The following is a 48,367-nucleotide window of genomic DNA, read 5'->3' as shown; positions in this document are numbered from 1 at the left end:
AGATCCGCCGCCGCTTCTACAAGAAAGGCACCGACTTCGCCGAAGTCACCCCCGAGCACGTCGCCTGGGTGCAAGACGAACTCAACGACACACCCCGACAAGTCCTCGGCGGAGCAACCCCACGTGAAATACTCCAGCAAATATTCAAACGTGGCGCATTAACCGCTTGATCCCGCCCGCCAAATCGGCGCGGATTCACCATCTGGTCTTCACCATCTAGCCGGCGGGCCGGGCGAAACCCCCGGAGCCGGGTCAATCATTGGCCTTACGCTGCGGAGTGCTGTTTGAGAATCTGCCCGACTCGGCCGTAGCTGATGCCCAGAAGGTAGGCGATGTCACGGTAGTTGTAACCGCGTTCAGAGAGGTCTTTCGCGTGCTGGGCGATTTTCCCCAGTTGATCGTGTTCTTGCCGACGCAGCTCTGCGAGCTCGTCTCGTGCTGAAAGCGCCGCCTTTTCCGCTTCGCCACCGATGGCGAGTTCGATCTGGGCGGACTCTGCATCGTGGGTCAGCTCGGGAAAGAGTCCAAGGGCATCTTTGAATTCGTCTTCAATCTGATCAAGGCGACGCGCTTGGACAATGACACCAGGGTCTTGATCGAGTTGGCCTACCCACCAGCCGGAGTCACGTTGGACAGTCGCGGTAAAACAGTTCATCGTTACTTCAGTCCAATCTGCTTGTAAATCTTTTGGGCGGCGAGATCGGGAATTTCTCGATGCCTGGGAACAGTCGTGTAGCGGTCACCGACCCATATGCGTGTGTGGTTACCGCCTTCTTTGATAGTGAGTTCCTGCTCGGTTGTCTTTGCGTAGTGGGATATCGCTTTGAGGATGTCCTTGCGTTTTGTCACGATGCTAGTTTAGGGCGATTGACTTAATCAAGTGTAGTGGGCTAAACGAAAGGGGTTCGTGATGTACTGCCTGCCACTGACCACCTAAAAAACCGGCGAGTTCAGGTTTTCCCTGAGCTCGCCGGATCGCACACATTCCCCCTACTCGGAGCGGCGGGCGAACTCGCGCAGCGCCCACTCCACGGCGTCCAGAGGCAGCTCGGCGTCGTACGCATCCCGCGCCGCCGCCAACGCCTCCAGGTACTCGCCGTACTCGTCGGCGGTCCAGTCGGCGTCCTTGGCCAGCCCGGCCACACGCGCACGGTTGGAGCAGATGATCACCGGCTTCAGCTCGGCGCCGGAGCCGCCCTCCTGCTCGCCGGCCAGGAAGTACGCGATGGCGGAGGCGAACTTCGGGGGCAGGCCGGTTGCCGTCAAAGAACCGTAGGCGTCGATAGGCGAGGCGCCCTCGAGCCGCCGCACAGCCCCCAGCAGCTGAGACGCCTTGCCCTTGTTGCGCAAAAACGCCTGCAGCTGCATCACCTGGTTGGATTGGCCGGCCATGTAGGCGAAGCAGGCGCCCAGAAAGTCGATGATTTGGTCGCGCGCGTAGCCGGATTCGGCAACGTCTGCGGCGAACGCGAAGACTTCGGAGCGGGTGATGGAGGCGGTGGCGTCGTCGCGGAACGGCGGCACGCGGCGCAGGTGGTGTGGCCATCCCGTTTTCCAGCGGATGGGGGAGAAGGTCACGGAGTCGCCCAGCACGTCCTGCGCGGTGGGCTTGACGGTCTCGAGGGCTTGAGCAATCTGAGTCATGCGCCCCATAGTACGGCCCCTACACTTGCCCTCCATGACCGCAACCGTCCTGCTCCTCGACCCCCGCTGGCCCTCGCTGATCCCCCTCCACCTTGCGGGCCGGATCGCTGGCGACGTCACCTTCACCCCCGACGTCCCCGCAGGTATCCGCAGCGCGCTCGCCGCCCAAAAGGGCCCCGACAGGTGGCTCATCTCCACCGACGAGGACGCACCCGAAGTCGCCCGTTGGCTTGTCGACGGCGCTTCGCTCGAACGCGCCACCAGCCTCGACGACCCCGTCTACCAGGCCACCCGCACCATGCACGCCGCCCGCGCCCGCGGCGAGTGGGAGCAGGCCATGACACACGAAAGCCTCCTGCCGTTTTTACGGGAGGAGGCTGAAGAGGTCGCCCAAGCGATCGAGGACGATTTGCCTATGGACGCCCTCCGGTCCGAACTCGCCGACCTCCTCCTCCAAATCCTGTTCCACGCCGAGTTGGCGTCGGAACGCGGCGCCTTCGACTTCTCGGACGTGGCCGACGCGTTTGTGCAGAAGATGCGCAGGCGGGCGCCCTATCTTTTCGACGGCTCCACCGGCCCCGTGGACAAGGCCACCCAGGACCGGCTGTGGGAGGAGGGGAAGGCCCGGGAGAAGACCTAGCGGGAGTTAGCGCAGCGCGCCGATGTAGGTGCGGATGTCCGGCAGGTTGGCCTGGGAGGACATCTGGGAGCTCATCTCGAAGAACTTGTCCAGCGGGGTGGCCGGGTCCGGTTTGACGATGCCGCACTCCAGCGCACGGTCGCCGAGCGTGGCCACGGTGGACGCGGAGGCCAGCCGCAGGGTGGCGTCCTGGCCCACCACGGCATTGACGTTGCCGATGAGCTGGGAGCGGGTGGTGTCCGGGCCGACCATGCGGGTGGCGGTCAGACTCGCGCGCAGCACGTCGCAGTTCGCGGTGGCGACGTTGCCGTTGAGGAGTTTGATCAGCTCGAAGTTCTGGGCCTGGGCCGGGGCTGCGGTTCCGGCGAAAGCGGCAGCGGCCACGAGGCCAGCGGCGGCGAGGGAAGCGAGACGGCGCATTGGGGGAGTCCTTTCGGGGAAGAAACTGGTTCGCGAAGGATCATACATGTGAAAGAAGTGACAGGCGTGACAGAAGGGATTTAGGCGGCTGGGCCCCGTTCGGTCGGGCGCATATATGCGAACTGGCTCGCGTCGGTAAAAACCTGAAAACGCCCGCGCGAAACCCCAGCCCGGCGGCATCCGCGCCGTCCAATAGCCCCCCAAACTGCCGCCGAGTTCAGGTTTTCCGGCGAAACCTGAACTCAGCGCGTGCCCCACCGGAAGTATGTGCATCAACGTAGACATAAGCCCGGCGGCAATTCAGCTCTTGTGCTACGCGACCGAACGCGGGTATGTATCACCGGCGCGTTAGCCGATAGGAGGCACCCGCCCGGTACACTTTCCGCCCATGACTGCAGCCAGGCGAGTAGCGCGCGGGTGCGGCTGCGCGGGGCTCATCGGCGCGGCCGCGGCCGTCGTCTTGGCCGTCGCGCTCGTCGCCTGGCTCATCGCGGCCTTTTCCACCACCGACCAGCACGAGCCGCTCCAGCCGGTGCCCGTCACCATGCCGCCGCCGGCCGCGCAGGCACCCCCGGCGATCAACGTTCACGGGCCGGGGCGCACCTCCGACCAGCTCTTTGACTGGTCCCAGGACATCGGCAACGCCACCCACGTCTCCGGCCAGGCCATCCGGGCCTACGCCAACGCCGCCCTTATCGCCGCCGAGGCCTGGCCCGCCTGCCACCTGCAGTGGAACACCCTCGCCGGCATCGGCTGGGTGGAAACGCGCCACGGCACGTACACGGGGCGCTTTGACAACTCCCAGCTCAACCAGGACGGCTACCCGGAGCCCCGCATTATCGGCCCGCGACTGGACGGCGGCGGCTTTGCCAAAGTCGAGGACACCGACGGCGGCGCGTACGACAACGACACGGAGTTCGACCGCGCCGTAGGGCCCATGCAGTTCATCCCGGAATCCTGGGCCCGCTACGGCCGCGACGCCAACGGCGACGGCGTGGCAGACCCGCAGCAGATCGACGACGCCGCGCTTGGCGCCGCCAACCTACTGTGCAACTCCGGCGGCACCACGCGCGACCTTGCCACGGAGGAGGGCTGGAAGGAGGCCATCTTCGCCTATAACCACTCCAACGACTACGTCGCCCGCGTGCGCGACGCCGCGGCGAACTACGCCGTGAACCAACCGGCGCATCGCTGAAACCGCCGCCGCGCCCAGCTAGACTGGTTGGCGGAACTACGCACTCGACCCATGCAAGGAGTCACCATGGCCGACATCATGCACATCTTCGCCCGCGAGATCCTGGATTCCCGCGGCAACCCCACCGTTGAGGTTGAGGCGTTGCTCGCGGACGGCTCCCATGGCCGCGCGGGCGTGCCGTCCGGCGCGTCCACCGGCGAGCACGAGGCGCACGAGCTTCGCGACGGCGACGAGCGTTACTCCGGCAAGGGTGTGCTGAAGGCCGTGAACAACGTCAACGAGACCATCGCGGATGAGCTCGCGGGCTTGGAGGCGGATGACCAGAGGATCGTCGATACGCTCATGCTCGAGCTCGACGGCACCGACAACAAGAAGAACCTCGGCGCGAACGCGATTTTGGGTGTGTCCATGGCTGTGGCGAAGGCTGCGGCTGACTCGGCGGCGCTGCCGCTGTACCGCTACATCGGCGGCCCGAACGCGCACGTGCTGCCGGTGCCGATGATGAACATCCTCAACGGCGGCGCGCACGCGGACTCCGGCGTGGACGTGCAGGAGTTCATGATCGCCCCGGTCGGTGCAGAGACGTTCACCGAGGCGCTGCGCATGGGCACCGAGGTGTACCACGCGCTGAAGAGCGTGCTGAAGTCCAAGAACCTCTCCACCGGGTTGGGCGACGAGGGCGGGTTTGCCCCGTCCGTCGGCTCCACCAAGGAGGCCCTGGACCTTATTGTGGAGGCCATTGAGAAGGCCGGCTACACCGTGGGCGAGGACGTCGCCCTCGCACTAGACGTCGCCTCCTCCGAGTTCTTCGAGGATGGTGCCTACAACTTCGAAGGCGGCCGCCACAGCGCCGAGGAGATGATCAAGGTCTACGCGGACCTGGTGGAGCATTACCCGATCGTCTCTATCGAGGATCCGCTGGATGAGAACGACTGGGACGGCTACACCACGCTGACCGAGCAGCTGGGCGACAAGGTGCAGATCGTGGGCGACGACTTCTTCGTCACCAACCCGAAGCGCCTTGCCGAGGGCATTGAGAAGAAGGCCGCGAACGCGCTGCTGGTGAAGGTCAACCAGATCGGCACCCTCACCGAGACCTTCGACGCCGTGGAGCTGGCCCACCGCAACGGTTACCGCACGATGATGTCGCACCGCTCCGGCGAGACGGAGGACACCACCATCGCGGACCTGGCCGTGGCGCTGTCGTGCGGCCAGATCAAGACTGGTGCGCCGGCTCGCTCCGAGCGCGTGGCCAAGTACAACCGCCTCCTGCGCATTGAGGAGGAGCTCGGCCCGGCCGCCGAGTACGCGGGCCGTTCCGCGTTCCCGCGCTTCAAGTAAGCGTCTGCTTATAGACGAACCTCCGGTCCCCCGCGTAGCATGTCCGGAGTGACTTCAAGTACCCGAATCCGCATGCCCGGTGTGGGGCGCACCCGCAAGGTAGGTGCCATGTTTGAGGATCTCACTGTGGACTACCTCGCGGAGCGCACCGACCACGCGAGCTTTGACCGTGGGCAGAAGATCGACTCGAACCGTGTGGAGATCACGGAGAAGACCGACAACGTCGTACGTTCTACCGTGACTGCACCGCACGAGTACCACGTGGTGCTACGGCTGGAAGGCGCGGATTTGCAGGCGCAGTGTGATTGCGCCATCGAGCACGAGTGGTGCCGCCACGCGGTGGCGACTGCGCTCAAGCTCATTGCGGAGCGTGGCGAGGTATTTACCCCTAATGTCCAGGCGGCCGCCGCCGCGGAGGCGGTCTTCGACGACGAGATTGACACGTACGTGGACAGTCTGCGCCACGACCAGCTAGTGCAGTTGGTGCGCAACCTGCGCGTGGCGCAGCCGAATGTGGACCTCGCGCTTGAGGTGGGGGCGGCGGAGCACCGTGGGGGACCGGAGGCCGTCGGTAAGCGGTTGACGCAGCGCGTCGAGCGGTTGCGCCGCAAGAACCCCGGCTGGTCCGCGCGGCTGACCGCGGAGGTGGCGCAGGAATGGTTCGCGCTGCTGGACATCTGCTCTGCGTGCATCGACCGCGGCTGGGGTGCCGAAATGGTGCGCCCGCTGGAGTGCGCCACCGAGGGCATCGGACAGATGCTGCTGCGCACTGACGACGCCTACGGTTCCCTCGCCGACGCGTACCGCACCGCCACCATTCTCCACCTGGCCGCGTACCGCCAGGCAGCGCCGACACCGGGTGAGGTGGTGGAGTGGATCTCAAACCTCGTCTTCGACGAATCCGGCTTCGGCGAGCCGAACCTGGAGGATTACGCCGACTGGCTGGACATCCAGGCTATCGACGAGCTGGAGCGCCGCCTGGACAAGCAGGACTCCTACGGCCGCTTCGACGACGCCCTCGAGCACCTGCGCGAAGGCATCGCCCGCCTGCGCGGCGACGACCTCGCCCTCGAGCAGATGCTCACTGGCGACGAGCTGCTGGACTTCTTCGAGGAACGCGCCCGCGACGACGACGCACGCGACCTGCTCGAGGAGGCCGCCAAGGAGCGCGTGAGCAAGAAGCGCCTGGGCCTGGGCGGCACCGGAATTTCCATGGAGGCGCTGACCAGCCGCCTGGACCGCTATTTCGGCCCGGGCAGCCTGCTGAAGTTCCGCACCGCCTACGCCAAGTCCCACCCGGGCCGCGGCTTCCGCGAGCTGCTCGCCGAGGACGGCGCAACCCCCGACATGGCGCGGGAGGTCATCGACGCCGCCCCGAGCTGGGTTCGCGGCAACCTGCAGCTGCTCTACGCCGAGCACTTCGACGACTTCGACTTGGGCTACAAGGTGGCCACCGAGCACCCGCGCCCGGAGGAGCTGGACCCGGAGCTCATCTTCGACATGGGCACCGCCATCGGCGTCAACGTGGACCGCGCCCGCGGCACCGAGCTGATGTTCCGCCTGCCGGAGCACTTCGCCGCCGCCGGCGACCTGCCCTCCTACAAGCGCATGGAGGCGGAGCTGCGGGACATCCGCAAGTTCGTCGCCGACGACCAGGCCGCCCTCGAGCGCTTCGAGGAGCTCGTAGCCGACCTGTGCGAGCGTTATGCCGGCCGCGCCGCGATCCGCGAGATCCTTGAGCGGATCTAGCCTCTACACTGTCTGGACTATGACGAAGCGCTCGATCCGCACCCGCCGCCCCAGCACGGTCCCCGTTGCTAGCCGCGACCGGGAGAGGGCCGAGCGCGCCGCCCAGCGCCGGCAGCGCGGGCGAGCCATCGCCTTTCCCAAGCAGGACATGGCCAGCGTGGTGATCCTCATCGCCGTGCTCATCCTCGTGCTGCTGGCCATCGCGGCGCCGCTGCGCAACTTCTACGAGGGCCGCGCCGAGATCGCCCGCGCCAACGAGTCCATCGCTCGCCTGGAGGCGCAGAAGCTGGCGCTGGAGAGCGACATCGCCATGTACGACGACGAGGCCTTTCTCAAGCAAGAGGCCCGCCGCCGCCTGGGCGTGATGGAGGAGGGCGAAACCGCCTGGCGGATCATCGACCCCCGCATGACCGCCTCCGAGGCCATCACCACCGGCAAGGACGACATCCCCGACACCCGCACCTGGCCGGTAGTGATGTGGGACTCCCTGCGCGAGGTCCCGGGGGCGGAGCTTCCGCCTATCGACGACGCTCCGCCCGCCCCCGCTCCGGAGGGGCCTGCATCTCACCCTGACGCGCCCGAAGCGCCGGCGGTACCGGAGGCCCCGGCACCGGAAGCTCCCGCGCCAGCGCAGTAAGCAGCGTGTGGGACAATGGCCCGCATGCACACTCCTCCCACTGACGAACAACTCGCCATCGTTGCCGAGCAGCTCGGCCGCACTCCACGCGGCGTGCTCGCGATCGCGTACACCACCCCGGACAACCAGCCGGCGGTGGTGAAGACCGCGCCCAAGCTTGACGACGGCACCCCGTTTCCCACCCTCTACTACCTCACCGACCCCCGCCTCACCGCCGAGGCGTCCCGCCTCGAGGTTGCGCAGGTAATGAAGTGGATGGAAAACCGCCTTAACGCGGACAGTAACGAGGGCGACGACCTTCGCGCCGATTACCTCGCTGCCCACGAGCACTTCCTCGCCGAGCGCAATGCCATCGAGGACCTGGGCACCGACTTCTCCGGTGGCGGAATGCCGGAGCGCGTGAAGTGCCTCCACGTTCTCATCGCCTACGCGCTCGCCGAAGGCCCGGAGCGCGTCCGCTTCGGCACCGAGGCAGTCGCTCTCGCCGCCGAGCACGGTGACCTCCGTGGCACCGCCATTCCCGCCGACTGGCCCACGCTCGAAGATCTCGGCATCACGCTCGCGGAAGCAGGGGAGGGGCTGGCATGACGCGCGTCGCGGCCGTGGACTGCGGCACCAACTCCATCCGCCTTCTCGTCTCCGAGCGGAGCTCCGAGGGGATGCCCGCCGAGCTGACGCGGCAGAACACGATCATCAGGCTCGGGCAGGGCGTGGACGAGACGGGGCGGCTCAACCCCGAGGCGATCGAGCGCACCCGCAAGGCACTCGCGGGATACGTCGAGACGATGCAGCGCCTCGGCGTGGAGAAGGTGCGCATGGTGGCCACCTCCGCCACGCGCGACGCGGCGAACAGGGAGGACTTCTTCTCCATGACGGCCGAACTGCTGGGGCGCGTCCAGCCCGGGGCGCGCGCCGAGGTGATCAGCGGCGAGGAGGAGGCGGCGCTGTCGTTCGCGGGGGCGACGGCGGACATCGATCCCGACCGCGGGCCGTTCTGCGTGGTGGACTTGGGGGGAGGGTCGACGGAGTTTGTCGTCGGTAAGCAGGCTGTTTCCACGCAGATGGGCTGCGTACGCCTGACCGAGCGTTTCATGCGCTCGGACCCGCCGACGGCCGCAGAGACCCACGCCGCGCGCGCCTACGTGCGCGACACGCTGCGCGAGGTTGCCCCACTGGTCGCGTCGGCGCGCACGCTCGTCGGCTGCGCCGGCACCTTCACCACCCTCTCCGCGCTCACGCAGGGGCTGGATAGCTACGACCCCGCGAGGATCCACATGTCGGAGCTGCTTTTCGACGAGCTCACAGCCACCACCTCAGCCCTGCGCGCCCAAACCGCGGAGCAGCGCCGCGCGAACCCCGTCGTCCACCCGGGCCGCGCCGACGTGATCGCGGCCGGCTCTGTGATCGTGGAGGAGATCGTGGACCTCGCCCGCGAGAGCGCCGGGCTGGGCAGCGTGGTGATCAGCGAGAAGGACATTCTCGACGGGATCGTCGCCGGCCTGGCCTAGTCCTCGTCGGGCTCGAGAATCTGGTCCTGGCCCTTGCCGCGCTTTAGGTTCCTGACCTCGCGCATGCGCGGCTCCGGGTCGAGCTTGTTCGCAATCGCCTTGCGCCCCGAACGCACCACCTGCTGGGTGATGGGGGAGTTGGCCACGGCCCGGGTGGCATCGACAATCTGGTGGTAGCGCTTCCTGCCTGCCTTCGTGCCGAACACGTACCCGGCGGCGGCGCCGACAACGAACTGAATCATGCGCACCATCGTACCTAACGCGCGCTTATCCACGTCCCTCTGGCGGGGTTCATTGTGGGGCCAGCGGGGCTCGAACCCGCGACCAGCGGATTATGAGTCCGCGGCTCTAACCGACTGAGCTATAGCCCCTTAGTTGCAGCATTCGCATCATATCGTCCCTGCATTGGTTCGAAGAAATTGTTGCGGAATGTTGTGTGGTGGATAAGATGCGGATTTTGTTTGCGCAGGTAAGAGGGCGATTTGGTGATGGCGTGAGATGGTCGCTATAGTAAAGCACCGTTGCAAGGGATTGCGACAAAACATTCCTCCATAGCTCAGTTGGCAGAGCATTCGACTGTTAATCGAAGGGTCACTGGTTCGAGCCCAGTTGGAGGAGCAGCAAAAGCCCGGGAAGAAATTCCCGGGCTTTGGTTCGTTCTACGGTGGTCATCTGTATAGGGACGTAACCATTAGAAAGTCTTGATCCTCGCTTCCTGCATTCAGTAAAGCCCCCGCCTAGGGGTATATGCAGTGGCCCACGGAGATGCTTTTCGGCCTGTCGTAACCCGTGACGGTCGTTTTAAGGTCCAAATCGCAGCGCACACTGCGTTCTAGTAGCGAGTCCGTCGAGAGCCGGAAACGAGATTTCGCGAGGACCTACAATGAGCCGTGGCATAGTTCGCTGCCCCGAATGTCTTCGACGGTTCCGGGGCCCGCATTTACATGACGCCGCTTGAGGCGGCGAGTGCGAAATCGGTAATGGCCCTGTGTACCACCTCAGTTCCCCGCGCTTATAGTTTGGTTGCTGTAGACATATGTTCCGTAGCCGTACCCTGCAGCATCCCCCTGGGTCATCCGGGTTACAACAATTCCTCGAACGTTAACCCCCGCCTGGTCTAGAGCAGAAATGGCGCCCGTCAGCTCGGATTTTTTCGTCATACCTGCGGCCACCACCATTAGAGCACCTTCCGTATGGTGCCCGATCACTGCAGCGTCGGTGACGGCAAGTATGGGAGGAGCATCAAAGATGACGTAGTCGAAAGTTTCCCTCAAAGTGGAGACTAGTCTTTTCATTTCATTCGAGCCGAGGAGCTCGCTCGGGTTCGGTGGAATCTTTCCTGCTGATAGAAAGTAAAGCGTAGAACGCCCCCATCTCTCTAGAACGTCTTCGAGGTCCGCCCGTCCGACCAGAAGGTCGGAGAGGCCGGAGCTGCTTTCAACCCCGAGATACTCGTGCACCTTTGGGAGCCTCAAATCGGCTTCGATTAAAACGACACGGGCACCAGCTTCCGCCAGGGACAACGCCATGTTCACCGAAGTAACGGATTTTCCCTCTCCTGGGTTTGCAGAACTAACTACGTAACACCCTGTCTCGTTATCCGTGTTTAAGAATCGTAGATTAGTTCGCAGGGCGCGGAACGACTCCGCTCGCGGGCTTGCTGGGTTAGCGTGTACGGTTAGTGGGTTTTCTTCCACCGTGGGATCATCTAAGATGCCCCCCAGCAGTGGCACCACCGTGGATTCCTGAACATCGGCGAGTGATCGAATTCGACCATCGAACGTAAATCGGAGTAAAGCAAGGCCAATACCGCTTAGTAAACCGATAACCAATCCGCTGAGGATGTCTAGTACGGGCTTGGGGTTTTCAGGTGTTGAGGGCGCAGAAGCTACGTCAGTTGTCGTCAAATGCACTAGTCGCTGGCCGTTCGGGCCCTTGCTCTCGAGCTTTTCAGAGACTAGGCCTTTGAGAATGTCTGCCACGGAGTTCGCGATTTCCGCCGCGCGAGCTGGATCGGTGTCTTCGACAGAAAGATCGATCGAAGAACTTCCTTGAGGACAATAGACGTGCAATCGCTCCGCTAGTTCTGCTGAATCGACATCGAGATCCAACTGGTCGACCACCGGATCCAGAACGATTCCAGTGGAAACCATCTCCACGTAGCTATTGGCGATTTGGGAGGAATACGTTGCTCCCTGGGCCAGTTCGTTAGTGCTTGCGCCTCCAGAAGACGCAGTGACGTAAAGTTGAGTCTTCGCTACGTACGTGGCGGGGGTGAAAAAAGCCAATCCGGCTGCTGAAAGCCCTCCTAATAGGGTTAATGTCAAAATCAGCGTCAGGTTAATCGTGGCAATCCTTGACACCCGTCGAAAATGCATATTTATCTATCCCGTTACTGGATCTGAGCGGGCTGGCGGGCCTCGCTAGCATGCGCTGGAAATGCTGGAAATTACTACAACGTCAGTTTACGTCCGCTTGTCTGATCATCTGGTTTTGTGGTCTGTGCTTCAGAGAGATAGTCGGCGGGGACGTGTTCTTGGTTGTAGATTTCGAAGTTTCCTGGCCACCTCGCCAGGTCTCGCCTGGGTTCGCACAGCAAATCCCGATTATCAGAAGGATTGCCAAAGGCTTGAAGTTGTAAAATCCCGAGAAAAACATGCCTGCTGTTAGATAAGTGGCGATGAGATAGCACCATGAGGTTCCCCACGTAAACCAGATAAACCTCACGAAGACTACAGCCACAGCGAGCGCAACTATAAGGCCTGAGCATACAAGGGTTTCTAGAAAAAAATTATGAGGGGGCATTGTGGGGTAATTCGCGTAGCCTCGTCCGAACAGGAAATAGCGAGGGTACTGGGTCCAAAGTTCGTAGCCAGCTGTATACGTTTCAAAACGCCCGTTTGCAGACCAAAGGCTTGCCGATTTGAAGCGCGAGGAATCCGTGACCTTATTGAAAAGCCAAATAACGAAAGCAGATGCTGGAATCAAGAGCAAAACATTGCCGACGCGGTTCACCCCGCGGGGCGGGAACAGCAAGATAATGGCAAGTCCGATGGCACCTGCTACAAAGCCGGTACGTGAGGAGTTGATTACGATAGAAATTCCGCTGAGTACAGGTAGGGTTACCGCCGCAAGTTTTCTTCCCGTACGCCACAGAACCGGTCCCAGGGGTAGGCCGATCGAAAGCAGCGCTGAGAGTGCGCTGTACGCCGGAATCAAGAGGTCGTAGGAAACTCGATTTTGGAAGAAAGCAATGTGGCCGAGCGACAGCCCGAACCGGGTTGCCAGAAGCCATTGAACGACTACAGCCGTTCCCGATGCCGCAATGGCGCCAGCGACGGCGAAGAGCAGGTGGTCCTGCTCGCCTCGCGTCACCAGCGACTCACGGTGTTTCCGCGCGATCAAGGCGACGCTAGGCGGAAGAATGAGGAGAGCAATTTGCGTGGAATAGTAAACTTCGCGAACGCCACCATTGCTTTGGAGTGTCGTCACGACTGTGCCCAGAACAAATACAACCAAAAGGTAAAGATCAAGAGCTCCGAAATCGAACCTGCGACGGGCTAGCTGAACCGCTACCACTACAAGAAAAAGCGAAGTCCACGAACCCATAACTGGAAGGCCAGGAAGTACAGGAGCCATAAAGAGCGGCATGCTTATCGCCAGCAGTTTCAAATTCCGGTAAAGGGGGGAACCATCAGCACGGAGATGGATCATGGCTGTAATGGCACAGAAAACGCTGAAGCCAGCGTAGGGGTTAAAGAGGTAGGCTATCGTCGCGGTCAACGCGTAGAAAAATGCTGACATAGTTACTACCTTTCCCTCTGCCCGTCGAGACTCGGTCGCACGGGGCTCGTTCGGGCAGTCAGTGTAATCCTACAGTGTGACGGGATCCCCTCCGGTCATAATCTGACAATGGAGTAAGTTTCGTCGCCCACTGCGAAGTGTGGCCACCAAACTGCGGTTTTCGAGGTACAGGCGGTCGGCTGCTTGGAAAGTCGGGGGCTAGGGAGTGGTGCAACGGGCACCCCGTCCGGCCTGAAAAATCAGTATACTTCGGTATACAGGTTACAGATTTCCTTTTCCAAGTTGGTTCCGGTTCAGCACTGTCGGTGAACTTTGTTGAGTTGATCTCGTGCTGGATCTGTATCTCATCACTAGGTGGGCGCGATGGACCTAGAAGCATCCGAGCCCGGCCATAGTGTGGGTTGCCCCGTCGAAGCAGGTGTCGTGCCTTTGAACCGGCGTAGATTCAAACGAATCTAATTGGCCGGTAACTCACCGACCTCACTGAACGGCAGTTCTTCTTCGTGACCGGGGAAGCGCCGCATGAGACCTCGGCAGATCGCCGGGAATTGGCGAAATGGGCACTTTTAATTCCACCTTGGAGCCCTTAAACCGAGCGTATGAGTTCCGTGGGAGCTGTTGAAAGAACCTGTCGAGACCTTCTCGGCCCAAATGAGACGTAGACTACCCGAATTTTGGTGCGCAAACAGGGCCGAACTAATGGCACAATACACCGATGGATATCCTGAGTCAGTTGACTTCGGTCGGTGACGGTGCGGCGGAAGGGTCGCCTATCTGTGCCTAAGCTGGGCAACTGTAGCTAGTGAAATTGAGAGGGTGCTCCATGGGGCTTAGAGAATATTTGGAAGTGCTTGCGAAACGGTGGCCTATCATCGTGATTGCTGCGGTCTTGGGATGTGGCGCGGGTTTCGGTGCGTCTATGGCGACTACGCCCCTCTACCAGTCCAAGACGCAGCTCTATGTTTCGGTGCGCAGTGCGCAGGGGACGACGGGTGAGTTGGCGCAGGGAGCTACTTACTCGCGCCAAATAGTTAACAGCTACGTGGATGTGGTGCCTACGGGTATCGTTCTGCAACCGGTAATCGATTCACTCGGGTTGGATGACTCTGTCCAAAGCCTCTCAAGTAAGCTCACCGTCTCGTCACCGAGCGAAACAGCTTTGATCGACATTGTGGCTCGCGACAGCTCACCAGAAGATGCCGCCCGTATCGCGGAAGCGGTAGGCGAGTCCTTCAAACGGGTTGTGCAGGAAGAACTCGAACCAAATGCCGTCGATGGACAAAGCCGGGTGAATCTCACCACCACCCAGGCTGCAAAGATCCCTTCGGCGCCTTTTAAGCCAAACACCGTAGAAAACACCCTCGTCGGGCTGCTCTTGGGCCTTGTCCTCGGTGTCGGTGCGATTGCTCTACGCGAGTCTCTAGATACCAGAATCCGCACCGTCCAGGAGGCGGAAGATGTGACGGGACTCCCCATAATGGGCGGCATCATCGATGACCCTAACGCAAACAAAAATCCGTTGACGATGCAAACGAAACCGCGCAGCCCTCGGGCAGAGTCGTACAGGTCTCTGAGGACGAATCTGCAGTTTCTAGACTTCGACGGGAGCACTTCGACCTTCGTCGTTACCTCTGCTAACCCAGCCGAAGGAAAGTCCACCACCTCGCTCAATTTGGCCCTCGCGATAGCGGAGACGGGATCTAAAGTTGCGCTTATCGAGGGGGATCTTCGCTTGCCAACGCTGCACAAGCACCTCAATGTCGAAGGCGGCGCGGGTCTGACAGATTATCTGGTGGGACGGGCCGATCTAGAGGATGTGCTCGAGCAGTGGGGAAGAACCAACATGTTCTTCCTGCCAGCAGGCCGCATTCCCCCGAACCCGAGTGAGCTCTTGGGATCGGTTCAAATGCGCGAGCTCCTGGGAACCCTCCGCCAGGAGTTCGATACGATCATCATCGACGCGCCGCCAATTCTCTCGGTCACGGATGCAGCGGTAGTCGGCCGCGGTGAGGCCCACCATCTACTCGTTATAGCGGCAGGATCTACCAGGAAACCGGAGGCGACGGCCGCGATTGATGCGCTGACACAGGCCAAGGCGCGGATAGCGGGCCTTGTCGTCACGATGCTTCCCCAGAAGGCGTTGAGCCGGTACGGTTACGGAAACTACGGGCCCACCACTTCGAAGGACGACAGCGAATGACGAAGCAATTCAAGATCTTGACGGTATGCACCGGGAATGTCTGTCGTTCTCCTCAAGCTGAAATCCTGCTAAAGGATGCTCTCCCCGCTGAAGAAATCTATGTCGCCTCAGCCGGCACCCAGGCCCTGGTGGGATCCCACATGCCAGCGATGGCGCAAGAAGCCATAGGAAAGGCCAATTCGGATCAGCACGTGGGCCGGCAGCTTACCCCAGAAATGATCGAAAGATCAGATCTCATTCTGGGTATGGCAAGAGAACACCGCAGGGCTGTTGTTGAGCTTTGCCCTAGGGCCAGAAAACGGACTTTCACTCTGCGGGAGCTCGCCATGCTGGTTGAAGTAACTCCCGACCGATACGTCGCTGAGGCCCTTAACGCCTCTCCAGATGCCCGAGAGAAGATGATTTCTGCTATCGAAGCGGTGAGGTTGAGTAAGAATTTACTGACGACATCATTGGCTGACGAAGATCTGGACATCATCGACCCATACGGAGCCACCCGTGACGTTTACAACACGTCATACCACCAGGTGGCAAAGGCGACGGCGGCCGTCGCCTCCTTATTACAGCGCGCTGCTGAGTAGAGCATCAGTCCTAGGGGAGAAACAGGTTGGCCTGTTTCTCCCCTAGGACTGTCGAGCTTGAGGTCGGTTGAACGTATGGGGCAAAAGCTGGACATTTGCTGTTAGTCGCTCGCATAATTCATGTATGGGGTATAGTTTTTTCGTTATTAGATGATTTCTAGCGAAGGTGTCATGGTCGCGTATGCGAAACGAATGGATTGGGAAAACGCCGCTATTGCTCCGGAGTCCGTACCTCGGGTTCGGGAAACGACTAGTAGATATCGGTGTTTCCGTACTTGTTCTACTCGTCACGGCACCTTTGCTGCTAATCATTGCGCTCGCTATCAAACTGGATTCACCCGGTCCGGTCCTGTTTCGCCAGAATCGAACAGGTAAAGACGGAGAAACGTTCAAAATCTGCAAATTTCGCAGCATGGGGCGTAACAACAACGTTTACGATGTGTCTACTGCGGATCAGGTGACCCGCGTTGGCGCCTGGCTGCGGCGTACTTCTCTCGATGAGTTGCCCCAGCTTCTCAACGTGCTTCGGGGGGACATGTCACTTATCGGCCCTAGGCCCTGGATACCCGACTATCACGCCGTAATGAACTCAAATCAGCGACGTCGCTTCGATGTCCGCCCGGGAATAACCGGTCTTGCTCAGGCGCAGGGTCGAAACGCAATTTCGATTTTTCAAAAGATCGAGTGGGATTTGCGCTACGTGGAGTCGGTTTCTTTGAGAACCGACTTAAACATCATCGTGAGGACGCTCCGAATGATCGGGGACGATTCCATCCTTGACATTGGGAAAGAGGGGATTAACGCCGAAATCCACCAGCTATCGAAGCAGAACGGCATTGGAAGTGTGCCCTCGTTTGACGATGACTTGGGCGCAGCAAACGATGTGGGGGCAGTGTAGATGAAAGTAGTAATCGCGGTGACAACCGACCACGCCGTGCAATACCATGCGGATCTCGCGAGGTACATGTCTGATAATGGCTGGGACGTAACCTTCATTTCCAGCGGTGGAGATTCTCTTGATTCCCTCGGTGAGGACGTTGCGGTGGAACACATCCCTATGGAACGCAATCCATCGCCGTTAAAGGACCTCGGGAGCTTGTTCAAGTGGATACGCGTTCTCTACAGAATCAGGCCGGATATCGTCATATCAGGTACGCCCAAGGCCGGCCTGTTGGGTATGATGTCATCGCGTCTTCTTCGTGTACCGAACCGGATCTATTGGCTGCACGGCCTGCGCCTAGAAACCGCCTCAGGAAAAATGCGCACGCTGCTTGAATTGATCGAGCGATTCGTGATCGCGTCTGCAACGACGACAGTTGCGGTGAGCCCCTCTCTCCGAAACTTAGTACTTTCGATGGGCTTGGCAAAAGAATCGGACATATCCGTTATCGGAAGTGGCAGTACGCAGGGAGTGGACACGCTGCGCTTTGCTCCCACCAACGATGACGCGGAACGAGCCGCTGAAAAAGCACGGTGGGGATTGGATCCCAACCTGTTGACCATCGGTTTCGTCGGGCGGTTGACCAAGGATAAGGGAATAGAGGAGCTGTGTGAAGCCAGCGTTTCGCTACTCGAAAAAGCTAGCAACTTCCAAGTGTTCCTCGTGGGGCCGCTGGAAGACGCAGCCGGTGAACGCGTTATCGCCGAGATGGAGGCTCGCGGTGTCCCGTTCGTCGCGCCAGGAAAGATTGACGATACCTCGGCGGCGTTCAAGGCGATGGACATCTTTTGCTTGCCTTCTTATCGTGAAGGGCTACCGAACGTGGTTCTCGAGGCATTTGCTTCTGGACTTCCCGTTGTTGCTACTTCGGTGACTGGGAATACCGATCTCATTGATCCGGGGGAGAATGGTCTGCTCGTGGAGGCGAGAGATTCAGAAGCGCTGCGAGGAGCGCTTGACGCGGTCATACGCGATCCGAATCTGAGGACGGAGCTTGGGTCTCGAGCGCTTGTGACCGCTCGCTCCGAATTTGATGTCCAACACGTCATTTCCGAGCAATTGCGATTCCTTAAAGCCGTCAGTAGCCGAGCAAATGAGTCGACGCACTGAGGCAAATAAGCATGGACACGTAACTCAAGTTCGCATCACCTGCCGGTAGCTTCTGAGGGCATAATCGTGGGTGATGTCTCCCTGTTTCGCGCAGGGCTTCGGGCGTGACCATCGGCTTGTATACCGCTGCAAAGAACGGAAGGTCTGTTACGTGAAAATTGTGCATATAATTAACTCATTGGAGACGGGGGGAGCCGAAACACTCGTCGCTAATTTGGCGCTCGCTGCTAAGGAGGCGGGAGACGAATGCGAGATTGTGACGCTGCGCTCTGCAGGCGGAGTTCCTTTGAGGCGCGCCGAGAAACACGGCCTGAAAGTTACAGCAATTGCGTCTTCACTATGGGATCCGCGGATCCCGGTTCGCCTGCGGTCAATGACGCGAGATGCAGACGTGGTGCATGTGCATCTTTTTCCCGCGCTTTACTGGGCGACCGCGATCGCCAAACCTCTTCTGTTCACCGAGCACAGCACCTCGAATCGACGTATGGAAAACCCAGCATTCAGAGTTGCTGAGAGGTTCGTCTATGCTCGCTACAACGGTTTTTTCGCCATTAGCGATGGCGTGGCGGCTTCACTTTCTCGCTACCTTGAATTCCTAGGCTTGTGCAAACCTGTTGTGACCGCCCCGAATGGGATCAGCTCGGATTTCCTCACCGAAAATGGAGCGCGTGCTGCGGGGCAACGTCGTATTGCGTTCGTGGGATCGTTGAAAGAAGTGAAGCGTGTTGATCTGGCGATTCGTGCAGTTGCTCGTTTGAAAGACGCGAGACTGCAGATCGCTGGCGACGGGCCCCTTGCAGCCTCCCTCGTAGAGCTATCGCACGATCTGGGCGTCGCGTCGAGAGTTGAATTCCTAGGGGAGGTAGATGACGTTAAGTCTGTACTTCTACAGAATGATGTGCTGTTGTCGACCTCTGAGTTCGAAGGATTCAGTCTGGTTGCAGCTGAGGCACAGGCGACGGGTGTGCCCGTGGTCGGGCCGGACGTCGCCGGGTTTAACGAGGTGGTTTTGGATGGCGAAACGGGCGTCCTGTTCTCGGACCGCACCCCGGAGGGCATAGCGAGAGCGGTGAACGAGGTACTAACGCTTGAGGCCTACCCGAGATTCTCGGCCAATGCCGTAGCCCACGCTCGAAAATTCTCTATTGAGAACTCGTACCTCATTCAACGGAAACAATACTTGGCCCTGGTTCACGAATCGAAAAAAGCGTAAAGACCACTCGTGCTCTGTCGCCATTCCGACGTTTTGCGTATGGAGTGAGCGCAAGGCACTTCCGGGCTTTGGTTAGATCCCGCCCGGGCTACGTCTAAGGGAAGATCGCAGCGTCATCAAAAAGCGTGGCAGCAGCGGATGGACAAAGCTTGCCGCGGCGAGCAACCGATACTCGTAGCGAGAATCGGGATCTTTCACTACCACCTTTCGCGTGCGCTCGATATTGCTAATCAGTTTCCCGGTTAGGCTCGACCCACGTTTATGGTTCTTCATGAAGTCTGTCTCTAACGTTGCGAACATGGATTCGGCGAAAATGCGGTTGTCGAGTGCGTTCCTCAGCTCTGGAAGCTCTGATTTCTGCTCTTCCAGGTAGCACAAGAGCTTAACGTGGCTCTCAGCACTGGCGTTTCTGATCGAGCTGCTGGCATGGAGCCGGTATGCGTACAGTCGCGAGGCTTCGCTGACAATACCTTCGGCCCTTTTCACAGATTCCAAGTTCTGTATTAAATCTTCACCGATAACCACGTCACCTCGGAAATCGGATTCGGAAATAAGCACTCTTGGATAGAGTTTCGCGACGACTCCGTTGACCGATTTTTGGTACAGCAGGCTCGAAAGGGCGCTTAACCGATCTTGACGTGAATTGGGGCCGGATGAGACGCTGAAGGCAGGTCGTTCCCCATCTTGGTAGGGGCATATCTCAGAGCTAACAATGTGCCCCGGTGGACAATCATTTGAGGCTGCAAGCAACGTCTCCAAGAACTCGGGGTGAATGATGTCATCAGCGTCAATAAAGCAAACATATCGCCTAGTCGCAGCGCGGGCACCTGTAGCACGTGCGCCAGCGGCACCGCTATTCGGTTGATCTACGACTTTAAAGCGCGAGTCGTTTGCGGCGGTTTCCTTACAGATCTCCAAGCTTGAGTCGGTAGAGCCATCGTTTACAAGTAGGCATTCGAAGTCGTTCAGCGTTTGTCGTTGGATGTTACTGAGACATTCACCCAAAAATTTGGCTGCGTTGTAAACAGGTATCACGATCGATATCATTGCTCACCTCTGAAGATGTGAAAATCTGGCTGAAGCGGTGTTGCGGCGGCTTCAGGGCTAGTCGTGCAATAACCTACCGTCGCTCGAGGACTGCGTCGAGCGCGAGAAAGTGCTCCTCGGCGCGGTTCCGCAGCGATGCTATTTCCGAACTAGTTAATCGAGCTTGGTGGTCTTCCGTCAGCACACCTAGCCCACATTCCTGTAACGGAGTGACCGGGCACTCGATTCCGGCCATTCTTAAAGCTCGGGGAGTCTTCGAGCTGTAGGAAAGGGGGAGGACGGCTGCACCACTAAGCAGACCGAGAATGTTGGCGTGGAAGCGAGAGCCAATCACCAAATCAGCGGCACCGATAGTCCGGAGCGCCTCTGCAATGTCCCCGTCGTAGCAATAAACGGACAATTGGTCACAGGGAACGAGACCACTCGCGTCTAGAAGATGTTCGATACCCGTCTCATCGCCCTCTTTGGAACAGAAGGACATCAGGGTAACGTTGCGGTTCTCCGCCAGGAGCTGTTTGACCATTTCTGACAGCCCCTGGAAGTACGAATTACCAATTTCCTCTCCGAATCTGTATCCATCGACTACCGAAATGAGGGCAGAACCTTCGATGCGATCAGTCTGGAATTCGTCCATCTCGAGAGCGAATACGAGATCGGGGAGAAGACGGACGTTCGGGGCCCTGTCGAAGAATTCCAACGTTGCTTCGTCGCGGACGGTCACGTCGACGCAGCTACGTGCGATCTCTCGGATCGCAGATTTGAAAGCTTCCGGCCCCTCGTCGGTGATATTGCACCCGAGCACGTATACGGGCCGGTTTAGTCCTAGGTAAAAGTCTCTCTCTCGCTCCCAAAAATCCAAATTATTTTGGTACATAAAAATTGAACCGCCGGCGACGGCAAAGATGTCCTGCTGGCGGATAGTTTTGGCCCGGAAGTGATCTTTCCAGCGGGGAAGCAATCTATTGAGGATCTTAAATAGGAGCTCGCCGACTGCGGACCTCGATGGAATCACGTTTGGTACCCCGGAGAACGAGCTTTTGTGAGTCAAGCGCGAGACATGAAAGGTGTTGGTGTACCGCTGACTAAGGATGAAGGCGAAGAGGTCATCACCGAGGTTGGTGGCAGGGTAGGTCTGCAAATTCACTTCGACCTGTCTCATAAAAGAACCTTTCGGAGGCGATGAGCAGCACCTCTGCTACTGGTGCTTTTGGGCAGCGTGAGAGTCCCACTTATGACAAGCATTCAAGCCGAACGCCCAAAGAAGAATATCACTCGTAGCCAGCGTGAAATAGAGGACTCCAACAGCGTGGAGAAAAGGCAGATCGAAGGCAGCGATAACCGCAATAGAGAGCGCGATCAAGATAATTCTAATCACGGTGAGCATGAACAAGACTCGGGCGTAGGCCAATGACCTGAATATTCCTTTGATAGGCGTGATAGCCAATCTTGTTCCAGCGGCAAACGCTATCAACTGCAAAATCGGGATTGCGGCGTTCCAATCTGAACCCAGAATATAGGGCAGTAGTGGCGGCGCTAGAAACCAAATTGAGACGCTGAATAGGGCCCCGAGGGCCCAGTAGGCCTTTGAGTGCCTGAGATAGGTGCGTTTTAGGGTGCGAGCGTCGGATCTGAGCTTCTGTGAAACCTCGCCGTCAAAAGTGGAGGCACCTGCAAACGCTATCAATGCTATCGGGCCGGCGACTAAGCGCTCGGCCATCCCCAACTGTCCAGTTTCGGAAAGTGAAAAGAACAAACCCGAGACATACAGCGGTGCTTGAAGCGCCAACTGGTCGAAAACATTGGCTGGGGCGAAGATTACTGGGTACCGCCAGTGAGTCTTGATTGTCGTTAATGGCGCAGCACTCCGGAACAAAGGCACAAACGGGAGTAGGTAGCGAATGAGCACCAAGACACCGATTAGCGATCCGAGAAGTGAGCCAATTATCAGTCCATTGGCCCAGGTAAACCAGTTCAACGCGCCGATTGTGATCTGGGAGAGCGCGATAGTTGAGGACTGAACGCTGTTTCGAACACCCAGGCTGGAGTAGTGCCGATTACGAACTGCAATTTGGTTTAAAAGTCGGGTGCAGCAGTTTAGAAAAAGTTGGGATGACAAGGCAGCTGCGAGGAACGCAGGCGACGAATCGGAATCGCGGAAAATTCCGGGATTCATCCAAAGCACCCAGAAAGCAAGGAAGGAAAGAATTGCGCTTGCTAAGAACCCGGTAAGTATCAGGGAAGCTAGGTCTGCTCTAGAACCTGGCCTGATGATGGCTTGGTCGAGCCCGAGGGTCGAAACCGGCGCGAGCATGCCCGCGATAGCGAGGACCAAGGCAAATGTGCCGAATTCGGTAGGAGAATAAAATCTCGCGATGATCGGCACAGCTAGGATCGAGACGACTTGGCCCATCCCGCTGCCGAGAAAAATTCCGAGGAACCCTTTGCGTCCGCCTGAAGGGTTTCGTGGCATCACATATCTCCCGGCTGTCTTTGTGGGGCTACCGCTGGCACAAGCGGTGCGCCAGCTTCGTAGAAGTATATCCCGCAGCAAATGTCCTCTTTCGACTACGGCATATAGTCCGAGGAAGAAACACTCGGTAGGGGTAATCCGCAAGTGGACGCTAGCCCCTACGCCTCCGCCGGCTACGATCGTTTCTCTGCTAGAGATGAATGTGATCCGTTAATGGACACCAACTAAAGGTACGATTACCACCGTCTATTTTCTTCGAGTTGCGAGGTTTTAAATGAGAACTGTTGTTACTGGCGGTGCCGGTTTTATTGGCTCGCACCTTGTCGACCTCCTGGTGGGGGACGGGCACCAGGTCACGGTCATCGACAACCTAAGTTCAGGGCGCACTGAGAACATTGCCAGCCACCTTGAATCTGGTGCAGTCGAACTTCTCGAGCAAGACATTCGTGACGCAGATTTCGAAGCGATCTTCCGTCGCGTCGAACCTGAGGTGGTTTTCCATCTGGCAGCGCAGATTGATGTGCGACGCTCCGTTGAGGACCCGCTTCTTGATGCCGAGATGAACGTCACCGCGACTATCCGTCTTGCGGAGGCTGCTCGGCGTACGGGGGTGCGTCGAGTGGTGCACACGTCTTCCGGTGGTTCGATTTACGGTGAGCCTGAGCAGCTGCCGGCTACGGAGCAGTTGCACGTTGACCCGAAGTCGCCGTATGCGGCGTCGAAGGTCGCTGGTGAGCTGTACTTGAACGTGTACCGCCAGCTCTACGGTTTGGAAACGAGCTTCATTGCGCCCGCGAATGTTTACGGTCCCCGGCAGAACCCATTCGGAGAGGCCGGAGTGGTCGCGATCTTCTCGCGGAACTTGCTCGACGGCAATCCTACCTGTGTGTTTGGTGGGGGCACGAACACGCGTGACTACGTTTACGTGGGGGATGTGGCTCGTGCTTTTTACCTTGCCTCTGCGGAGGCCGGTGATGGTGAACGCTTCAACATCGGTGCTGGCGTGGAGACGACTGACCGGGCACTCCACACTGCGGTGGCGAAAGCTGTCGGCGCGCCGGATGAACCAAACGATGAGCCCGCTCGTCTGGGCGATGTCGCTCGCTCTTCGCTGAGCTACGAGAAGGCAGAGCGAGTGCTTGGGTGGACGCCGCTGGTGCCCTTGGATGAGGGCGTGGCGCGCACGGTGGAGTACTTCCGTAACGAACCGGGCCGCGAATAGCTCCGCTGGCGCCATGCGTGACCAATTTATGGTTAAGTCCGCGTAGGTGGTGTATGAGTTCCTCCGAATCGTCAGTGATCTGTTAGCAGGGATCGGGTCCGGCACGGACCTGGGTGTGGTTGGTCATTACGTTGCAATCTCCTTGCCTGCCGGGGTGGTGGTGTCGGCGTCGATGAGTTTGGCTGTGATCAACGCCTTGGTTTGCTCTCGGCTCGAAAACCAAGCCCCCGCACACAAACAATCGGGCACTCTCTCAGTATGGGGTGCCGGAATGTCTATGGTTTTCGGACACCAAAAGGCCGAACTAACGGCCCTAGAAAACGTCAGCCTGTCGGTTCTGCAGGGGAGTGGACGACGGTGATGAGGGCGTCGGGAAGCGGGAAATCTACGCTGCTCCACGTTCTTGCTGGGCTTAAGGTGCCCACCTCGGGGGTCTGGCTGGGGACAGGGAGATCGCGTGGCTCAGCGAATCCGCCCGGGCGTAGCTGCGCCGCACCGAGATCGGCGTGGTGTTCCAGGAGTTCAACCTGGTGCCCGTGCTGAACGTGCGGGATAACCTGCTGCTTCCGCTGCGCCTGGCGCACAGGAAGGTAGACCGCGGGCACTTCGATGAGGTAGTGGAGACCCTGGGCCTCGGCGGGAGGCTGCGCCGCCTGCTGCACGAGCTGTCGGGCGGGCAGCGCCAGCGCGTCGCCATCGGGCGGGCGGTGCTCGCCAGGCCGGCGGTGATGTTCGCGGACGAGCCGACCGGCAGCCTCGACACCGAGACCGGCACGGAGGTGCTTCGCTTGTTCCGGCGGCTTGTGGACGAGATGGGACAGACCCTCATGCTTACCACCCACGACGAGCGGGCGGCGTCCTTTGGCGACAAACTCATCCGGATGAAAGACGGGCGGATCGTTTCGTGATACGCCTAGCCCTCGCGCAACTTCGGCGTCGGCCAGCCCGCTACATCGGGCTCCTGCTGGCCGTGGTGGCGGCGGTGGCCCTGACCATCGCGGCCGCGGCGATCGGGCTGACCATCAGACAGACCGTCGACCGCACCTTCGCCGCCCCCTACGCCTCCGCCGGCTACGTGCAGACGGTCGAGGGTTTCGTTCCCGAGGGGCCGCCGGGCGCTGTCTTTGACAGGAGGACGTCGGCGCCGATGAGCGTGGAGGGAAACCTGTACCAGTCCATACCTATCACTGGGGTTTCCGAGGGGCCGCTGCAGTGGCGCGGCGTACTCGAGGGACGCCTGCCGCACGGCCCGGGGGAGATCGCGGCCACCGGGGAGGAGCCGCCGGTGGGGTCGATACAGACGCTGCTCTTCGGCGCGCAGCAGGTGGAGGTGACGGTCGTCGGGCGCGTCACGCCGAGCGCCGCGGAGCTGCTCGTCGGGGGCGCCGGGCTCGTCGCGGACAACGTGGCAATCGCCCAGTGGCAGCCCACCGACACGCCCTCAGGGGAGGTGCGCTCGACCGGACGTTCCTCGACAGCGTCAGCGCCGCCGCGCATGTGCAGACGCTTAGCGACGACTACTTCGCGTCCCGCGACAAGTACTTCCTCCTGATCACGGCATTTACCCTGGTTGGTGGCGATCGTGGCCGCGCTGACGATCTACTCGGCGATGTCCGTGATCACGAGGTCGCGGGAGACGAAGCTGGTGAGGGCGATCGGTGGGTCGTCGATAGGCATTCTGGCGGCGGCGGTTGTCGAGGCCACCGTGCTCGGCCTCCTCGGCGCCGCCCTCGGCCTGCCCCTCGGGGTCGCGCTGGCCGGCGCCGCGCCCGCGGTGACTGAGGAGATGGGGATCCTCGTCCCCCTCGACAACGTCGGGCTGCCCGCCACGTGGCTTGCCGCCATCGGGGCCGGCGCGCTTGCGGTCACGGTGCTGTCGGCGCTGCCCGCGGCGGTGTTGTCGGTGCGCCGCAGTGCCGTCGAGAGCGCCGAGGCTTCGGGAAGCCGCGCGCTGCAGGCGGGGTACGTGGTGGTGGCGATCGTGTTCGCCGGCGCCGCGTTCGCGTTGCGCGGCGGGGGAGTGATCCGGGCGGTCGCCTCGGCGGGCCTGGCGACGCTCTCCGCCGCCGCCGCGCTCTCCGTCATCATCCCGCTGCTGCTCCGGGTGCGCGTGACCCTGCCACCGCTGGGCCTGGCGCTGGGTTACACGTCGCGGCAGTGGAACAGGTCGGCGTCGGTGATCGGGATTGTGACGGTCGCCGTCGCGCTCGTCGCCGCGGTGCTGACGGGTTCTGAGCAGCCGCGCTCCCACTTCGTCGACGCAGCCAGCAAGCAGGGGCTTGTCGACGCCACCGTGACCTCCCTCCCCGGCGACATCGCCCCCACCCTCGCCGACGCCCAGGCCGCGACCCCGGGCGTGGCGGCGAGCCTGGTGCCCCCGCGCGTTCCGGAGGGCTTCGCCGTCGATCCCGGCTCGCCGGTGCTGCGGCGGGGCGTTCAGTCGGGCGTCGTCAGCCTAGCGAAGGGCTCCACGGTGGACACGGAGCTGCCCACGGTGAAAACCTCGAACCTGTTCACGGTTGTAGACCCCGCCCTCGTCGCCGACACCGTCGACGCGGCGCCGCGCCCCACCGTCATGCTGCGGATGGAGGGCGCGCTGGTGCAGGACCCGGCCATGCTCGACGGAGTGCGCGCCGCGGCCGCCGGCGCCGACGCGCCGGTGACGATGACCGAGTCCTTCAGCCGCCGCGCCGACACCGTCGCAATGGTGGAGCGCCTGCTTTCGATCACCTGGATGATGAGCCTCATCGCCCTCGTCATCGCGCTGGTGGGCATTGCTAACACCGTATTCCTCTCCTGGCGGGAGCGCCGCCGGGACCGCGCGCTGCTGATCACGCTCGGGCAAACACCCTTGGGGAGCGTGGGCGTGATGGCGGTTGAGCTGCTGTTTCTCGTACTGCCGGCGGCGGGTGCCGGGTGGCTTGTGGGGGAGTGGGCCGGCGAGTTTATTGCCGCAATTGCGGTGGGGTGAGGGGCAGTATAGGAGATGACTTCGTATTGCTGCGAAGTGCTCGTCGATTTTTCGCTGATGGTCAGGCAGTCTGGAAAGGGGGGGGGGAGAACTGGCCTAGTATCCTCCCCCCCAAATAGCATTAGGTTTCCACCGGAAGACCGTTTTGCGTTCAAAGTGCCGGCGCTGCCAAGTAGATCGTGAACAAGGTGGAAACATCTGGGTTGATTCTTGGAGCGGTGCAACGAATTAATAGCAACAAGTTGCCCCTGTGCTCGAGCTCTTAGCCGATGCTTCGCCTGGTCCCCAACCGGCGTGCTATCTCTAGCCCATCGACGGTATGTACTCCTCGTCGATAGGCTGCCACGGGAGCGCTTCAAAAGATCCTTCCCAGATCGCTTCACTTTCATCTTGATGGAGCTCGCACCACCTAGCGAGGAACGCATGCGTTACTAGCTCCTCATCCAAGAATCCGAGAACTTCTCCCAATCTGCTGTAAAGGAGGTGTGGTTCACTGTTAGTGCGCCAAATTTCATCGACCTTTTCCCGGACAAACTTTTGCCCGTCGCTGTTACCTAGGAGGGCCACAGTTAGCAAGCTCACCGAAGTGTTTGCGGTAGAAAACGAGTCCAGAACCGCTTTGTAGATTTCCTCTTCCGGCCCGTGTTGCCCGGGCCCGTAACGGAGAGCGCGGAATGTCTGGTCGCGGAACTTCAACGACGGGTTTTCCCGCTTGTATTGCTTTTGGTCACCATCAAGGAGGCCGAGGACAGGATACTTACGATCCGGACGGGAATTTGAGGTTTCGGTGAATTTTATTACGTTGCCCTCGCCTCCGACTCCGTGTATTTCGACTTGATTCATATCCACCTTGTATGACTTTCCGTCAGCATCCTGCATCCGCAGACGGCGGAGTGTTTCTTTCGCTAATGCTTTCGAGAATTCATCCTCGGTGAATACTACACAGGAAGTAACATCCTCTCCCGTGAGTGCTCGCAAAGATGCGACATCCAAGCTCCCCTGGCTTAGTTTGCCGTTCGCTACAGACCACACAGCATCGTAGGGAAGCGGCGCCAGGGCATCATTAGAGTGCGTGGTGAACAGGATTTGTGCAGACTTGCGTCGCGCGACATCAATTAGGTACTCGACCAGCCTCTTTGTGGCGACGGGGTGTAGCCCATTTTCGATTTCTTCGATTAAGATGAGCGCTCCGTCTCCGGCCGTTTCGATCTCCTCGACAATTGAGATGATTGATGCTTCGCCGGCTCCAAAGTGAAACTGTGAATATCCGATTTTGGAGTCCTTGCTAAGGGTGCGAGCGAAAATAGCTTTGTCTGTACCGATCAGCGGCTGTGAGCTGTTCGGGTCATTCGAGACTTTGATGTAGTCTGTCGCGTCCTTTCCCAGAATGCGTTCGACTGCCTGCCGCGTCTCGGCGGTCAGCGGATTCTCGTATTTGGCTTTGAATGCCTTGCGCTGGAAGCTGCTGAGGTTCTTCTTTTCCGCAGCAGGGATAGTACGGCTGATCCCGATCAGTTTGGCTGGCCGGTTAATTGCGTTTCGATTCCATTTAGACTGCCTGTAGCTGGCGGTCATCGAGGAAGTTTTTCCTCGGGGGTGGGTTTTGCTGCGGGTGTCCGCAGGCTTTATTAATTCGTATTCGACGCTCCAATTTCGCATGGTCTCGTCGTACTTGCCAGCTTTGGCGAAAAATTGACTGGGTTTGAAAGCAGTGGAGGTTAGCGCAGCTGCGCCAAGCACGGTGGATTTTCCCGAGCCATTAGGGCCTACGATAGCCGTCACCGGGAAGTCGAATTGAATCGATGTGTCTTCCAACCCTCTCAGGCGGTTGAGGTCCATACGCTTCAAGTAATGTTCATACTTATTTTTGCTGACGCGATCGGTAAGCTCCCTAACCTGACTGTCGCGCACCTGTGAACGATAGTTCACGGTTACCTCCGTAGGTGTGTTGAACGAAAAGATGTGTAAGTATTTCGTATCACAATTAAGGTAACTGGGCTGGCAATCTGAGTAAGTTTTATTTATAAATAAATGGACAGTTTGCCGTCTATCGGTAAATCGGTAAGGGCGCATGCCGATTTTCTTGCCGACGTACCCTCAGCCCCATGCGCATCTTCACCCACGACGAAGTCCTCGCCCGCCTGAGCCCCGCCAATGCCGTCGACGCCCTCCGTCAGGCGCTGCGGGACGGCTTCGACCCGGCCACTGACCTTCCCCGCACGAAGGCGCCGCTGCACCGTGGGGAGATGCACATCCTGCCGGCGTCGCTGTCGCGCGTCAGCGGCGTGAAAATCTTGGCGATCCAGCCGGAGGACCACAACCCCACCCTCCCGCTAATCCAGGGCCAGTACCTGCTCATCGACAGCACTACGCTCACGCCCTTTTCGCTTCTCGACGGCACCGCCCTGACCACCCTGCGCACCCCCGCCGTCTCCATCGCCGGGGTGCGGGACTTCCTCACGGGTACCGCCGGGCCGCTGAAGGTGGTCATCTTCGGCACCGGGGCGCAGGGGCGCGGGCACGCCGCGACGGTGGAATCCGTGGTGGGGGCGGGGGAGGCGTCGATAAGCTTTGTCGGCCGCAGCGAGCCGCGGGACCTGGGGTATCCTTGGCTCGCGGCGGGGTCGACCGAGGCTCGTGAGGCGGTGGCGGCCGCGGATCTCGTCGTCTGCGCCACGACCGCGCGCGGGCCGATTCTTTCGCTAGCCGACGTCCGCCCCGACGCCCTCATCATCGCCGTTGGCTCTCACACCACCGACGCCCGCGAGCTCGGCTCCGACCTGATGGGCGCGTCGCACGTCATGGTCGAGGACGTGGACGCGGCGCTGCGCGAGGCCGGCGACGTCACCCTGGCCATTGCCGAAGGCGCGCTGGCGCGCTAGGACCTGATCCCCATGAAAGACGTGGTGACTGGGTCCGTCGAGCTCGAGCGAGACCGGCCGATCGTGTTCAAGACCGTCGGCATGCCGTGGGAGGACCTTGTGGTGGCCGACGCGGTGGATTGCGCCTGACGGGGGCTACGTACCCACTTGTCGCGCCCCGGAAGTTGCGATGATTTTCAGGGGTTACTCCCAGCCTGCCCGAGATGAGGATCGATGACCAGTCAGCCGTTCCCGACTGCTCCCCAGAACCCCAATGCGCCCAGCCCCTTCCAGCGGTCGAGTCCGGTTGCGCGTGTCGAGTGAACCGTTGGAGGGCGTCATCGTCGGCGCGGGTGTGCAGGGGCGGGCGCATGGGCGCACGGTTATGGATGTGTTGGAGGGGGTGCGGGAGGTGTCGGTGACGTTTATCTCGCGGAGCGTGCAGGCGGATTTGCCGCATCCGTGGGCCCCGGGCGGGGAGTGCTGCGGCCGATGAGGTGTTGGGGCGTGCCGGGTTGGTTGTGGTGGCGACGAGTGCGGGGGAACCTGTGGTCGTCGATAGGCAATTGCGTCCTGATGCGACTGTGCTTGCGGTGGGGGCGCACACGGTAGACACGCGAGAGTTGCATGAGGATGTGCTGCGCGGTGCACAGGTGATTGTGGAGGATGTGGGGCTGCGCGGCGGGCGGCCGGTGATGTGGCGATTTCGGTGGAGAAGGGGGCGTTTGCGTGCGATGACGTGGTGACGATGGCGGAGGTTATGCGCAGGGAGGTGGCGCTGGATCCGGCGCGGCGGGTGGGCAGCTACTGCTGAAGGGCAATCTGTCGCAACGCCAGCTTTACCCGCTTTGCGAAGTTGGGGCACCCTGCGCGGTGCAATGCGACATGGAGCGGGTCTTTTACGACGCCCGGCTGCGAGTAATACTCAAATTGGCCCGCGACCGCGTCGATGAATCCTGGTTGGTTGGAATCGGCGACGAGATTGAAGAAATCGTCGCTTTTGATGATTTCGTATTGTTCCTCGTCGGGGCGCGAGGTGAAATGGACAGGCCGGTTATCGGTGAGGATGTAGTGCACGTTCCCCGCCACTGCAGCCGCATGAACGTGGAAATCCCCCGAATCAGTTCCGCTGAAGTCGTAGTCGCCATCTGGTGCGACAACCGTGTCGTCGATAAGAGCTTCTATCATTTGGAATCGACGCTCGATCGCGGACCCCGACCACTCGGGATGTTTCTTACGCATGGTGCGTGTCGTCTCAGATTGGATGTCGCGGCTCTATAGGATCGAAAACATGCCACGGGTGCAGTTGCGCAAATGAAAGAGCCAGTCTGTCAGAATCCGACTGGCCAAGACATTGGCATCGATGAGCACCCGTTGTGTCACGACTACGACCTTAGGTAGTGAACGGCACCAGCGAGGCTAATCGGCTAGTGGGCCGAACGATTCAAGTTCAAATGACCGAAGTCTTTCGAGCGCCTCATCCTGCTCCTTTGCTAATTGGCTCTTGAGGGAAAGCACGTCGTTTCGGTGAAAACGGGTATGTGTTCCGACCTTGAAGCTTTCGATCTTGCCGGCCCTTGCCCACTTCATCAAGGTCGGTCGCGAGATTCCCAGCACGTCCGCAGCAGAAGTGCTTGTCAGCTGTTCCGGCATTCGGGTGATCGCGACATCGCCAGACTCCGTGAGAGCTTTGATCGCTGCAAGTACGGTTGTCTGCACACGCTTGGGGAGGTCAACTTGGTTGCCATTCTTGTCGAGAACTGCGATGTCAGCGTCCTCGGGCATCCGCAGGGCTTCGAAGGCAGCCGTGTCTTCAGCGCTCAGAACAATGGTGCTTGAGGAAGGTAGCGTGGCAGTCATTTGAGCCTCCATTTACCGTGGAGATTGAAGCGTATTGGGTTTCACTTGTAAGTGTAATGGGGCTGAATCGGGTTTGCCTCTATTCGGGGAGTGGAAACGAGGGGGTGGAAATGCGAAAAAAGCCCTTTCGGGCTTCTCCGTTTTGCTCCTCCAACTGGGCTCGAACCAGTGACCCTTCGATTAACAGTCGAATGCTCTGCCAACTGAGCTATGGAGGAATATCGTTGCGTTGCTGTTCGCTGTGCAACGAGATGTAAATATGGCGTGGGTTGTTCGCAATGCACAAATCGCCAGGTTAGACCTGGTTTTCGGCGGTGGTTTTGTGGCCGAGTTGTGAGGTAGGATTTCGGGCATGTTAATTCCGATTGGTGGTGTTCGTCCGCACGCGCTCGCAGCGGGGCTGATCGGGTTCGGTGTGGTGTGCATGATTACGGCGAACCGGCTGGCGGATTGGCGGGCGTTGACGTTTTTGGGTCTGGCGCTGGTGCTGCCGTCTGTGGTCTGGCTGGTTGCGGACAAGTGGTTCTCGCGGCCGGGTGGGGTGCTGTGGCGGGTTTTGATTGCCGCTGCTGTCGCGCTCGGGGTGTGGGGAATTGCGTTATTCCCCTCGAAGTGACGGGGATGACGCGATAAAAGCGGCGGGCATGAAGAAACCGATGCTTGCACTCGGCGTCGCCGCCGCCGTCACCACCACCTACGCCGTCATTGCGCCTGCCACGGTTAAGTCCGCGTAAGTGGTGTATGAGTTCTTTCGAATCGTCAGTGATCTGTTAGCAGGGATCGGGTCCGGCACGGGCCTGGGTGTGGTTGGTCATTACGTTGCAATCTCCTTGCCTGCCGGGGTGGTGGTGTCGGCGTCGATGAGTTTGGCTGTGATCAACGCCTTGGTTTGCTCTAGGCGTGTCAACGACATGTAGCGTTTCTGCTGAATCCACTTATCATGCTGCTCAGCAAGGACGGCCCCGACTGAGCGAATCACAGGATCGCGGTGAGGGAAGATGCCGACAACATTAGTGCGCCGGCGGATCCCACTGGTCCCGACAAGGCCAGCTGCCCGGCCCTACCGGCTAGTCCGAATCCAGCCCTACCACCGTTCCGCAACACCCCTACCAATAAGCCGCTCTCGGCAGCGGGGTACTCCACCGGATCAAAGCGCCATATTTCAGCTCCCGAGCCAGAATAAGCTTAGGCTAAATAGCAGCCGCCGGAAGTGCCTTCTGTTGCAATAAACCCCAGCGGAATAGGATCCGAAGAAGACTCACAAGCCCCTGATGCATCCCCGAAGTACTCTCCCAATGCCCGCGACACCGAAAAATTGATTCAAAAACCTAATTAGAGAACCCGATGAAACAATCAGAAACGAACCAACTCGGCGCAACTGGCCAATCCTTAACACAATACAAGTTTGAGCGGCTGGGGTGGGGCCCGGTGCCAGTTGCTCAACACGATGTGGGAACCGATTTCTTCGTTCAAGTCAGAGATCCGGACAGAAACGAAACCGGCGCCCTTTTGGGCGTTCAAACAAAGACTGGGCCCCATGCATTCAAGCGTCGCGCGATTCTCGAAGGCCAACAAGGCTGGTACTACTCGATAGATGCCACTCATAGAGATTACTGGGTTGAACACGATTGCCCCCATATTTTGCTGCTGATCGATCACGAGAAAGAAGAGGGATACTGGCAATCGATCTCCCCTGAAACTACGATTTCAGCGGGCAAAAATTGGAGGATTTTCGTTCCAGAAGAGAACCTTCTGGGGGAAGAGTCGAGGGATCGCCTATTCAAATACGCTCTCTCCGGGAATCGGAAAGGAAGTTGGGAAGGCACAGTGTGGGGAGGCCGCGAGCGACTCTCTTCAGAAAACCAGTTGCGCGCCGCATTTCTCACCCCTCGGCTTATAGCACCACACCCCAACGAAGGTCGCGGCCCGAAAGATTATTTGGAAGCCATTGCATGCGTTCTCTCAGGAAGAACCAGTCTCATCGCGCGATACGGCCACAAGGGACAGGGCTGGCTCTTCCCTGATAAGCACGAACCAGACTCCGCTTTATCCGAGATTTATGCCCTCTTATTGAGTTGGTTTAGCGGAGGCAAGTTCGGTAGCGGAAGAGCTCAACGTGACTTTCTCTACTCGAACCATGAATATGTAGCGTGGGTTGTATGCAATGCCTCATACTATTTGGAATTAGGAAAAGCCGAAGATGCCAGAAAAGTCCTAAGCAACGCGATCCATTCTCCTCGTAAGTTTTCTGACGGAGATTTCGCTTGGCTCAGCGTTTGTTTGTCCTGGGCACTGCGTGACGTTGGCAAGGTAGAGGAGGCTGAAATAACATTAGAACACGCCCTCTCATTGTCTGCGTTGCTTCGAAATGATCCGACGGGCGGATCTCTTCGATCAAGCACGATCAGCAGCCTTCTTGCAATTCGTTTCGCGAGGCAAACTGGCGACTCACTGCAAGCCTCTCTCAATGGTTTAGACAATCAGTCGAACCTATGGATGGATCAGCTCGAAAATAAAGGCTTATCGGCGAGCCTTACCAATTCCGCTCGCGAGCTCCTCCAAGACAGATCTATAAGATTGGGAAAAAATGATGCAGGCTACGTCAGTCTTCGAGCGGCAAGTTTGGTATCAGTACTCTCGGGGAATGCCTCGAGATGGCGGCACACGACTCAGATGCTGACCTTCCACCTGTTGTGCAGCTATCAGGATGGGATTCTAGACCCGTCGACTACATCGAGGGCGCTTCAATGTCTTCCTAGTCAGGAATTGAAGCTCTTTGTCAAACACTCGATTCGTAAAGGGGCGATTGATCCAGTTCTTGACTACGTGAAGCAGATCGGGCCCGACGCCGCCACCTTTTCAAACATTCGGACTGACCTTGAGGTAGTGAAGCTAACTGCGGATTATCTATCTACCGAAGAGGCTTCTCGACTTGCCTCCTGGCTGTTACAAGAAATCCGAGAGGAATATCCGACGGTCCGACGGCTCCATACCTACGCAGGATCGCACTTACCTTTTATTGATACCTTGGCCGATCTCTACCCAGTTGCAGATCGCGAAGTGCAAAGCGCAATCCGCGAGCATCTCATCAAGGTGCTGCCCCTCGGTGACGAAAGTTTGTCATCCCACTACTCCTCTTGGTTTCTAATGATCAATCCATCCCATTGGAAAACCGGCCAAATTGAGCAGATCGTGGACTCACGGAAAAACTGCGGTGACACCCTTAGGAGCGTCATCGACCAAGTTTTCCCAAGGCACAACACCGAACTCTTCGCTGAGCTAACGGGGCAAATTGAGGCAGGAAGTATTAGAGCCTATCTCAACTTTGGCCTGGATCGCGCTCTTCCTAGAACTCATTTTGCTTCCGTCATCGAGGAGTTAAGAAAAGTCGTTGAGGACGACATCAAAAGCAGCGAGAGGGGTGCCTCGTTCGGACGAAGTTATTCCCCAATTGTGGAACTCGCCCGCCTTTCACTGATTTTTCCTGAAGCATCATGTTGGGGCGAAATTATATCTTTTCTCAGACCACATTTCGTGCGAGCAGAAGAAACAAGACGAGCGTTAAGGTTTTTAGCACAGCACGCAGGTGAGATTCCTCGCAATCTGGTCGACCCGCTGAGCGCTGTTGCTTTATCGTGGTCGCATAAAGCTCTCGACTCCTTCTTCGTACAGGGGCAAATCCAGGAGGAGATTCGTGCCAATGCGCTTGAGCTGTTTTTCAAACTCAATGCGAACGAATTTTCATCACTAGAACAATTAAAGCTGTTGACTGGCAATCGCTTCGAGATTGTCGCTGGACTACGTGTCGCAGATTTTCACCAAACGATTGACAATTGGTCATTAGCGTTATTCACGGAGCATGAAATTTCAGAAATAAGTGCTCTCGCTCTTTCGCTGGTAGCCCAACGCTGGATAGGGTCTTCAACTGGGGAGACAGATGACCTGTGGGAAATTATCAACGAGTCACTAGACTCCCATTCTGTAGATTGCCAGGTGGTTCTTTTAAACACCGCACTTGCATCCCCCTCAGAGGGACCTAGACGCACTGCGCTGCTCAAGCGACTCGCTGAATCGCGGTTTATTCGCATCGCAGAGCATGCGCACTCTGGACTCCAATAGGTGCGACCGGTAGTTATATTTCCCTGTGACGTTGTGAACGCGTTGTGCGGAGGTGAGGGCGTTGATGAGGGTGAGTGTTCGCTGATAGTTGTACCCATGAAGGAAATGAGCAAACGTCTCCTGCAGGGCGAGCTTGCTGGCATATGGGGGTAGGTATGTCTACTCCTGTATGGGCGTGCTGTTGGACCGCTCGACCGCGCTGTCGGTGTGCGGCCGCTTGCCCCGGGAGGGAAAGAACTCGCAGGCGTGCTTCATAAACCGAGCCGCGGTGTTTTACTTCTCGTCGGGCATAATCTCCGAGTGCACCATCTTGGAGTAGCCATCGACGGTGTAGCGCGGGTCGCAATACTCACGCCCGGCAGTTACGCCAGCCCGGGTGGCGCGATTACGGGCACGCCCGGCACCACCGTCCTGTTCAGAGCTACGCCCGTGCACACGCCATTCGCCGTCGTCGGGGATACGGCCGGGTTTTTGTTGTAGAGATGAATCAACTCCCCCGGTACGCTGTGCTCGCGCGCCGGGGGTTCTTTGGGTCCGTCAGTCCGATTGGATGGTCTATACAAGACAGTTTCGGCATGCTGTAGCGGGCGAGTGCCCGGCCGCTCCTAGAGTGGGGCAACGCCGAGGGGGTAGTCGATGCGGTGCGGGTCCTAGTGGCGGGTGAAGCGCAGCCTGATGATGCGGCGCTGCATGTGCACGGGCAGCTAGAGTGGGTGAAGGTCAAGTCCGGTGGTGTGGGGAATTGCGTTGTTCCCCTCGAAGTGACGGGTATAACGCGATAAAGTAGCGGGCATGAAGAAACCGATGCTTGCACTCGGCGTCGCCGCCGCCGTCACCACCTCCGCCGTCATTGCGCCTGCCACCTTCGCTGAAGAGGGCGCGAACACTACCGAAACGGGTTCCTCTGCGGATTCGGGGGAGGCCGAAGGGTCGTCGTTAAGCACGGGCGCAATTATCGGCATCACGCTCGGCGTGCTGGCCGCAGTGGGTGCCGGCGGGTACTTTGCGGTGCAGCAGGGCTGGCTTGAGCTGCCCGAAGGGCTGGACCCGGCGGCGGCGGCCGGACTTTCCTCGCTGGTGCCGGCGCTCGCGATCCCGGGGCTGACCAAGAAGGACAATGGCGCGGCTGCTGGTGGCTCTTGCGCGCCTCAGGCGTTTGACGCGGTGGTGCCGGAGTGGCCGCACTTCACCGGGACCAACGTGATGTTCTGCGACGGCAAGTGGGCTATTGCGGGTGCGAACCAGACGGACTGGATCCTGTACTTCAAGAACTCCAACGGCAAGTGGGCCGTGATCCCGACCGCCGGCACGAAGCAGAGCGGGATGTCGCGCGGGTGCTACAACGGTCTGACTCTGCGAGAGCAGGGCGCGCCGGAGGAGTTCATCCGCCAGGCGTCGATTTGCACGCCGGCGGAGATTGGGAAGTAGGACTTCGGGAGTCGGGGTGTGGTGCTCGGCGCTTGAGGCGCTGAGAGCGAGTTGAGCCGGGAGCGGGTTGTGCCGCTCCCGGTTTTTGTTGTGGCAAGAACGTAGGGGTTGTTTGATTTTGGCGCGTAGATGAAAACCTGAATTCGTAGGCGGGGGAGGCTGTCGCATGGGGTTGTTGTGGCGAGAGTTGGGCGACTGGATTTGGGTTTTGCGAGACAGTGTTTGGAGTTTCCACGTGTGCAAAGGGAATCGCGAAAATGCACAGCGGGGACGTGACGTGGCATGATGGCCACATGGATGCAACCGAGCAGCACGCTCGCATCATCGCGCAGCGGATGGCAGAGGCGAGGGAACTCGTCGGCGTGCCGGTCGATGTTCTTGCTGACCGATCCTCGGTAGAAGCGGGGTTGCTCGAAGCGATCGAGAAGGGGCGGCGTTATCCAACCTCGTCTGAGGTGGCGTCGGTGTCAGGGGCGACCGGCCTTCCGGTCGGATGGTTTCTGGAGGAGCGCGAGCAGCTAGTTGCCAGTCGTAGAGCAGCGTTGGACGGCGGTGTGTCCCCGGATTTCGATGTTGCTCTCGAAGCACTGGCGTTTCGTGCTCGCAAGCTGCGCGACCGGGGAATCATCACAGTAGATAGGGGGCATCCTTTCACGATGCCGCAAAGCCACGACGACACCAAGAAGGGAGCCGAAGCAGCTCGCGCTGCCGCGGGAGAGGGGCTTGAGCCGATCCGCGACCTGACGGCCTTTTGCGAGAAGCTTGGCCTGCTTGCGTTCTCGAGGAACTTTGTGGGTTCCCCGTTTGAGGGTGCAGTAACCGAGATTCAGCGAGATGGTGAGCGCGATTTTGGCGTGGCGCTGGTAGCTACCCGCGCAGACTCGATGAGGCCGCGGTTCACTCTCGCACACGAGCTCGGACACTGGCTGTTTGGAACCACATTTGCGGACGCTTGCGGACGATCGGACGTCGAGCGTTTCATGAATTCTTTTGCAGCCCATCTGTTAATGCCAGAAGAGTATGTGCACAAGGTGAAATCCGAGTACGTCGGTGAACCTGCCCGGCTTTTTGTGATGGCTATTTCTGCCCGCTGCGGAGTGAGCTGGACTGCTACGTTGACGCACCTGCTCAACCTCGGAACCATCACGCAAGACGAGTTTGTCTTGGAAGAAAAGCGGCGGCCGACGCGTGAGGACTTCCAAGCCGCAGGTTTCGATATCCCGCTTGTGGATGCGTTGAGTGTGGTTCCGCCTCGTTTTCAAGAACTCATTCTCGACGCTTATCAGCGACGCGCAGTGTCCAAGGGGCTTGCGCTCGAAGCGCTATTTGGTGCAGTGTCCGAGTCAGAGCTTCCGTCACGGGATCTGACACAGGCGGCTGGGGCCTAGGCAGGCACCGTGCTCCTGATCACCGATACCGGCCCGCTGACTCACGCCAGCCAGACCGGGCATGTCGGGTTCTTGGAGCGAATCCTCGCGCCATGGACTTGCGCCTATCCGATGCAGGTGCGCAAAGAGCTAGAAGGCTTCGATGGCAACCGGGCCATATTGGAAGCGAAGTGGATTGGGCTTCTCCCGCTGGACCTGAAATACGACATCCTCGCGATGAAACTCCGCGATCAACTCGGGGGAGTAGGCACAAAGAATCTGGGCGAAGCTCAGTGCATTGCATTGGCTTTGAGCATGTCGGATTCAGGGCAAGAAGCTGAAATCTACGCCGATGACGAAGACGGCCGTCAGCTTGCCCTCGACAACGGCCTAGAGGCATGGTCCACGACAGAAATTCTCCGTCGAGCTGTCCTTGAACACCGCTGCACTGTAGAAGAGTGTGTGAGGTTTATCGACGACGTAAGGCATAACGGTTACCGCGGGATAGACGTGCCAAGTGGGCGAGCGTTTGTGGAAGGGTATCTGCCTAAACGCCTGTGGCCGGAGGACTGAAGTGTGCTCGCCGGAGGGTCGTCGATAAGCGAAAGTGCGAGAGTTATACGGGGTTCACAATAGCTCGGAATTTCGCTTATGATGCAAGAAACTTGAATCATAGGCGAATTGTTTGGAAGGGGTGCCTATGCTGCTGGACCTCACGATCGCGAACTATCGCTCGGTGTACGAGCCTGCGTCGATAAACATGGTTGCGACTAGGGAGCAGGTTCATCGAGAGCGCTGTCCAGAGCTTTCTCGTCGCTACAAGAAGCGGATTAATCCCGTAGCAGCGCTGTTCGGTGCGAACGCGGCGGGCAAGTCCACGTTCGTCAGGGCGCTGACCGCGCTGCAGCGAATGCTGATAGATCCACCGCGCCCTTCAGATCCGATGCCGTTTGATCCGTTCGCTCTTCGTCCAGAGGCGGCGCTTGAACCAACGAAATTTGAGGTGTTGTTCTCCGTCGACGACATCGTTTACGAGTATGTGCTGGCCTTCGACGCGAGGAGCGTGGTGGAGGAGCGGCTAACGAAGTACCTGTCCAAAGATGAAATTGACGTGTTTGAACGCGTGGGTGATTCGTTCAGCTTCCCGCTGCTGGATGAGAAGTCGGAGCGTTTCCCCACCGAAGTTGCGCAAGCACGAGTGCTGCTCGAGTCTGTTCCGCCCAAGGTTCCTCTTGCCTCATTTGCCAGCGAGACGAACCTTTCGCGGTTCCCAGATTCGCTCAAACTGGATGCGTTCGGAGTCGTCCGTGAATTCATTGAAACGGTCCTTGTGATTCCGGCAGGACTTCTGGATCTCGGCCAATTGCAGTCCCAGCCCGATGGATGGGAGACCTTGATCTCCCAGATCGACGCCGGAATTACAGGTGTTGAAACCGAGCTCGTGGAACTTTCAGCTTTGGGGTTGGGCGCCGAGCAAGCACTGGAGATAGAGCAGGAGCTGCGAAGCAACCCGGACTATCCGATGGATGTGGAATTATCTTCGGGGCGCTTCACGCTGCGGCTCGACGGCGATGAGATTGAGGCGCAACGAATAACCCTCCTCCACTCCGCAGAAGAAGGCGGCAACTATGGCCTGCGCTGGTGGGATGAGTCGGACGGGACCCGTTCCGCTACGAGGCTGCTCGGGTTATTTTCTCGGTTGGCGACCCCGGGTTTCGAAGCGGTTTTGGTCGTTGACGAGTTCGACCGCAGCTTCCACACGGAACTCTCTCGCGCGCTGATCGGTGGGTTCCTTGCGAATTCCTCCGCGGATTCCCGTGCGCAGCTGATCTTTACCACCCACGACCTTTTGCTCATGGACCCCGAAACGCTGCGGCGAGATGAGATCTGGGTAATAGAGAAGGACAGATCGGGCCAAACCCAAACGAGCGTCCTCTCGGATTTCGAGGGCCCACGGAAGACGACAGACCTTCGAAAGAGCTACCTGCGAGGCAGATTCGGTGGTGTGCCTGCGATAAAGCCGCTGGAGTTCAGCAATGTCGAATAGGCGGGTGCGGTCTTCTCGTGAGAGAAAGTTCGGGGGTAAGAGCAAAAGGGCCAATACCCGCCCGGTAAAAGATGTGTTTCTCATCGTCACCGAAGGCACGACTGAGAAGAACTACTTCGAAATGGAGTGCTTTCGGGACAAGCCCGTGAAAGTAGAAGCGCGCAGAGGAGTGCATCCCCACCCACCTGCGTTGCTCAAGACTGCAGACGAATGGCTGGCCAACCTTAGACGTGATGGTGATCTGCATCCCGGCGATCAAGCTTGGGTGGTCCTCGATGAGGACGATGCGACGGACCAGCAACTCCAGGCAGTTTTTGAATGGGCTGCCGAACGCAAGGACCGCGGAGTAGGTTTTAGTGTTCCGCAGTTCGAGTACTGGTTGTTGCTCCACTTCGCTGATGCAAAGGGCGCAAGCACGCAAAAAGATGTCCTCGATAGCTTGATGCAGCACTGGCCGGCATACGCAAAATCCGCCCAGCCAAGTTTCACCGTGGACGATGTCCGGTGCGCCATCGCACGCGCTGAGGCGAAAGTTCGAGAGCCGCTGGATTCGTTAGAGGATTTCGACGAGCACGTCGGGCGGCATTCTGCCTCGACCACGGTGCATCTGCTTGCGGAGCGCATCATTACGTCGCTCTATGGAAGGTGACGGGTATCGCCGGAGGTTCGTCGATAAGCAAATGCGCAAAGAGTTCGAAGGGAAGAGTTCGAAAACGGCCGTTAAATGGGGCGTTTTCGAAGTCTTCGGTTCGAAATCTGTGTTTGACCGGCCGCCAGGGCCCGGGAAAACCCGGGAAACCGGCCCGCGAACGAACTACACCTGGTAGCCCATCGGCGAGCCCGGGCCGAGGGGGATGCCCAGGAAGTACCAGATCATGAAGAAGAGGAACCAGCCCACCAGCATGGCCACGGAGTACGGCAGGGCCAGCGACATCAGGGTGCCCACGCCGGCCTTCTTGTAGTACTTCTGCAGGAACGTCAGCGCCAGGGCGAAGTAGGGCGACATCGGGGTGATGATGTTGGAGGGGGAGTCGCCGATGCGGTAGAGCATCTGGGTGACCTCAGGCGAGACGTCCACGTACATCATCATCGGCACCACCACTGGCGCCATCAGCGCCCACTGCGCGGAGCCGGAGGTGATAAACAGGTTGATTAGCGTGACCATGAGCACGAAGGCGGCGAAGAGGACAACGTTGGGCAGGTCCCAAGATTGCAGCAGCTCGGAGCCCTTGATGGCGGTCCAGGGGCCCAGGTTGGACCACTGGAACCACGCCAGGAACTGGGAGACGGCGAAGAACAGCACCAGGATGGGCAGCAGGGATTCCAGGCCCTTGGCCATGAATGTCGGGATGTCCGCGGCCTCGTCGATGGTGCCCACGACCAGGCCGTAGACCAGGCCGGTGGCGAAGAAGATCAGGGTGATCGGCACAGCGATCGCGCGGATGAGCGGGGACTCCATGAAGCCCTCCTCGGGTCGCGCGAACGGCAAGCCCGGGATGAACAACAGGGCGAAGTAGGCCGCCAGTGCCACGAGGAGGGTCACGCCGGCCCAGGTCAGGCCCTTGCGCTCGAGTGGGGTGAGGGAGAGGTCGTCGTCGTCGGTGAGGTGGGCGTCGTCGGGCTCGTTGGTTTCGTCGAGTTGGAGCTCGTCTTCGTCGATGTCGTCGTGGTCCACAAGCGCCTCGGCCTTCTTGTCCACGAACAGCTCCGTTACCGCCGTAATAATCAGCGAAAGCACGATGGCGGACGGGATGACGAAGAAGATGTTGGCCAGCGGGGAGACCTCGTAGCTTTCGTCCACGAGCTGCGCCGCCGAGGTGGAGATGCCGGCCAGCAGCAGGTCCGTGATGTTCAGGATCAGCGAGGCGTTGAAGCCTGCGGATGCCGCGGCGAACGCCACCATCGAGCCGACGATGGGCGAGCGGCCCACCGCGTGGAAGGCCATGGCACCCAGCGGGATGATGATCACGTAGATGGCGTCCGAGGCCACCGATCCGGTCACGCCGGCCAGCGCCACCATGAAGGTGAGCATCTTCGGGCTGACCTTGTCCACCATCGCGCGCACCATCGCCGCCAACAGGCCGGTCTGCTCCGCCACGGCCACGCCGAGCATCACCGCCAGGATCACGCCGAGCGGCGGGAAGGCGATGAAGTTCTCCACCGCGTCCGTGACCATGCGCGAGATGTTCTCGCCGGTGAGCAGGGACTCGATGTGGATCTCCTCGCCGCTGGCCGGGTCCACCGCGGACAGTCCGGCCTTGTTGGCAATCCAGGAGGAGACGGCCACCACGCCGGCGAGGATGACAAACAGCCAAAACGGGTCCGGCAGCTTGTTGCCGATCTTCTCAATCCAGCCCAGGAACCCGCTCATCCCTTCTTGCTGGTTGTTGTCCTTACGGTCCGCGCGATGCTCCTGGTCGGGGCGGTCGTGCGGGCCGTTTTCTACTTTGGTTGATCCAGTCATGGTGGGTCTTCCTGGTCGGCGATAATTCGTCGGAAAAAGGTGAGAGCCACCTTACATTTTCATGGCGAAGTAAGGTAAGGGAAGTGAGCACGAAACTGCAGATTTCCCCGCGCGATACCCGAACAACCCGCCGAGGCGCCGGCTGCGCCGGAGCGCTGGCCTCCGCCATTGCGGTGGTCGCCATCGTGGCGCTCGTCTTGGCGCTGACCCGCCCGGCACTATTTGGGATGGGGGAGGAAAAGGTCGAGTCGACCACCATTGGGGCGTCGTTAAGCGATATTGCCCAACTCGCCACCGAGGAATACGCGTTTTCGGACGTGGGCAAGTTCGACCAGGCCGGCCTCGAGGTGCTCGGCATGCGCGTGCCGTTTACCGGGCGCAACTTCCTGGTCACCTACGACGGTCGCGTCACCGCCGGCATCCGCGATGCGTCGCTTATCGACGTCACCTCCGGCAACCACACCATCGACATCACACTGCCGGAAGTGGAGGTGCTCGAATCCCACATCGACGCCGACAGCGTGCAGGTCTACGACCAAACCATGAACCCCATCAACCAACTCCGCGTCGAGGACGTCACCGGCTTCATCGCCGACCGCGAGGCCGACGCGCGGGAGAAGGCTGTTTCGGCGGGGCTGCTCGACCGCGCCGGGGAGCGTGCCGAGGAGCTCGCGCGGGCGCACGTGACGGCGCTGGTGGCCGGGACAGACATGGAGGACTACGAGGTGCGCGTTTCGCAAGCGGGGTCAGCGCGCGCGGAGTAATCTTTTGCGCATGCGTAAAACTCTTGCCGCGGGCGTTGTGGCCTGCTCCGTCGCCGTCGTTGCCCCTGCCGCCTCCGCCGCTGATGCCGCTGATGTCCCGGTGGACCCGGGCTTCTCCCGCGTCTGCGTCATTGACTACAACAAGGACCAGATCCCGGCCCTGGCCGCCGGACTCAACGCCGACGACATCCTCTACCACTCCGGCAGCCGCGCCGACGCCGTCGCCAACTGGCACAAGGCGCAGGACACGCTGCGCGCCGGGCTCGGCGACAACGGCTGGGGCACGCTGAAGGATATCGACAAAGACTCCCTCTGGCCCGTCAAAGACCACACCTCTAGCTCCGTTATCGCCGACGACCTGGGCAGCTCCGCCACCGGCACCCCCTCCACCCTGGACACCCCGTTCAGCGTGGGTGAGGTCGCCTACTTCAAGTCCGCCGCCTCCTACACGGCGCAGCGTTTCGAGGACTGCAGCAAGGAGGTCAACCGCCCTGTGCCCGCCGCGCCGTCGAGCCTGGACCTCGCCCTCGCCCCTGGTGCCATCGCCGGCATCGTTGTGACTCTGTTAGCGGTCCTGGGCGCAGGGGCGGCGTTCGCGGCGTCGTCCGGCCTGATCCCGGGCGTGGCGCTTCCGTTCTAGCTCCGGAGCGCCGAAAAGTTCACTGGCAGCTTGCCGGCCAGTGAACTTTTTCGCAGCCGACGATTTGCCACCTGCGGAAAGTGAACTTTCTAACAACCGGATGTGATCCGATTCAACGCCGAGTGAACTATTCCGCAAAGTGCCCGTGGCAGCGCCGCGCCGTGGTCCGCATCGCGCACGTAGGGTGGGGCCTATGCAGCTCGAGAAATTTTTCCAAGACTGGCCGGTAGACAACGTCGCGGCGGCGCTGGTGGGCGACACCGAGGCGCAGCTTGGCGACCAGAACAAAATCTTCGAGCTGGCCAGCGTGACCAAGCTGCTGTCGGCCTACGCCGTGCTCATGGCGGTAGAGGAGGGGGCGTTCGAGCTCGACGACGCCGCCGGGCCCGAGGGCTCCACCGTCCGCCACCTGCTGGCCCACGCCTCCGGCGTCGGCTTCGATTCCCGCGAGCCGCAGAAGGCACCAGGGGAGCGCCGCATCTACTCCTCGGCCGGTTATGAGATCCTGGCGGACCTCGTTGAAGAGACCACCGGCATCGCGTTTGCAGACTACGCCCGTGAGGGAGTATTCCAGCCGCTCGGCATGACTAATACGGTGATTTATGGGTCGGCGGGGCATGGCGGGACGTCGTCGATAGGCGATCTGCGAGCGTTTGCAGGAGAGCTCCTGCAGCCGAAGCTCCTGGCCGAAGAGACCTTAGAGGAGGCCTTTTCCAACCAGTTCGGCGACCTGCGCGGGGTTGTGCCCGGCTACGGGATGCAAAAGCCGTGCCCGTGGGGCCTTGGTTTTGAGATCAAGGGCGACAAATCCCCGCACTGGACCGGCGACGGCATGCCCGAAGACACCGTCGGCCACTTCGGCATGGCGGGGACGTACCTGTGGGTCGCGGGCGGGCAGGCGTGCGTGGTGCTCACGGACCGGGAGTTCGGGGATTGGGCCAAGCCGCTGTGGCAGGAGACCAACACGGCGCTGTGGGAGGCGCTGGGGTAGGCCGGCCGCAAACTTTCAGGGGGGATACGCGGAAAGATCGCTTAAGTGAAAATTCGAATTCAGACGGCCCTAAGTCGGTTTATGCATACATAAGTCTCGATTTCGGTGCCCGTAATTGCGCCGAATTCGGGGTTGACGGGAAAACCTGAATTCGGCGAGTTGTGTGATGCTGGCTCACTGAGGTTCCCTGGAAAAACGAGGGCAATTCGGACTTTTCCTGCCGGCGAATTCAGGTTTTGTGCGACGCCACCCAATCGCACACATGCTCCGCGCGACCAGGGTATCGGGGAGGGGGAGTGGGCCGTGAGGTGGGCGTCGATAGGCGAGAAACTTGGGGTAGTTGCGCGGCGCGGGGTGTTTTACACTGCACGCATGACTATGACCAACACCTCGTTACCAGCAGCGGGGCGGAAGTTGCCGACCAGCCAGGTCGTGCCCCTGATGACGGCGTTGCTGGTCGCCGTCTTTGCGTTCCAGCTCAACGCCTCCATGCTCGCGCCGGCGCTGGCCACCATGGAAACGGAGCTGAGCGCCACCACCGCGCAAATCGGTATGACGCAGACCGCGTTCTTCACCGCCGCGGCCCTGTTCTCCCTGTTCATGCCCCGCTGGGGTGACCTGATCGGGCGCCGCAAGGTGCTGGTCGGCATGATGGTCGTCACCGTCATCGGCTCCGTGGTTGCGGCGCTGGCCACTAATGTGACCATGCTGTTCATCGGCCGCGTGATCCAGGGTGTCTCCGGCCCGACCGTGGCGCTGACCTCCGTCATGCTGCGCCAGGCGGTGCGCGAGGAGAGGCAGTTCGCGTTCCTGGTGGGCATCCTCACCTCCGTCAACGGCGGCATCGCCGGCATCGACGCGCTGTTGGGCGGCTGGCTTACCGACGCCTTCGGTTTCCGCTCCCTCTTCTGGGTCATCGGCGCAGCCGCGCTGATCGCCGTCTTCGCCGTGCAATTCGGCGTGCCGGAGACCAAGTCCGACCAGCTCCAGCCGATGGACTGGAAGGGCGTGGTCGGCCTGGTCGTCGGCGCCGCCGCGATCCTCACCGCGCTCAACGAGGCCGGCGCGCTGGCCGCCGCGAACTGGTTCATGGTGATCATCCTGCTGGCCATCGGCGCAGCCTCCCTGGTGTGGTTCTGGCGCACGGAGAAGTCCAGCCCGCACCCGCTGATGTCTACCGACCTGTTGGCCCAGCGCCGCACCTGGGCAATCCTGCTCACCACCACGCTGACCATGACCGGCGTGTTTGCCGTGATGAACGGCCTGGTGCCCAACCTCGCGCAGGACGATGTGGCCGGCCCCGGCATGTCCGCCGGCGTGGTGTCCTGGTGGACGCTGACCCCGTACGCCCTGGCTGGCCTGCTCATGGGCCCGGTCTCCGGCTGGCTCGCCGGGCGCGTGGGCTACAAGATCATCCTGCAGATCGGTATCGCTGGCGCGGCGCTGTCCGTCCTGTTCGGCATCGTGGTTGTGGGCAACCCCACCCACGGCATGCTGCTCGCCATGTCGCTTCTGGCCGGCATCACCTACGCGGGCATGGCCAACATCATGCTTGGCTCGCTCGGCGTGGTGCTCGCCCCGAAGCACAACCAGGGCTACCTGCCGGGGCTGAACGGCGGCGCGTTCAACCTGGGCGCGGGCCTCTCCTTCACCATCATCTTCGCGGTGTTCACCGCCGCGGGTGCGAGCTACCGCGCGGGCATGATCGCCGGCGCCATCCTGCTGGGCTGCGCGTTCGCGGCGTCCTTCCTCATCCCGAAGCCGGAGACGGTGCCGGACACGCTCGCTGCAGAGGACCTGGCTGCCCGTGCGTAAGATCATCCTGGACTGCGACCCCGGCCACGACGACGCGGTGGCCATCCTGCTCGCCGCCGGCAACCCGGACATCGAGCTACTCGGCCTGACCACGGTCGGCGGCAACCACACCATCGATAAGGTCACGCGCAACGCGCAGCAGGTGCTCACAGTTGCCGGTTTGCGGGACGTTCCGGTCTACCGCGGGGCAACGCGCCCGTTGCTCAACAGCGTCATCACCGCCGAAGACATCCACGGCGATTCCGGCATGGAAATCCACGGTTTCGACCTGCCGGAACCGACGGTTGAGGTGGAGGAGGCGGGGGCGGTCCAGTGGATCGTCGATACGCTGATGCGCGAGGAGCCGGGCACCGTGACGCTGGTGCCCACCGGGCCTTTGACCAACATTGCGCTGGCGGCGCGGCTGGAGCCGCGGATCGTCTCGCGCGTGAAGGAAGTCGTGCTCATGGGCGGCGCGTACGGGGCCGGCAACTACACGCCGTCCGCAGAGTTCAACATCGCCGTGGACCCCGAGGCCGCCGCGATCGTGTTCGGCGAGGCGTGGCGCGTGGTCATGGTGGGCTTGGACCTGACGCACCAGGCGCTTGCCACCCCTGAGGTCGAAGCCCGTTTCGCAGCACTGGGTACTTCCGCCGGCGACTTCGTCGTGGGGCTCATCGACGCCTTCCGCCGCAACTACAAAGACGCCCAGGGCTTTGACAACCCGCCGGTGCACGACCCGTGCGCGGTGGCCTACGTCATCGACCCGTCCGTGGCGGAAACCGTGGCCGTGCCGGTGTCGGTGGAGCTGGCGGGGACGCTGACACGCGGTCGCACCGTTGCGGACCTGCGCGCGTTCGGGGCTGACGCTCCCGCCGTCACCGCTGCCGAATCCGCCTGCCACACCTCCGTGGCCACGCGCCTAGACGTGGACCGGTTCTGGGACCTCGTTGTTGACGCGGTGCAGCGCCTGGGGTAGCGCGCCCGTTCAGGCCCCTCGGGGCCAAATGGTGAGAGGAGGATGGTGAATCTGCCCTGAAATACCGGGAGTTGTCAGTGGGTGAATGCGCCACCTCGACTTGGAGGTTGTTGTGGCTGGCCGTTGGACTCCGAAGGATGTGAAGGCTGCTTCTGTGGCGCGGCTTGTTGCAGGCGATGATGTCGGCGAGATTGCTCGTGATGCCGGTGTGGCAGAGGGCACGGTTTATGAATGGGTCAAGCAAGCAGGTGCGCTCCCACCGATGAAGGCGTTGGCACGTGCACGCGACCAGCTCATCGACGACGCGGTGGCGTTGGTGGCTTCAGGTATGTCGGTACCGGATGCGGCTGCAACGTTAGGT

At 60.2% G+C, this 48,367-nt stretch carries 45 protein-coding genes, 3 tRNA genes and 2 pseudogenes; 33 read left to right on the top strand and 17 right to left on the bottom strand.

Annotation, left to right across the window (positions count from 1 at the left end; translation table 11 throughout):
• Positions 1 to 170, top strand: a pseudogene (locus HMA55_RS11090) (IS30 family transposase); the annotation flags it as partial.
• A 95-nt stretch (positions 171 to 265) separates the two neighbouring features.
• Here HMA55_RS11090 and HMA55_RS11085 read toward each other — a convergent pair.
• The 3 genes from HMA55_RS11085 to HMA55_RS11075 all read right to left on the bottom strand — a co-directional run bounded on the left by HMA55_RS11085 (position 266) and on the right by HMA55_RS11075 (position 1,644).
• A complete protein-coding gene (locus tag HMA55_RS11085) occupies positions 266 to 655 on the bottom strand; it encodes a hypothetical protein (RefSeq protein ID WP_181193100.1) in 390 nt (129 codons plus the stop codon).
• Between the two features lie 2 nt (positions 656 to 657).
• Positions 658 to 849 carry a toxin HicA gene (locus tag HMA55_RS11080; protein WP_181193099.1) on the bottom strand — a complete coding sequence of 64 codons (192 nt, stop codon included), beginning with the start codon at positions 847 to 849 and terminating at the stop codon, positions 658 to 660.
• Positions 850 to 990: 141 nt separating this feature from the next.
• Positions 991 to 1,644, bottom strand: coding sequence for an 8-oxoguanine DNA glycosylase OGG fold protein (locus HMA55_RS11075; RefSeq protein ID WP_181193098.1), 654 nt, complete (start codon positions 1,642 to 1,644; stop codon positions 991 to 993).
• A gap of 34 nt (positions 1,645 to 1,678) precedes the next feature.
• On the opposite strand from HMA55_RS11075, the gene HMA55_RS11070 reads away from it, so the two are divergent.
• A complete protein-coding gene (locus HMA55_RS11070) occupies positions 1,679 to 2,284 on the top strand; it encodes a MazG nucleotide pyrophosphohydrolase domain-containing protein (RefSeq protein ID WP_181193097.1) in 606 nt (201 codons plus the stop codon).
• Positions 2,285 to 2,290: 6 nt separating this feature from the next.
• Here the strand turns inward: HMA55_RS11070 and HMA55_RS11065 are convergent, their stop codons facing one another.
• The gene (locus HMA55_RS11065; RefSeq protein ID WP_181193096.1) at positions 2,291 to 2,704 is read right to left on the bottom strand and encodes a hypothetical protein; all 414 of its coding nucleotides are present in this window, start codon (positions 2,702 to 2,704) and stop codon (positions 2,291 to 2,293) included.
• A gap of 388 nt (positions 2,705 to 3,092) precedes the next feature.
• Here HMA55_RS11065 and HMA55_RS11060 point away from each other — a divergent pair, with 388 nt between their 5' ends.
• The 6 genes from HMA55_RS11060 to HMA55_RS11035 all read left to right on the top strand — a co-directional run bounded on the left by HMA55_RS11060 (position 3,093) and on the right by HMA55_RS11035 (position 9,134).
• Positions 3,093 to 3,899, top strand: a complete 807-nt coding sequence (locus tag HMA55_RS11060) for a lytic transglycosylase domain-containing protein (RefSeq protein ID WP_181193095.1) — start codon at positions 3,093 to 3,095, stop codon at positions 3,897 to 3,899.
• Positions 3,900 to 3,965: 66 nt separating this feature from the next.
• On the top strand, positions 3,966 to 5,240 hold the full coding sequence (gene eno / locus HMA55_RS11055) for a phosphopyruvate hydratase (protein WP_181193094.1): 1,275 nt from the start codon (positions 3,966 to 3,968) through the stop codon (positions 5,238 to 5,240).
• Positions 5,241 to 5,288: 48 nt separating this feature from the next.
• Positions 5,289 to 6,989 (top strand): SWIM zinc finger family protein, encoded by a 1,701-nt coding sequence (locus HMA55_RS11050; RefSeq protein ID WP_181193093.1) that lies wholly within the window; start codon positions 5,289 to 5,291, stop codon positions 6,987 to 6,989.
• Positions 6,990 to 7,008: 19 nt separating this feature from the next.
• Positions 7,009 to 7,626, top strand: coding sequence for a septum formation initiator family protein (locus HMA55_RS11045; protein ID WP_219910550.1), 618 nt, complete (start codon positions 7,009 to 7,011; stop codon positions 7,624 to 7,626).
• Positions 7,627 to 7,650: 24 nt separating this feature from the next.
• Complete coding sequence (locus HMA55_RS11040) at positions 7,651 to 8,214, top strand: DUF501 domain-containing protein (protein WP_181193092.1); 564 nt, start codon at positions 7,651 to 7,653, stop codon at positions 8,212 to 8,214.
• Positions 8,211 to 9,134, top strand: a complete 924-nt coding sequence (locus HMA55_RS11035) for a Ppx/GppA phosphatase family protein (RefSeq protein WP_181193091.1) — start codon at positions 8,211 to 8,213, stop codon at positions 9,132 to 9,134. The genes HMA55_RS11040 and HMA55_RS11035 overlap by 4 nt, the downstream gene beginning before the upstream one ends.
• Here the strand turns inward: HMA55_RS11035 and HMA55_RS11030 are convergent.
• Both HMA55_RS11030 and HMA55_RS11025 read right to left on the bottom strand, forming a co-directional pair.
• Positions 9,131 to 9,376, bottom strand: a complete 246-nt coding sequence (locus tag HMA55_RS11030) for a hypothetical protein (RefSeq protein WP_181193090.1) — start codon at positions 9,374 to 9,376, stop codon at positions 9,131 to 9,133. The two genes, HMA55_RS11035 and HMA55_RS11030, sit on opposite strands and share 4 nt — an antisense overlap.
• A gap of 55 nt (positions 9,377 to 9,431) precedes the next feature.
• Positions 9,432 to 9,505, bottom strand: a tRNA-Ile gene (locus tag HMA55_RS11025).
• Positions 9,506 to 9,679: 174 nt separating this feature from the next.
• Here HMA55_RS11025 and HMA55_RS11020 point away from each other — a divergent pair.
• A tRNA-Asn gene (locus HMA55_RS11020) sits at positions 9,680 to 9,752 on the top strand.
• A 380-nt stretch (positions 9,753 to 10,132) separates the two neighbouring features.
• On the opposite strand, the gene HMA55_RS11015 is transcribed toward HMA55_RS11020, so the two are convergent.
• Both HMA55_RS11015 and HMA55_RS11010 read right to left on the bottom strand, forming a co-directional pair.
• Positions 10,133 to 11,497, bottom strand: coding sequence for a polysaccharide biosynthesis tyrosine autokinase (locus tag HMA55_RS11015; protein ID WP_328700162.1), 1,365 nt, complete (start codon positions 11,495 to 11,497; stop codon positions 10,133 to 10,135).
• 97 nt (positions 11,498 to 11,594) lie between these two features.
• On the bottom strand, positions 11,595 to 12,938 hold the full coding sequence (locus tag HMA55_RS11010) for an O-antigen ligase family protein (protein WP_181193088.1): 1,344 nt from the start codon (positions 12,936 to 12,938) through the stop codon (positions 11,595 to 11,597).
• Positions 12,939 to 13,761: 823 nt separating this feature from the next.
• On the opposite strand from HMA55_RS11010, the gene HMA55_RS11005 reads away from it, so the two are divergent.
• From HMA55_RS11005 to HMA55_RS10985, 5 genes are all read left to right on the top strand, one after another.
• Positions 13,762 to 15,138 (top strand): polysaccharide biosynthesis tyrosine autokinase, encoded by a 1,377-nt coding sequence (locus HMA55_RS11005; protein WP_181193087.1) that lies wholly within the window; start codon positions 13,762 to 13,764, stop codon positions 15,136 to 15,138.
• Positions 15,135 to 15,719 carry an arsenate reductase/protein-tyrosine-phosphatase family protein gene (locus HMA55_RS11000; protein WP_181193086.1) on the top strand — a complete coding sequence of 195 codons (585 nt, stop codon included), beginning with the start codon at positions 15,135 to 15,137 and terminating at the stop codon, positions 15,717 to 15,719. Before HMA55_RS11005 ends, HMA55_RS11000 begins: the two co-directional genes overlap by 4 nt.
• Positions 15,720 to 15,900: 181 nt before the next feature.
• Positions 15,901 to 16,617 carry a sugar transferase gene (locus tag HMA55_RS10995; protein ID WP_181193085.1) on the top strand — a complete coding sequence of 239 codons (717 nt, stop codon included), beginning with the start codon at positions 15,901 to 15,903 and terminating at the stop codon, positions 16,615 to 16,617.
• Positions 16,618 to 17,769 carry a glycosyltransferase family 4 protein gene (locus tag HMA55_RS10990; RefSeq protein ID WP_181193084.1) on the top strand — a complete coding sequence of 384 codons (1,152 nt, stop codon included), beginning with the start codon at positions 16,618 to 16,620 and terminating at the stop codon, positions 17,767 to 17,769.
• A 151-nt stretch (positions 17,770 to 17,920) separates the two neighbouring features.
• Complete coding sequence (locus HMA55_RS10985; protein ID WP_181193083.1) at positions 17,921 to 18,982, top strand: glycosyltransferase; 1,062 nt, start codon at positions 17,921 to 17,923, stop codon at positions 18,980 to 18,982.
• Positions 18,983 to 19,054: 72 nt separating this feature from the next.
• Here the strand turns inward: HMA55_RS10985 and HMA55_RS10980 are convergent, their stop codons facing one another.
• The 3 genes from HMA55_RS10980 to HMA55_RS10970 form a co-directional block, all read right to left on the bottom strand.
• The gene (locus tag HMA55_RS10980; RefSeq protein ID WP_181193082.1) at positions 19,055 to 20,029 is read right to left on the bottom strand and encodes a glycosyltransferase family 2 protein; all 975 of its coding nucleotides are present in this window, start codon (positions 20,027 to 20,029) and stop codon (positions 19,055 to 19,057) included.
• Between the two features lie 73 nt (positions 20,030 to 20,102).
• The gene (locus HMA55_RS10975) at positions 20,103 to 21,188 is read right to left on the bottom strand and encodes a polysaccharide pyruvyl transferase family protein (RefSeq protein ID WP_181193081.1); all 1,086 of its coding nucleotides are present in this window, start codon (positions 21,186 to 21,188) and stop codon (positions 20,103 to 20,105) included.
• Positions 21,189 to 21,224: 36 nt separating this feature from the next.
• On the bottom strand, positions 21,225 to 22,499 hold the full coding sequence (locus tag HMA55_RS10970; RefSeq protein ID WP_257802630.1) for an oligosaccharide flippase family protein: 1,275 nt from the start codon (positions 22,497 to 22,499) through the stop codon (positions 21,225 to 21,227).
• Positions 22,500 to 22,773: 274 nt separating this feature from the next.
• Here HMA55_RS10970 and HMA55_RS10965 point away from each other — a divergent pair, with 274 nt between their 5' ends.
• From HMA55_RS10965 to HMA55_RS10955, 4 genes are all read left to right on the top strand, one after another.
• Entirely contained in the window at positions 22,774 to 23,721 is a 948-nt protein-coding gene (locus HMA55_RS10965; RefSeq protein WP_181193079.1) for an NAD-dependent epimerase/dehydratase family protein, read from the top strand.
• Positions 23,722 to 24,227: 506 nt separating this feature from the next.
• Positions 24,228 to 24,629 carry an ABC transporter ATP-binding protein gene (locus tag HMA55_RS11375; protein WP_257802629.1) on the top strand — a complete coding sequence of 134 codons (402 nt, stop codon included), beginning with the start codon at positions 24,228 to 24,230 and terminating at the stop codon, positions 24,627 to 24,629.
• A complete protein-coding gene (locus tag HMA55_RS11370; RefSeq protein ID WP_235961973.1) occupies positions 24,626 to 25,273 on the top strand; it encodes a hypothetical protein in 648 nt (215 codons plus the stop codon). The genes HMA55_RS11375 and HMA55_RS11370 overlap by 4 nt, the downstream gene beginning before the upstream one ends.
• Positions 25,274 to 25,294: 21 nt before the next feature.
• A complete protein-coding gene (locus HMA55_RS10955) occupies positions 25,295 to 26,692 on the top strand; it encodes an FtsX-like permease family protein (RefSeq protein WP_308240001.1) in 1,398 nt (465 codons plus the stop codon).
• Between the two features lie 303 nt (positions 26,693 to 26,995).
• Here HMA55_RS10955 and HMA55_RS10950 read toward each other — a convergent pair whose 3' ends face one another.
• Positions 26,996 to 28,621: an ATP-dependent nuclease gene (locus HMA55_RS10950; RefSeq protein ID WP_181193078.1), complete on the bottom strand. Its 1,626-nt coding sequence runs from the start codon at positions 28,619 to 28,621 to the stop codon at positions 26,996 to 26,998.
• 176 nt (positions 28,622 to 28,797) lie between these two features.
• Here HMA55_RS10950 and HMA55_RS10945 point away from each other — a divergent pair, with 176 nt between their 5' ends.
• Together HMA55_RS10945 and HMA55_RS11575 are read left to right on the top strand one after the other, a co-directional pair.
• The gene (locus HMA55_RS10945; RefSeq protein WP_219910549.1) at positions 28,798 to 29,574 is read left to right on the top strand and encodes an ornithine cyclodeaminase family protein; all 777 of its coding nucleotides are present in this window, start codon (positions 28,798 to 28,800) and stop codon (positions 29,572 to 29,574) included.
• A 476-nt stretch (positions 29,575 to 30,050) separates the two neighbouring features.
• Positions 30,051 to 30,299, top strand: coding sequence for a hypothetical protein (locus tag HMA55_RS11575; RefSeq protein ID WP_374680618.1), 249 nt, complete (start codon positions 30,051 to 30,053; stop codon positions 30,297 to 30,299).
• A gap of 58 nt (positions 30,300 to 30,357) precedes the next feature.
• Here HMA55_RS11575 and HMA55_RS10935 read toward each other — a convergent pair whose 3' ends face one another.
• From HMA55_RS10935 to HMA55_RS10925, 3 genes are all read right to left on the bottom strand, one after another.
• On the bottom strand, positions 30,358 to 30,795 hold the full coding sequence (locus HMA55_RS10935; RefSeq protein WP_181193076.1) for a PIN domain-containing protein: 438 nt from the start codon (positions 30,793 to 30,795) through the stop codon (positions 30,358 to 30,360).
• Between the two features lie 177 nt (positions 30,796 to 30,972).
• A complete protein-coding gene (locus HMA55_RS10930) occupies positions 30,973 to 31,413 on the bottom strand; it encodes a helix-turn-helix domain-containing protein (protein WP_235961969.1) in 441 nt (146 codons plus the stop codon).
• 145 nt (positions 31,414 to 31,558) lie between these two features.
• Positions 31,559 to 31,631, bottom strand: a tRNA-Asn gene (locus tag HMA55_RS10925).
• Between the two features lie 134 nt (positions 31,632 to 31,765).
• Between HMA55_RS10925 and HMA55_RS10920 the strand changes: the two genes are divergently transcribed.
• Positions 31,766 to 32,029 (top strand): hypothetical protein, encoded by a 264-nt coding sequence (locus HMA55_RS10920; protein ID WP_181193075.1) that lies wholly within the window; start codon positions 31,766 to 31,768, stop codon positions 32,027 to 32,029.
• A gap of 198 nt (positions 32,030 to 32,227) precedes the next feature.
• Here HMA55_RS10920 and HMA55_RS11595 read toward each other — a convergent pair.
• Positions 32,228 to 32,440: pseudogene (locus HMA55_RS11595) on the bottom strand (transposase); the annotation flags it as partial.
• Between the two features lie 317 nt (positions 32,441 to 32,757).
• Between HMA55_RS11595 and HMA55_RS10910 the strand changes: the two are divergent.
• The 6 genes from HMA55_RS10910 to HMA55_RS10885 all read left to right on the top strand — a co-directional run bounded on the left by HMA55_RS10910 (position 32,758) and on the right by HMA55_RS10885 (position 41,023).
• On the top strand, positions 32,758 to 35,532 hold the full coding sequence (locus HMA55_RS10910; RefSeq protein WP_181193074.1) for a DUF4365 domain-containing protein: 2,775 nt from the start codon (positions 32,758 to 32,760) through the stop codon (positions 35,530 to 35,532).
• A 792-nt stretch (positions 35,533 to 36,324) separates the two neighbouring features.
• Complete coding sequence (locus HMA55_RS10905) at positions 36,325 to 36,960, top strand: hypothetical protein (protein ID WP_181193073.1); 636 nt, start codon at positions 36,325 to 36,327, stop codon at positions 36,958 to 36,960.
• Positions 36,961 to 37,253: 293 nt separating this feature from the next.
• Positions 37,254 to 38,348 (top strand): helix-turn-helix domain-containing protein, encoded by a 1,095-nt coding sequence (locus HMA55_RS10900; protein WP_181193072.1) that lies wholly within the window; start codon positions 37,254 to 37,256, stop codon positions 38,346 to 38,348.
• A gap of 9 nt (positions 38,349 to 38,357) precedes the next feature.
• A complete protein-coding gene (locus HMA55_RS10895) occupies positions 38,358 to 38,900 on the top strand; it encodes a hypothetical protein (protein WP_181193071.1) in 543 nt (180 codons plus the stop codon).
• A 127-nt stretch (positions 38,901 to 39,027) separates the two neighbouring features.
• Positions 39,028 to 40,374 carry an AAA family ATPase gene (locus HMA55_RS10890; protein WP_181193070.1) on the top strand — a complete coding sequence of 449 codons (1,347 nt, stop codon included), beginning with the start codon at positions 39,028 to 39,030 and terminating at the stop codon, positions 40,372 to 40,374.
• A gap of 73 nt (positions 40,375 to 40,447) precedes the next feature.
• Positions 40,448 to 41,023: an RloB family protein gene (locus HMA55_RS10885; protein WP_181193069.1), complete on the top strand. Its 576-nt coding sequence runs from the start codon at positions 40,448 to 40,450 to the stop codon at positions 41,021 to 41,023.
• Between the two features lie 165 nt (positions 41,024 to 41,188).
• Here HMA55_RS10885 and HMA55_RS10880 read toward each other — a convergent pair whose 3' ends face one another.
• Positions 41,189 to 42,745, bottom strand: coding sequence for an AbgT family transporter (locus HMA55_RS10880; RefSeq protein WP_235961978.1), 1,557 nt, complete (start codon positions 42,743 to 42,745; stop codon positions 41,189 to 41,191).
• Between the two features lie 176 nt (positions 42,746 to 42,921).
• On the opposite strand from HMA55_RS10880, the gene HMA55_RS10875 reads away from it, so the two are divergent.
• The 6 genes from HMA55_RS10875 to HMA55_RS10850 form a co-directional block, all read left to right on the top strand.
• Positions 42,922 to 43,602 carry a DUF4230 domain-containing protein gene (locus HMA55_RS10875; RefSeq protein ID WP_257802628.1) on the top strand — a complete coding sequence of 227 codons (681 nt, stop codon included), beginning with the start codon at positions 42,922 to 42,924 and terminating at the stop codon, positions 43,600 to 43,602.
• A gap of 10 nt (positions 43,603 to 43,612) precedes the next feature.
• Positions 43,613 to 44,242 (top strand): hypothetical protein, encoded by a 630-nt coding sequence (locus HMA55_RS10870; RefSeq protein WP_181193067.1) that lies wholly within the window; start codon positions 43,613 to 43,615, stop codon positions 44,240 to 44,242.
• A 193-nt stretch (positions 44,243 to 44,435) separates the two neighbouring features.
• On the top strand, positions 44,436 to 45,233 hold the full coding sequence (locus HMA55_RS10865) for a serine hydrolase domain-containing protein (protein WP_181193066.1): 798 nt from the start codon (positions 44,436 to 44,438) through the stop codon (positions 45,231 to 45,233).
• 372 nt (positions 45,234 to 45,605) lie between these two features.
• Positions 45,606 to 47,048, top strand: a complete 1,443-nt coding sequence (gene uriT / locus HMA55_RS10860; protein ID WP_374680617.1) for a uridine transporter UriT — start codon at positions 45,606 to 45,608, stop codon at positions 47,046 to 47,048.
• Positions 47,041 to 48,006: a uridine-preferring nucleoside hydrolase UriH gene (gene uriH, locus HMA55_RS10855; protein ID WP_181193065.1), complete on the top strand. Its 966-nt coding sequence runs from the start codon at positions 47,041 to 47,043 to the stop codon at positions 48,004 to 48,006. Before uriT ends, uriH begins: the two co-directional genes overlap by 8 nt.
• Positions 48,007 to 48,091: 85 nt before the next feature.
• Positions 48,092 to 48,367, top strand: a 276-nt coding sequence (locus tag HMA55_RS10850; RefSeq protein WP_181191559.1) for a transposase, incomplete at its 3' end; no start/stop codon positions are given.

Origin of the sequence: Corynebacterium wankanglinii (genome assembly GCF_013601005.1) — a bacterium.
GTDB classification, from domain to species: domain Bacteria; phylum Actinomycetota; class Actinomycetes; order Mycobacteriales; family Mycobacteriaceae; genus Corynebacterium; species Corynebacterium wankanglinii.
The sequence above is the reverse complement of the archived record's forward strand: the minus strand, read 5'-3'. Positions and strand labels throughout refer to the sequence as shown.

Bases quoted from the DNA above. Each gene is read 5' to 3' on its own strand.
- HMA55_RS11085 (WP_181193100.1), bottom strand. From the start codon at position 655: ATGAACTGTTTTACCGCGACTGTCCAACGTGACTCCGGCTGGTGGGTA.
- HMA55_RS11075 (WP_181193098.1), bottom strand. From the start codon at position 1,644: ATGACTCAGATTGCTCAAGCCCTCGAGACCGTCAAGCCCACCGCGCAG.
- HMA55_RS11070 (WP_181193097.1), top strand. From the start codon at position 1,679: ATGACCGCAACCGTCCTGCTCCTCGACCCCCGCTGGCCCTCGCTGATC.
- HMA55_RS11065 (WP_181193096.1), bottom strand. From the start codon at position 2,704: ATGCGCCGTCTCGCTTCCCTCGCCGCCGCTGGCCTCGTGGCCGCTGCC.
- HMA55_RS11060 (WP_181193095.1), top strand. From the start codon at position 3,093: ATGACTGCAGCCAGGCGAGTAGCGCGCGGGTGCGGCTGCGCGGGGCTC.
- eno (WP_181193094.1), top strand. From the start codon at position 3,966: ATGGCCGACATCATGCACATCTTCGCCCGCGAGATCCTGGATTCCCGC.
- HMA55_RS11045 (WP_219910550.1), top strand. From the start codon at position 7,009: ATGACGAAGCGCTCGATCCGCACCCGCCGCCCCAGCACGGTCCCCGTT.
- HMA55_RS11040 (WP_181193092.1), top strand. From the start codon at position 7,651: ATGCACACTCCTCCCACTGACGAACAACTCGCCATCGTTGCCGAGCAG.
- HMA55_RS11035 (WP_181193091.1), top strand. From the start codon at position 8,211: ATGACGCGCGTCGCGGCCGTGGACTGCGGCACCAACTCCATCCGCCTT.
- HMA55_RS11030 (WP_181193090.1), bottom strand. From the start codon at position 9,376: ATGATTCAGTTCGTTGTCGGCGCCGCCGCCGGGTACGTGTTCGGCACG.
- HMA55_RS11010 (WP_181193088.1), bottom strand. From the start codon at position 12,938: ATGTCAGCATTTTTCTACGCGTTGACCGCGACGATAGCCTACCTCTTT.
- HMA55_RS11005 (WP_181193087.1), top strand. From the start codon at position 13,762: ATGGGGCTTAGAGAATATTTGGAAGTGCTTGCGAAACGGTGGCCTATC.
- HMA55_RS11000 (WP_181193086.1), top strand. From the start codon at position 15,135: ATGACGAAGCAATTCAAGATCTTGACGGTATGCACCGGGAATGTCTGT.
- HMA55_RS10995 (WP_181193085.1), top strand. From the start codon at position 15,901: ATGCGAAACGAATGGATTGGGAAAACGCCGCTATTGCTCCGGAGTCCG.
- HMA55_RS10990 (WP_181193084.1), top strand. From the start codon at position 16,618: ATGAAAGTAGTAATCGCGGTGACAACCGACCACGCCGTGCAATACCAT.
- HMA55_RS10980 (WP_181193082.1), bottom strand. From the start codon at position 20,029: ATGATATCGATCGTGATACCTGTTTACAACGCAGCCAAATTTTTGGGT.
- HMA55_RS10975 (WP_181193081.1), bottom strand. From the start codon at position 21,188: ATGAGACAGGTCGAAGTGAATTTGCAGACCTACCCTGCCACCAACCTC.
- HMA55_RS10970 (WP_257802630.1), bottom strand. From the start codon at position 22,499: ATGCCACGAAACCCTTCAGGCGGACGCAAAGGGTTCCTCGGAATTTTT.
- HMA55_RS10965 (WP_181193079.1), top strand. From the start codon at position 22,774: ATGAGAACTGTTGTTACTGGCGGTGCCGGTTTTATTGGCTCGCACCTT.
- HMA55_RS10945 (WP_219910549.1), top strand. From the start codon at position 28,798: ATGCGCATCTTCACCCACGACGAAGTCCTCGCCCGCCTGAGCCCCGCC.
- HMA55_RS10935 (WP_181193076.1), bottom strand. From the start codon at position 30,795: ATGCGTAAGAAACATCCCGAGTGGTCGGGGTCCGCGATCGAGCGTCGA.
- HMA55_RS10930 (WP_235961969.1), bottom strand. From the start codon at position 31,413: ATGACTGCCACGCTACCTTCCTCAAGCACCATTGTTCTGAGCGCTGAA.
- HMA55_RS10920 (WP_181193075.1), top strand. From the start codon at position 31,766: ATGTTAATTCCGATTGGTGGTGTTCGTCCGCACGCGCTCGCAGCGGGG.
- HMA55_RS10910 (WP_181193074.1), top strand. From the start codon at position 32,758: ATGAAACAATCAGAAACGAACCAACTCGGCGCAACTGGCCAATCCTTA.
- HMA55_RS10905 (WP_181193073.1), top strand. From the start codon at position 36,325: ATGAAGAAACCGATGCTTGCACTCGGCGTCGCCGCCGCCGTCACCACC.
- HMA55_RS10900 (WP_181193072.1), top strand. From the start codon at position 37,254: ATGGATGCAACCGAGCAGCACGCTCGCATCATCGCGCAGCGGATGGCA.
- HMA55_RS10890 (WP_181193070.1), top strand. From the start codon at position 39,028: ATGCTGCTGGACCTCACGATCGCGAACTATCGCTCGGTGTACGAGCCT.
- HMA55_RS10880 (WP_235961978.1), bottom strand. From the start codon at position 42,745: ATGAGCGGGTTCCTGGGCTGGATTGAGAAGATCGGCAACAAGCTGCCG.
- HMA55_RS10870 (WP_181193067.1), top strand. From the start codon at position 43,613: ATGCGTAAAACTCTTGCCGCGGGCGTTGTGGCCTGCTCCGTCGCCGTC.
- HMA55_RS10865 (WP_181193066.1), top strand. From the start codon at position 44,436: ATGCAGCTCGAGAAATTTTTCCAAGACTGGCCGGTAGACAACGTCGCG.
- uriT (WP_374680617.1), top strand. From the start codon at position 45,606: ATGACTATGACCAACACCTCGTTACCAGCAGCGGGGCGGAAGTTGCCG.